The sequence below is a fragment of the Providencia sp. Marseille-Q8014 genome (assembly GCF_965112055.1).
Genome location: NZ_CBCOPT010000001.1, coordinates 4,094,672 through 4,152,342, shown reverse-complemented (window position 1 = coordinate 4,152,342; position 57,671 = coordinate 4,094,672). Strand labels below are relative to the sequence as shown.

Annotated in this window: 51 protein-coding genes and 1 pseudogene (2 of these 52 running past the window's edge); 30 read left to right on the top strand and 22 right to left on the bottom strand. The window is 43.9% G+C overall.

What is annotated here, in order from left to right; all coding sequences use genetic code 11:
• From traN to ACWPW6_RS18620, 3 genes are all read right to left on the bottom strand, one after another.
• Positions 1 to 653 carry the start of a conjugal transfer mating pair stabilization protein TraN gene (traN, locus tag ACWPW6_RS18630; protein ID WP_000106055.1) on the bottom strand. The gene continues 2,107 nt to the left of window position 1, outside the view, so only the first 653 of its 2,760 coding nucleotides appear in the window; it begins with the start codon at positions 651 to 653; the stop codon falls past the left edge of the window.
• A 96-nt stretch (positions 654 to 749) separates the two neighbouring features.
• Positions 750 to 1,283, bottom strand: a complete 534-nt coding sequence (locus ACWPW6_RS18625) for a FlhC family transcriptional regulator (protein WP_032471366.1) — start codon at positions 1,281 to 1,283, stop codon at positions 750 to 752.
• A 2-nt stretch (positions 1,284 to 1,285) separates the two neighbouring features.
• Positions 1,286 to 1,897, bottom strand: coding sequence for a hypothetical protein (locus ACWPW6_RS18620; protein ID WP_000271073.1), 612 nt, complete (start codon positions 1,895 to 1,897; stop codon positions 1,286 to 1,288).
• A 179-nt stretch (positions 1,898 to 2,076) separates the two neighbouring features.
• On the opposite strand from ACWPW6_RS18620, the gene ACWPW6_RS18615 reads away from it, so the two are divergent.
• Positions 2,077 to 2,367: a hypothetical protein gene (locus ACWPW6_RS18615; RefSeq protein WP_000709417.1), complete on the top strand. Its 291-nt coding sequence runs from the start codon at positions 2,077 to 2,079 to the stop codon at positions 2,365 to 2,367.
• A 19-nt stretch (positions 2,368 to 2,386) separates the two neighbouring features.
• Here the strand turns inward: ACWPW6_RS18615 and ACWPW6_RS18610 are convergent, their stop codons facing one another.
• The 3 genes from ACWPW6_RS18610 to ACWPW6_RS18600 are packed head-to-tail and all read right to left on the bottom strand — an operon-like array spanning position 2,387 to position 7,371.
• Positions 2,387 to 2,641 carry a hypothetical protein gene (locus ACWPW6_RS18610; protein ID WP_000091004.1) on the bottom strand — a complete coding sequence of 85 codons (255 nt, stop codon included), beginning with the start codon at positions 2,639 to 2,641 and terminating at the stop codon, positions 2,387 to 2,389.
• On the bottom strand, positions 2,641 to 6,045 hold the full coding sequence (locus tag ACWPW6_RS18605) for a conjugal transfer protein TraG N-terminal domain-containing protein (RefSeq protein ID WP_000347733.1): 3,405 nt from the start codon (positions 6,043 to 6,045) through the stop codon (positions 2,641 to 2,643). The genes ACWPW6_RS18610 and ACWPW6_RS18605 overlap by 1 nt, the downstream gene beginning before the upstream one ends.
• A 3-nt stretch (positions 6,046 to 6,048) precedes the next feature.
• A complete protein-coding gene (locus ACWPW6_RS18600) occupies positions 6,049 to 7,371 on the bottom strand; it encodes a conjugal transfer protein TraH (protein ID WP_226343065.1) in 1,323 nt (440 codons plus the stop codon).
• A gap of 345 nt (positions 7,372 to 7,716) precedes the next feature.
• Between ACWPW6_RS18600 and ACWPW6_RS18595 the strand changes: the two genes are divergently transcribed.
• Both ACWPW6_RS18595 and ACWPW6_RS18590 read left to right on the top strand, forming a co-directional pair.
• A complete protein-coding gene (locus ACWPW6_RS18595; protein WP_000783472.1) occupies positions 7,717 to 8,574 on the top strand; it encodes a hypothetical protein in 858 nt (285 codons plus the stop codon).
• Positions 8,571 to 8,966, top strand: coding sequence for a hypothetical protein (locus ACWPW6_RS18590; RefSeq protein ID WP_000060801.1), 396 nt, complete (start codon positions 8,571 to 8,573; stop codon positions 8,964 to 8,966). Before ACWPW6_RS18595 ends, ACWPW6_RS18590 begins: the two co-directional genes overlap by 4 nt.
• A 414-nt stretch (positions 8,967 to 9,380) precedes the next feature.
• Here ACWPW6_RS18590 and ACWPW6_RS18585 read toward each other — a convergent pair whose 3' ends face one another.
• From ACWPW6_RS18585 to ACWPW6_RS18570, 4 genes are all read right to left on the bottom strand, one after another.
• Entirely contained in the window at positions 9,381 to 9,650 is a 270-nt protein-coding gene (locus ACWPW6_RS18585) for a hypothetical protein (RefSeq protein ID WP_000901447.1), read from the bottom strand.
• 273 nt (positions 9,651 to 9,923) lie between these two features.
• The gene (locus ACWPW6_RS18580) at positions 9,924 to 10,241 is read right to left on the bottom strand and encodes a hypothetical protein (RefSeq protein ID WP_000273953.1); all 318 of its coding nucleotides are present in this window, start codon (positions 10,239 to 10,241) and stop codon (positions 9,924 to 9,926) included.
• 352 nt (positions 10,242 to 10,593) lie between these two features.
• Positions 10,594 to 10,821: a hypothetical protein gene (locus ACWPW6_RS18575; protein WP_249999550.1), complete on the bottom strand. Its 228-nt coding sequence runs from the start codon at positions 10,819 to 10,821 to the stop codon at positions 10,594 to 10,596.
• Positions 10,822 to 10,893: 72 nt separating this feature from the next.
• Entirely contained in the window at positions 10,894 to 11,859 is a 966-nt protein-coding gene (locus ACWPW6_RS18570; protein WP_001255888.1) for an integrase domain-containing protein, read from the bottom strand.
• A 1,103-nt stretch (positions 11,860 to 12,962) separates the two neighbouring features.
• Between ACWPW6_RS18570 and ACWPW6_RS18565 the strand changes: the two genes are divergently transcribed.
• A complete protein-coding gene (locus ACWPW6_RS18565) occupies positions 12,963 to 13,898 on the top strand; it encodes a hypothetical protein (protein WP_000556384.1) in 936 nt (311 codons plus the stop codon).
• A 571-nt stretch (positions 13,899 to 14,469) separates the two neighbouring features.
• Here ACWPW6_RS18565 and ACWPW6_RS18560 read toward each other — a convergent pair.
• Positions 14,470 to 15,405, bottom strand: coding sequence for a BsuBI/PstI family type II restriction endonuclease (locus ACWPW6_RS18560; RefSeq protein ID WP_000929142.1), 936 nt, complete (start codon positions 15,403 to 15,405; stop codon positions 14,470 to 14,472).
• A 100-nt stretch (positions 15,406 to 15,505) separates the two neighbouring features.
• On the bottom strand, positions 15,506 to 16,519 hold the full coding sequence (intI1, locus tag ACWPW6_RS18555; RefSeq protein WP_000845039.1) for a class 1 integron integrase IntI1: 1,014 nt from the start codon (positions 16,517 to 16,519) through the stop codon (positions 15,506 to 15,508).
• Between the two features lie 156 nt (positions 16,520 to 16,675).
• Here intI1 and dfrA1 point away from each other — a divergent pair, with 156 nt between their 5' ends.
• The 5 genes from dfrA1 to ACWPW6_RS18530 all read left to right on the top strand — a co-directional run bounded on the left by dfrA1 (position 16,676) and on the right by ACWPW6_RS18530 (position 20,931).
• Complete coding sequence (gene dfrA1 / locus ACWPW6_RS18550) at positions 16,676 to 17,149, top strand: trimethoprim-resistant dihydrofolate reductase DfrA1 (protein ID WP_000777554.1); 474 nt, start codon at positions 16,676 to 16,678, stop codon at positions 17,147 to 17,149.
• Positions 17,150 to 17,852: 703 nt separating this feature from the next.
• The gene (locus ACWPW6_RS18545) at positions 17,853 to 18,200 is read left to right on the top strand and encodes a quaternary ammonium compound efflux SMR transporter QacE delta 1 (RefSeq protein WP_000679427.1); all 348 of its coding nucleotides are present in this window, start codon (positions 17,853 to 17,855) and stop codon (positions 18,198 to 18,200) included.
• Entirely contained in the window at positions 18,194 to 19,033 is an 840-nt protein-coding gene (sul1, locus tag ACWPW6_RS18540) for a sulfonamide-resistant dihydropteroate synthase Sul1 (protein WP_000259031.1), read from the top strand. The genes ACWPW6_RS18545 and sul1 overlap by 7 nt, the downstream gene beginning before the upstream one ends.
• A 127-nt stretch (positions 19,034 to 19,160) precedes the next feature.
• A complete protein-coding gene (locus ACWPW6_RS18535) occupies positions 19,161 to 19,661 on the top strand; it encodes a GNAT family N-acetyltransferase (protein ID WP_000376623.1) in 501 nt (166 codons plus the stop codon).
• Positions 19,662 to 20,166: 505 nt separating this feature from the next.
• The gene (locus tag ACWPW6_RS18530) at positions 20,167 to 20,931 is read left to right on the top strand and encodes an IS6-like element IS6100 family transposase (protein WP_001389365.1); all 765 of its coding nucleotides are present in this window, start codon (positions 20,167 to 20,169) and stop codon (positions 20,929 to 20,931) included.
• Positions 20,932 to 21,070: 139 nt separating this feature from the next.
• On the opposite strand, the pseudogene ACWPW6_RS18525 reads toward ACWPW6_RS18530, so the two are convergent.
• The 5 genes and pseudogenes from ACWPW6_RS18525 to ACWPW6_RS18505 all read right to left on the bottom strand — a co-directional run.
• Positions 21,071 to 21,136 (bottom strand): annotated as a pseudogene (locus tag ACWPW6_RS18525) (EAL domain-containing protein); the annotation flags it as partial.
• 139 nt (positions 21,137 to 21,275) lie between these two features.
• Positions 21,276 to 22,310, bottom strand: a complete 1,035-nt coding sequence (locus ACWPW6_RS18520; RefSeq protein WP_001143643.1) for a DUF4365 domain-containing protein — start codon at positions 22,308 to 22,310, stop codon at positions 21,276 to 21,278.
• 276 nt (positions 22,311 to 22,586) lie between these two features.
• The gene (gene darG / locus ACWPW6_RS18515; RefSeq protein ID WP_154623505.1) at positions 22,587 to 23,660 is read right to left on the bottom strand and encodes a type II toxin-antitoxin system antitoxin DNA ADP-ribosyl glycohydrolase DarG; all 1,074 of its coding nucleotides are present in this window, start codon (positions 23,658 to 23,660) and stop codon (positions 22,587 to 22,589) included.
• Positions 23,661 to 23,671: 11 nt separating this feature from the next.
• A complete protein-coding gene (darT, locus tag ACWPW6_RS18510) occupies positions 23,672 to 24,316 on the bottom strand; it encodes a type II toxin-antitoxin system toxin DNA ADP-ribosyl transferase DarT (protein ID WP_154623506.1) in 645 nt (214 codons plus the stop codon).
• Positions 24,316 to 24,885 (bottom strand): DarT ssDNA thymidine ADP-ribosyltransferase family protein, encoded by a 570-nt coding sequence (locus ACWPW6_RS18505; protein ID WP_154623507.1) that lies wholly within the window; start codon positions 24,883 to 24,885, stop codon positions 24,316 to 24,318. Before ACWPW6_RS18505 ends, darT begins: the two co-directional genes overlap by 1 nt.
• Positions 24,886 to 25,116: 231 nt before the next feature.
• On the opposite strand from ACWPW6_RS18505, the gene ACWPW6_RS18500 reads away from it, so the two are divergent.
• Complete coding sequence (locus tag ACWPW6_RS18500; protein ID WP_249999547.1) at positions 25,117 to 25,896, top strand: transferase; 780 nt, start codon at positions 25,117 to 25,119, stop codon at positions 25,894 to 25,896.
• Positions 25,897 to 25,899: 3 nt separating this feature from the next.
• Here the strand turns inward: ACWPW6_RS18500 and fdhD are convergent, their stop codons facing one another.
• Positions 25,900 to 26,730, bottom strand: coding sequence for a formate dehydrogenase accessory sulfurtransferase FdhD (fdhD, locus tag ACWPW6_RS18495; RefSeq protein ID WP_154624783.1), 831 nt, complete (start codon positions 26,728 to 26,730; stop codon positions 25,900 to 25,902).
• Between the two features lie 182 nt (positions 26,731 to 26,912).
• Here fdhD and fdnG point away from each other — a divergent pair, with 182 nt between their 5' ends.
• The 14 genes from fdnG (at position 26,913) to ACWPW6_RS18425 (ending at position 47,977) form a co-directional block, all read left to right on the top strand.
• On the top strand, positions 26,913 to 29,960 hold the full coding sequence (fdnG, locus tag ACWPW6_RS18490; RefSeq protein WP_154624782.1) for a formate dehydrogenase-N subunit alpha: 3,048 nt from the start codon (positions 26,913 to 26,915) through the stop codon (positions 29,958 to 29,960).
• 11 nt (positions 29,961 to 29,971) lie between these two features.
• Entirely contained in the window at positions 29,972 to 30,916 is a 945-nt protein-coding gene (fdxH, locus tag ACWPW6_RS18485; RefSeq protein WP_154624781.1) for a formate dehydrogenase subunit beta, read from the top strand.
• Positions 30,913 to 31,563 (top strand): formate dehydrogenase cytochrome b556 subunit, encoded by a 651-nt coding sequence (gene fdoI, locus ACWPW6_RS18480; RefSeq protein WP_154624780.1) that lies wholly within the window; start codon positions 30,913 to 30,915, stop codon positions 31,561 to 31,563. The genes fdxH and fdoI overlap by 4 nt, the downstream gene beginning before the upstream one ends.
• A gap of 800 nt (positions 31,564 to 32,363) precedes the next feature.
• Positions 32,364 to 33,614, top strand: coding sequence for a formyl-CoA transferase (frc, locus tag ACWPW6_RS18475; protein WP_154622150.1), 1,251 nt, complete (start codon positions 32,364 to 32,366; stop codon positions 33,612 to 33,614).
• Between the two features lie 63 nt (positions 33,615 to 33,677).
• The gene (gene oxc, locus ACWPW6_RS18470; protein WP_154622149.1) at positions 33,678 to 35,381 is read left to right on the top strand and encodes an oxalyl-CoA decarboxylase; all 1,704 of its coding nucleotides are present in this window, start codon (positions 33,678 to 33,680) and stop codon (positions 35,379 to 35,381) included.
• A gap of 106 nt (positions 35,382 to 35,487) precedes the next feature.
• Positions 35,488 to 36,432: a transporter YfdV gene (gene yfdV / locus ACWPW6_RS18465; RefSeq protein ID WP_154622151.1), complete on the top strand. Its 945-nt coding sequence runs from the start codon at positions 35,488 to 35,490 to the stop codon at positions 36,430 to 36,432.
• Positions 36,433 to 36,493: 61 nt separating this feature from the next.
• Positions 36,494 to 37,750 carry a formyl-CoA transferase gene (frc, locus tag ACWPW6_RS18460; RefSeq protein WP_163863432.1) on the top strand — a complete coding sequence of 419 codons (1,257 nt, stop codon included), beginning with the start codon at positions 36,494 to 36,496 and terminating at the stop codon, positions 37,748 to 37,750.
• A 262-nt stretch (positions 37,751 to 38,012) separates the two neighbouring features.
• Positions 38,013 to 39,746 (top strand): nitrilase-related carbon-nitrogen hydrolase, encoded by a 1,734-nt coding sequence (locus ACWPW6_RS18455; RefSeq protein ID WP_249999545.1) that lies wholly within the window; start codon positions 38,013 to 38,015, stop codon positions 39,744 to 39,746.
• Between the two features lie 73 nt (positions 39,747 to 39,819).
• Positions 39,820 to 40,539 carry a potassium channel family protein gene (locus tag ACWPW6_RS18450; RefSeq protein ID WP_154635715.1) on the top strand — a complete coding sequence of 240 codons (720 nt, stop codon included), beginning with the start codon at positions 39,820 to 39,822 and terminating at the stop codon, positions 40,537 to 40,539.
• A gap of 37 nt (positions 40,540 to 40,576) precedes the next feature.
• Positions 40,577 to 41,293, top strand: coding sequence for a YoaK family protein (locus tag ACWPW6_RS18445; RefSeq protein ID WP_154624751.1), 717 nt, complete (start codon positions 40,577 to 40,579; stop codon positions 41,291 to 41,293).
• 715 nt (positions 41,294 to 42,008) lie between these two features.
• Positions 42,009 to 42,944, top strand: a complete 936-nt coding sequence (gene fdhE / locus ACWPW6_RS18440; protein WP_154624752.1) for a formate dehydrogenase accessory protein FdhE — start codon at positions 42,009 to 42,011, stop codon at positions 42,942 to 42,944.
• 22 nt (positions 42,945 to 42,966) lie between these two features.
• On the top strand, positions 42,967 to 44,358 hold the full coding sequence (gene selA, locus ACWPW6_RS18435; protein WP_249999543.1) for an L-seryl-tRNA(Sec) selenium transferase: 1,392 nt from the start codon (positions 42,967 to 42,969) through the stop codon (positions 44,356 to 44,358).
• Positions 44,355 to 46,223 carry a selenocysteine-specific translation elongation factor gene (gene selB, locus ACWPW6_RS18430; protein WP_154624753.1) on the top strand — a complete coding sequence of 623 codons (1,869 nt, stop codon included), beginning with the start codon at positions 44,355 to 44,357 and terminating at the stop codon, positions 46,221 to 46,223. Before selA ends, selB begins: the two co-directional genes overlap by 4 nt.
• Before the next feature lie 95 nt (positions 46,224 to 46,318).
• Entirely contained in the window at positions 46,319 to 47,977 is a 1,659-nt protein-coding gene (locus ACWPW6_RS18425) for an LTA synthase family protein (RefSeq protein WP_154624754.1), read from the top strand.
• A 55-nt stretch (positions 47,978 to 48,032) separates the two neighbouring features.
• Here the strand turns inward: ACWPW6_RS18425 and ACWPW6_RS18420 are convergent, their stop codons facing one another.
• Together ACWPW6_RS18420 and ACWPW6_RS18415 are read right to left on the bottom strand one after the other, a co-directional pair.
• Complete coding sequence (locus tag ACWPW6_RS18420) at positions 48,033 to 48,461, bottom strand: TOBE domain-containing protein (RefSeq protein ID WP_154624755.1); 429 nt, start codon at positions 48,459 to 48,461, stop codon at positions 48,033 to 48,035.
• Positions 48,462 to 48,584: 123 nt separating this feature from the next.
• The gene (locus ACWPW6_RS18415; protein WP_154624756.1) at positions 48,585 to 49,325 is read right to left on the bottom strand and encodes a GntR family transcriptional regulator; all 741 of its coding nucleotides are present in this window, start codon (positions 49,323 to 49,325) and stop codon (positions 48,585 to 48,587) included.
• Between the two features lie 171 nt (positions 49,326 to 49,496).
• Here ACWPW6_RS18415 and ACWPW6_RS18410 point away from each other — a divergent pair, with 171 nt between their 5' ends.
• From ACWPW6_RS18410 to ACWPW6_RS18385, 6 genes are all read left to right on the top strand, one after another.
• Positions 49,497 to 50,507 carry an ADP-ribosylglycohydrolase family protein gene (locus tag ACWPW6_RS18410; RefSeq protein WP_154624757.1) on the top strand — a complete coding sequence of 337 codons (1,011 nt, stop codon included), beginning with the start codon at positions 49,497 to 49,499 and terminating at the stop codon, positions 50,505 to 50,507.
• A gap of 10 nt (positions 50,508 to 50,517) precedes the next feature.
• Complete coding sequence (locus tag ACWPW6_RS18405) at positions 50,518 to 51,927, top strand: purine-cytosine permease family protein (RefSeq protein ID WP_154624758.1); 1,410 nt, start codon at positions 50,518 to 50,520, stop codon at positions 51,925 to 51,927.
• Complete coding sequence (locus ACWPW6_RS18400; RefSeq protein ID WP_249999540.1) at positions 51,927 to 52,859, top strand: PfkB family carbohydrate kinase; 933 nt, start codon at positions 51,927 to 51,929, stop codon at positions 52,857 to 52,859. The genes ACWPW6_RS18405 and ACWPW6_RS18400 overlap by 1 nt, the downstream gene beginning before the upstream one ends.
• A 132-nt stretch (positions 52,860 to 52,991) precedes the next feature.
• Positions 52,992 to 53,993: an NAD-dependent epimerase gene (locus ACWPW6_RS18395; protein ID WP_154624760.1), complete on the top strand. Its 1,002-nt coding sequence runs from the start codon at positions 52,992 to 52,994 to the stop codon at positions 53,991 to 53,993.
• A 59-nt stretch (positions 53,994 to 54,052) separates the two neighbouring features.
• Positions 54,053 to 55,219, top strand: coding sequence for a nucleotide sugar dehydrogenase (locus tag ACWPW6_RS18390; RefSeq protein WP_163863421.1), 1,167 nt, complete (start codon positions 54,053 to 54,055; stop codon positions 55,217 to 55,219).
• A 189-nt stretch (positions 55,220 to 55,408) separates the two neighbouring features.
• Positions 55,409 to 56,113 carry a lipopolysaccharide core heptose(II) kinase RfaY gene (locus ACWPW6_RS18385; RefSeq protein WP_154625027.1) on the top strand — a complete coding sequence of 235 codons (705 nt, stop codon included), beginning with the start codon at positions 55,409 to 55,411 and terminating at the stop codon, positions 56,111 to 56,113.
• A gap of 40 nt (positions 56,114 to 56,153) precedes the next feature.
• Here ACWPW6_RS18385 and thiM read toward each other — a convergent pair whose 3' ends face one another.
• Together thiM and ACWPW6_RS18375 are read right to left on the bottom strand one after the other, a co-directional pair.
• On the bottom strand, positions 56,154 to 56,921 hold the full coding sequence (gene thiM, locus ACWPW6_RS18380; protein ID WP_247047134.1) for a hydroxyethylthiazole kinase: 768 nt from the start codon (positions 56,919 to 56,921) through the stop codon (positions 56,154 to 56,156).
• Between the two features lie 42 nt (positions 56,922 to 56,963).
• Positions 56,964 to 57,671 carry the 3' portion of an ROK family protein gene (locus ACWPW6_RS18375; protein WP_249999538.1) on the bottom strand. 495 nt of this gene lie beyond the right edge of the window, so only the last 708 of its 1,203 coding nucleotides appear in the window; its start codon lies off the right edge, out of view; the stop codon is at positions 56,964 to 56,966.

Here is a 57,671-nt window from a genome sequence, read left to right as displayed (position 1 = left end):
TGGACAACCTCACAGTCCGCGCTTTGATCTACAACACGCTGACACCGTTCATACTCTGGAATGTGGGCGTTGATAGTATTCTGATTAATGGTTGTTTCGGCAGAACAATCCCCAAAGCCACCTGCGATGAGGTCCATATCCTCATAGGTCTTTTTGCTTAGATTTAATACCGGGTCATTACTGAAATCAGGGCGTGAGCGATTGGCCGCATCCATGAGAACTTGATATGCAGAACCTGATATTGAGGGATTGGAGCTGTTGGCGTCTTGGAATAAATTGGCTTTTGCCTCATTACCAAACTGATCCATAGCATCAGCATCACTAAATATCTGTTCTAGCTCCTCTGGAGATGCTGCATCAGGGAAATACTCTGCGGTATTTTGACCAGGTTGAACTCCAGGAAACAGTTCATTTATGTTTATGGATGTTGATTGACCATTACCGACTGGTAGAGAAATTTTACCATCTTGAATCTGAGCAGAGTTTTGCTTAACTCCGTTCGCAATAGATAAACCAAATTGTTTGGCATCACGACCAACAGCTCCGATGTTAGGTTCCTGATTACCAGCATAAGAATGTATCGGAAGAACTGAGATGGTTAAACATAGGAGCGAGGCAACAAACCTCGTCATGATGGGCGGCATAGTGGACATAGCATTTCTCCAGCTTTTTAGTTTGGATAATGCTATGTCGCTCTCTCATAAAAATTAGCATCGCTATTTGCCCTTTTGCGGCATACGCGGATGTATTCAGGCAGCTTTTGAGACCCGGCAGAATGGGCATTCAACACATGTTCGCTGATTAATTGACGTAAAAAAAGTGCATTGGCATTGCTCGCAATGCTCTATCATTGCCTCTCCATTGCGCAGTTCAGAGGCAAGACACCAGGCATCTGTAATGTCGAAGGGCTCCCATTTTCCTCCCTTCATACCTGGTACTTCTTTACGGATAGCGTGATACATCCTAAACGCTTTATTCAGAGCGCTAATATCTACAGAACGCTTAACCTTTTCCCCTCCAAGATTTGAATAGAGCTGCATTAAAAGCGATGCTTGAATTTTAGATGTCTGACTGTGGATCAGCGTCGCTCCACCACGGAATGTCCTGGATTTCTTATCCTTCACATCATATCTGCAATATTCAAGCTCAGCGTACAGCCTGCGAACTTGCTTATAAGTCAAACCAGTCTCTAGGATAATTATCTTTGTGATATAACCCGCCAATGCCATGTGCCTTGCCTTTACCCAGCGAGATAACGAACCAGATGTAAAACATTCACTCATGATTATCTCCACACCAAAGATTGCTGAATCTTTTTTAATAAAATCGGCGTTGTATCGGCAAGAGCTGCTGATAAGAATTGATCGAGTACGCCAATATCAAATCTCAATGAAAATCTAATAACGACCCTATGCGATAACGACCTTAACTGGCTGTTTGAGGAGGCGGCGACTGAGGAAGCAAGACCAGAAGATACACCAAAACTTTGCATCGCCATGTCCAAGTTTCTACTAGCTAACTTATTAAGCAATAGCCAGTACGCTGCGTCAAAGTCGTCCACAACATTTTTAAGGCATATGACAGAATCGTAGCTACCGGCAAGAGTATCGATCACTTCCATTTGATCTGTTTCAAGTTTAAAGCTAAGAAGAACTCCACTCGCTAATTGTGAAAGATAACTGTCAGGAGTTGACGCCAATTTATTAACAAGATCTTCTGGAAGAGAAAAATGATTGCTAACCTGGGATGGCGCATTGGCTGATAAAAGCTTCAGTAGTGTCCACAGAGTCAAATCAAACTCAAAAATATCTTGGTCTGGCTTCTCTTCACTCAATTGAACGGCAAACTTGTCAAAGCTACCAATAACATCACGTTCTAACGGCTCTAAGGCATACATCAGTAGTCCTCCTTACTTTATTCACTGATTAACTTTGTCATCAATCATAAATACCATGACTTTTTGATAATGCAACGCCAAATACTGTATTTTTTTACAGTATCATTTTATGGTGCTATGAAGATTTGCATTTCTGAACGATAATCTATAATCGGTTACATATTAATCAGGAGGCGTAAATGAAAAAGGCGCTATTCTCTTTGTTTTTAATCGTAAGTTTGTTCTATTCGTACAAACTTCTTGCCCTATGGTCGCTCATATTTTTTGTAGTCGGAGTTTCTCTGCTGGCATCTTTAAAGATTGGTAAAAGAGCCAATCTAATCAGTAGTTCCGGGAGTAAAACGAACACATTATCTGGGCGAGATCTGTTTGCAGACGTCACATACAACCCTGCCACAGGATCTCCAATGGTAAGTGACGTAGATGTATCCGGAAGCTTCTATGGATTGAATAAAAACAAAGGCTCCTGAGAGCCTTTGTTTCTATTAATTATAGACTTAACGTTAACTGCCTATCTTTATATCTTAATAACGGATACCGTTGAGGCGACGAAAAAAAACCTATCAAAATGTGTTTATTAAGTTCCGGATGCTCTCTGATTACATTGTTCAACACCGAACCATCGACGATAAATTTTTTATTTCCACAGGAGATTGGCTTTTCGTTTAGCCATCTCCCTTCCCCCAGTAATATCATCACTTTAAGCTCTTTAATGGCGCGTCTATATTCAGCTCGTCTGCTCATTAACGGCCTCCTTTGGCTACAGATAAGTATCTTGAAACAGGCGCTAAATATCCGCCCGCTTGGTCTTTACCTGCCCCCGCAGAACTTTCAATAATCGCAGCCATTTTATCTGCCAATGCGTTATCACCAACCTCTTCTCTGAGATTTTCTCTTAGTTCTCCAGAGCGCGATGAATCGCCGCCCATCAACGATGCAGCAAACAATTCTGCTCCTGCCTGACTATTCAAACCATAATCATATCTTGCAGTATCCATTGCTATCTGCCTGAATTCGTCACCATATTGCTGAACAAACTCAGCAGCCTTTCCAGCTCCAGCCTCGCTTGCACTTGCTAATGCAGAAGCAAAAAACATCCCTCTTTCTCTAACAGACATTCCCTGTGCTGCCTCTGAAAGATCTGACTTACCGGTTAACCATTCTTTACCGGCTTCAAATCCACTGATCCCCACACCAATGATATCCCTACCCAGATTTGCAGCACCTACAGCCAGGAAGCCTCCAAGACCATACTCTTGCTTGACGTAATCGTCCCCTTTCTTTGTGTCCTCAATAAACTGATCTCGTTGTTCCGGAGTCATCTGGGCTAACTTAGACATCGATTGCCCAAAACTCTCTGCGAACCCTTCTTTGGCGGCTCCTGCGCCACCCACAACTTGCTGTACAAAACGACCTGCGCCCTCAGCACCTGCAAACAAAGCACTGGATGTTGACGGGGCCAAATCGGATGCCATGATCTGTGCTCTTAACGCAGGCAAGCGGTCATTAAGATATTCATTTCTGCTTGTCCCATAACTCTGCTCAAGTTGCTGGATACCCTTTTCATGAGCGTCACGAACAGAATTTTCAGATCCAATACTGCCTGATTCAGCTAAAAGCTTTTGTTCATTGCTCATTCTTTCCGGTGCCGAAAGTGCGCTCGAATTTTCAACTGGCGAGACATAGCGCGGAGCATCCTTTACCAACATTGCACTTTGACCAGGTTGATTAAAGTCAATACCACTGTTGCCACCAGTGGCCTTTGCTATTGCACTGGCTGCAATTGCTTGTTCAGATGGAGAGTTGGAATTGAGCATAGCAAACAACTGCCCTCCAACTATTGCCCTCTGGGAATCAATACCTAAATCTTGGTAATGCTGGGCTTTTCTTTGCGCAAAATCTCTTGTCTCTGGCGATGACTGTCTAACACCATCTGACAATGACTTACCGGCTGACCAGTTGTTCAGAACTTTGTCAGCTAACGCGCTAATATTATTGTTGCTAGTAGTCCCGATAGTTTGCTGAGCCTGAGATAACTCTTGGTAGGTTTGTTGCGAAGACAAAAGATCAGAACTGGATTGCATGAGCTGCTTTCTCTGCTCTTCACCTAAACTCTGGGTAAAACGTTGACCTTTATCAGTAGACACTTGCCGTGCCAAATCACTCGTTAATGCTGAACTGTCATCTTTTGTAAAACCGAGTCCGCGAGATAAAGAGTCAATATCAGAACTAAGCTGCTGTCTACTATCCTGACTCTGCGATTGCGCAGATACATCTAAACTACCGTTCATAGATACCGGATTAGCGGCATTTACAGCGGCACCAACCGGTCCTGTAAAAGCAGCAGCAAGTTTTCCGGCATCCACTCCAGCGCTAGCACGCATAGCAATAGCTCCTGCCACAGCATCCGTGTGAGAAGCATTTATCCCACGATCAGTAACGTAGTTCTGCGCCGCGGACAAAATACTTTTAGCCTGAGTTGAATCGGACGCTCTCAGGGTTTGTCCTAATGATTGTAGTTGTGAATAAGTCTGTTCTGAACCATGTCCAGAAAACACACTATTACTTAATTGGCTAGCAAAGCCTTTCTGGGCCTGTGCAGTAGCAGCAGAACTACTGCTAAGGGCATTACTTACGGTACTTCCTAAGTTAATACTATCAACTAACGACTCACCTCCAGAGGTCATTGTTCCAGCAATTCGGGATTGATTAAATTGTGGTTGTTGGCTCAAAACAGAACCACGGTCCACTAAGTCTGGAGACATTAGTTTTTCATTGACTGTATCACTCGCACCCACTCGTTGGGCGAGACTATTGAAGGCATATACTGAGCCAGTTACTAACATCAACGATAGGACTGGCGTTGCTGCGGCCATCATTCCACCTATCCCTATCCAACGCTCAATTTCGGCCCCAGCATATGCAACGCCTTCAAATGAGGATAAGTTCCCTGTGGTATATTTTGCGAGCGCCTGCTGCCCCATTATGTAAATGAATAGATTGATTACCGACATAATTGGCAACCAAAGTTGTACCCATATAAGCATTTGAAGATACTTACCAACCAATAGCAAACCTTTAGAACCTAGCACCATCACAAATGCGGCTATGGGCGTAATCGCATAGGCAAACCCCTCTACCAAGGTCATAAGAGGTTGAATCGATTTTACAAACAAAGACTGTTCGGCTGCATATTGCGTATTTCGCTGAGACTCAGCTTGAGTGAGCATGATTTGTGCGTACGGATCATTCATATCACTGTAGTACTGAGCAAAGCCACGCTGTACGATAGGTTGCAGAAAATTGGCTTTTATAAAATCACCTGCGGCCACATTCGTAACCTGCAGGCGATACAAAGCGTCAGATGTAGCATTCAAAGCATCAGTGGTAGACAGCAAATAGCCAAGGGCTTGTTGCGAAAGGCCAGAATTGAATGCAGTTTCAAAGGATTGGCTCAACTGAATCCAGCCATCTGTACAACTGGGATCTGTCGGGCCTGATGGAGACAGGAACAATCGGGTCCCATATATTTGTGAATCAAATCTGAGAGCTGTACGCCAATTCTCTGTGTTGATTTGATCCTCATTTGACTCACCTAATGAAAATTTAATTGCTGTGCATTCCGATATGTAGTTAGTCAGGCTTTTCTTCATATCAACAGCACCGCCTCCTAGGGAATCATTCCAGACAGTCCATAGTGCTGACTCCATTTCGTGATTTCTGAGCTTTGATAATAGCTCTAAAGAATCCATGAACTTTGATTCAGTCACACTCGCGACAGGACTATATGCAACCTCAAATAATTTTGTGAGACCAAATCCAACGCTTGAGATTATAGAACCAGCGGCGGCTGGACCAACAGGTACGTTATCCACTACTCGCACTTGTCCGTTGTACGCGTCCTCAATAGTTACCGTAACGCCGGATCCAAAGGAAATGGCATACACGAGCCAACAAGCAAAAACTTGATGTAAATCCCAGGATTTAGCTCCCTGGAATAACGACTGAAATGAGATGACAAGAGCGCCAATTAAAAGGCCAATACTTACCATGCGTTCAAAATCACCGGTGCCAGTAGCCATCGCCACAGCAATCATTATTTGCTCTAGAAATGCGGCATCACCGACGGAATAAATACTAAAATCCATTAGTTACTCCTTTTTCCCTGATGCTTGGGCCGCAAGTAAAAGCCGCTGCTTCTTTGTGACATCAAGTAAGCTGTTGTAATACCCCATCAGATCACTTAGCTTCCCGTGTCTCACAATTAATTGGTCATACTCTTGTCTGACAACAGCCCGAGAAGCATCAAGTACATCAACAGCTTTTTGTTGATAGGCATTATCACTGTTAGCTAACGCAATAGTTGTTGCCCGGTATATCTCCTCAATAAACCTGTAGGTTATATCTAGCGCTATGATGGTCTGTGCTTGCTGAGCAAACTGCTCTGCTGTATCACTGGAAACAGCAGCAAGATTTCGGAAGAGTGAGCCAAAGCTACTGGGGAGATTTGATACAAAAGCTATCTCGGCAGAACTTAACGCCCCAACATTGTTTGCATATTTATAAATCAATCCAGGTGAAGAATCAGAACCAAGAAGTAAATCTGACATTTGATTGCCAATACCCCTGAGCTGAACACTCTTCAGCTCAGAACCAGCAGAAATACAGTTAACCGTATCACTGTCACATGAATAAACTTTAACAGAGCCACCTGAAATGAGATCTCCAAGGGTAATTCGATTCCCCGGTAAGGTGACGATGGGATTAGTACTGTTGTCTGCTCCAGCAAGATTTGGATCATTAATTAAATCACCAATGACAACGGCACCAGTTATAGACATCATGGCTTCAAGCAGGCTGTTATCCCCGTACAGGAACCATGAGCTTACACTATTCTTTTTGAGTTGCTTCCAGACAATATTACCTATCATCTCTTGGTAGGCCTGTTGCGAGTTGTCTTTCAGCGTCTTGATTGCCGTTTGTCCATCCGTTTCCTGCGTTGCAGAAAACATGTCTTCAAATAAGCCTTTGGTCGATGCTTTTGTACGAGTATCGTTCTTTAGTTTTGTGTCAAAAGCACTTAGTGAATCGTTAACAATACCCTGAGCTAACTGACAAGAATTGCCTAAATGCTGGTTCAAAGCCTGAACTTTCTTCTGAAAGTTTTCTATCCATTTGGCACCATCAGGAAAAACATTATCCAGAGCTAGTTGAAAAGCATAGCCCTTTGCATTTGCTGCCACAGCTCGCATCAGTTGAACAATCTGATCTGCATTCACAAACGATAAAGAACCACCGAATAGATCAACGCCACCACACCCAGCTTTCCAGGATGGAGGGACAAAGCTAACTAGGTTTTCATCAAAAATACGCGCTTTGGTGGTCACACGCCCACCCGCAATAACTCCACGGCGTTGTGTCTGATGAATACCCGGTCTGGTTGTATTACTCATTTCGTTGAATAGTCTATCCATCTCGGACTGAAGCCCTTCAGCCGAGGCATGAGTGGCGACGACAGAGAAGATGATTAAACAAGAGGCAGATAGTGTTCTAATGTAAGGGGGAGAGACTCTCATACTGTTGCTCCAATAGGTTTCGTGTCACCCGAAAGCCTACCGAGCAAATGAGTACAAACCGAACTGCCAAACTGTCCAATTTGGGCAGTCCAAATAAAACTTTCACATGTGAAAGTTAATCATTGAATAATGTCGGCAACTTTGTCACGTCCGTACAAACTTATGATTTTTAAAAAGTTTTACTTAACCCTTGTTGCATTTTCACAAACCAATGGCACTCTATTTCTAAAAGAGGAGCTTTAAATGAAAATGAATATGTCAACTTCCGTAAGTTCAGCTACAGCCTTGTTCGCCGCCATTATGCTCGCAGGCTGTGCTACAACCCCAAAATCCTATAATCCAGAGATGTCCAGAGCGCTAAACTTGGCAAGAGCTGGGGGTATTTATGACCAAGATCTGAGAGACTCAGAAGATGGGCGGAACTCATATAAACAGTCTCTATTGATGAAAGCGCTAAATGTCACAAGCTTGGCCTCATCGCTTGATGCTCCATTAAGAGGATTGAACGGTCAGCAAACTCTCATGTTTAACACTGCAAGCATTCTTACATCACCGGATAACCCATCCGCTAGGCCAAGTTTGATGGCATGGATGCCTGCATCAATGGCTAAATCCTCAGAAGATGCTTATAGCAACTATATAAACCTAATTGATAATGCCGTTGCGGTAGCCGCGAAATCTATGAACCTGGATTTAACTAAAATAGTGGAAAGTACAGCGCCTAAGATTGATGGAAACCCCTTAATTATGTGGGCAGTAATGGCTCCGCAATTTGGCTGTGATGGCTCAAACTGCGTAATTGCATACAACGTTACAATGCCGAATCCTTGGAAAACACCAGCCTTTGTGGGCAATGGTAATATTGATAGCTTTAATCTGGCCGCTAATAACACAACCAAATATTCTCGATTGATTTTCACCCAGGTCAGCGACGTGAAATCATTTCCAATGGACGATTTTTACAAAAGTACGAGCCGAGCGCTGCCGGAATGGGCAGTCATGTATTTCCCGCCCAGTAGTGTGTTCCAGGATGGCAAAGCTTTACCATATCCAGTTATCTATGAAAAAGGCCAGCAATTGCTATTTAGGAAGGCACAATGAGTCTGTGGCATGAAGAACTGGAACTGGCTTTGCTAAATCTGGAGGATTCAAAAGCCAGTTGTGATGTGATGACTTACGTGATCAGCAACATTCTAGCCAAATCAGACATTCCACATCAGTGCAGAGTAGGGTTTGTTGAAACAGTACATAGCAAGACACAAATCAATCCGCATTGCTGGATAGAGCTAAAGGATGGATGGGGTATAGATCTGACTTTACGCCGGTGGTTGGGTGACGAGGACCGATGGCCGTATGGAGTATTTAGGCTTTCAGACTATCCACAGGTTCAATTCTGGGGAACGCCCCTGTTTGCCCCGAAGCTAGACGATGAGGAAATTAACGCTATGTCCGATCATCTAATTGAGAAAGTAAAAATACCAGTTTGTTGCTGAATTATTCAGCATTGATAACAGGGCCGTTTAATACACATATATTTATTGATCAGAGCGGTTTTGATTGTGTTTGTTGTATAAATACAAACTTCCGAACGTCACAATGGTAAAAAATGCGAGCAAACTTAACATTGCAATAGTAAAGGCATCCACGGAACTGAACCTCTCTTGTAAAACCTTATATACTTAGAGTCTAACTAAACTAGCGAGATTTACCAGTGGCAAAAACACTAGACCAGATCTTGGAGCAGGAGAAGCCAGAAATTGTAGCCGAGGCCAGACGCAAGGCATCAGAGATACTCCACCTCTTGGATGAGCAAACGGCCAAGCAGGCTCATGAAACCGATTCAGTAGATTCCTATCACCATATGTAGCAAAGGGCCAGACAAGCTGGCCCTTTGCTTTTCTTAGTAATTACATCACTAAGTACGGTTCATCGTTGTCGCTTTCAGCTATCGTCAAGTCAATAGTGAAAGTGATATCGATTCGCTCAACAGTCCGATTACACTCACAAGCATACTCAACCTGCAGGCTTTTAAACATCGCTTCAGCTTCATCATGAGAAGTAGCTTCTACCGTTTCAACAGCCAACTCACCTTCTTTTTCAGTGTAGTTAACCCCACGATAATACACGCGGCCACACACATCGAATTGATGGATCTCTGTTTGATTTTGTCCCAACATATTAATTCTCCGAAAGTTTAATAGCCGGGACTTAGCCCAACCGGGCAAAGTACCCGGTTGGGTTATTTAATTAGGGATTAGGCTTCAGGCATGTTGCGTATAGTGAAGGACTCACAAACACCATGCCCGTAAAGCACCGCATTTCCCTGGGGATTTTGTTCCAAAAACTTGCGCGTGGCTTTGAGAGCTGCCCTATAACCAGCATCAGAAGGCTGATACTCTCGCGTTCGCTTTTTTTTGTTTACTAGAATCAGTCGATACATTAAATCTCCCTCAACTTTGAGCTGACAATAATTTCCTGGTGGAACCTATTACAGCGCGTTCTGCAACCAGCTCACCCTCAAGCGGAGCGCATTCGACAGCATCGGAGACACCAGGTTGATTGCTACCGGAGGCAGCTTTCAACCATTCACCACACAATGAACTGCTATTAATTACCAATGGACTGACGACCCGTACGGGCCGCGTTTTTCTCAATGATCGATATGCAAGAATCGAAGCCTTATTTAGTAATTTGGCGACAATGTTAGCCCCGAAAGCAATGACGCCCACGGTAACAATCATGATCAAAACGAACGTAGAAAAGTACATAAACACCTCCAATTAGATGGAATTGAAGGGGTTACACCGCAGAACCGGTGAACCCCGGTTGCGGGATAAATTGATAAAATGCTGTTTGTTTTTGGCGACCAGCTATCGCACATACTCAGCACGGGGCTGAAGTTAATTCAAATTTAACAGCTCAGTTCTGAATCGACACGCGCTGTATTGGCCCTTTTTGGGCACAATTAAACAATGCAGGAACTATTTTTATTATGCAGAAGCCCCCATTCCACCTGCTTTTTATCGTAATTACGATAATTATGATAATACGGTAATTACAAACGGTAATGCGGCGAACGGAAGGTCTGATTAAGGAATATGACATAGGCATAGATGGCTTTTAATCAGCAGAGCCGGTGTTTTTTGGGCGTGGAGGTTCTCCAGGACGGTTAAGTAATTCCCACAAGAGTCGGAACGCATAAAAATGATCCCGTAATGTCGTGGAACTCAATCCTTGATGCCTAGTGTAATACCGATGGATATGAGCTCTTCCGATTTGTGATGGTGCGTTGACCCCTTTTTCATTGGCAGCGATATCATTTAAAGCCGCAATTAGCCTTTTTACCATCGCTCGCCGAGCAGTCTTCCCTCCGTGCCGCACATAAACATGGCTTCTTTCTCTTACCCATTTTTCCATCAATTACCCCAAATAACTATTTGTCACATCGATGCGACCGTGACCCAATTCCAAAGCCACTTCAGTTCTGATTTCTTTGTCCAGCATTTTGGCGTGAGCTATTGATACTCCAAGTTCTTTGGCTAAATATTCATAGTGCTCTCGCCCATGTTTAACACCTGCTTTTACCGGGCAATCAGCACGCATCAAAGTTTTGTAGCGCGTTTGAGCGTAGTGGTGCCGTTCGCCGTGGAAGTTCACCGGATGGCGGCCGATCTCCCGGTAGGCTTCTTGCCGAAACTCACGATAATTCTTCTCGGCGGGGATCATGCTGCGGCCATCCTGTATGGCGGCGGCTCGCTGGAGTGCCGTAATTTGAGCATCACTGGTGATCGGAACAGTGCGCGCCCGGCCACCCTTGGTGCCATCTTTTATGCTCACGGAGCCAGTTTTCTCGGCCTCTCTTAGTGCTCTGGCTGCATCCAGCTTGGCCGATTCCTCGAACCGCAGACCGAAATTACGCTGTAGTTCCAGCAAAGCCCCAAGGCGCTCGGAGGCTGCCCCCATTGCGGCATTATGGGAAGCTTCCGAAACACTTCGGTCGCCAGTGGCGATACCTGAGCGCTTTGGAAGTCCCCCCTCGGAGACAGGATCTACACGTACCTGTCGGTCGCCACGCGCAATCTCCATCACCCGATTCACTGCGCTCAGGTAGTTCTGCGCCGTGGATGGCGCAATTTCTCCCCGCTCGTAGCGATCATTAAGGTGCGCCGCATAAGCGACCAAATGAGCCTTTTCTATATCCCGCATGTCCTTTATGCCCTGTTCGGACTTAATCCAAGCGCTAAAAACGCTCCATCGGTCATGAATAGTGGCTATGGACTGAAAACTCTTCATCCCCTCCTTGAGAGCGTTCAGGGCAGCCTTGTTTATATCTCGGCTACGAAGGCCAAAATTCCGTGAATCCGGATTAGTCCGCTCTGAACGCATTGTTCCCCCTAACTCTGTTAATCAAAATTGTTATTTTGTTGGCCCGTCCGTATCCAGTGGTAAGTGAAACGCAGTTTTTTAATTAGCTCTGCATGCTAAGGCCAACGTTGGGATCTTGCCCAAACACAGGACAGTTAAACCCGATGTCCACGGTCATTAATTACGAACTGTACTGCTATGGAGCGAACTGCTCATTCCATTGGCTGGTCTGTTCCGACGGAACAAACTGCCAGCAGATCCGGCTGGTACTGTCGTGTCATTCTTTGGAAAGGAAAGCGCGAAGCGCGCCAACCGCCGAAGGCGGTATAATTCGCGCACATTCGTGCGCGGTGCGAAAGCCTAGAGCCCTTGAGGCTCAAGGCTTCCGTCGGGGGCTCTACCCCCGTCTCTGTTTACGCCTACGGCGACAGAGACGGGGTGGAGCATCGAGCAAGTTGGGTATTCCAACACTCGTCCTGATTTTGAGGGTGGTCCTCTTTGGTTTGGCAGCTCGGAATCGAGTACCAAGGACACGATATTGCTTTGAGCAAAATCGCGGTATGGAAGCCTTTTAACTTGTGCAATACACAAGCACAGGCAGCAGCATAACGCTGCAAGTATAAAGATGATAAACATCGAGTCTTCCTCCGGGGAGATTGTTACAGATGGAGGAATGCCCATAGGGGACAGTCCCCCTGAGGGTTAAGAAATGAAGGCAATCGCCTTAGTTTTGCAGAATGCTGTTTGAAGGCCAGCTACCAAAAACACTTTATATACTAATCAAATGGATACAGTAGTCAAGTCGAGCATAACATCGTAATTTGATAACCTTTAGGTCGTTTTTGGATGGCTTTTTGATGCAGTACAGATATAGTAACCATGAAGTTTGCTTGAGAAGTGGCTTTTAGATTGTTTTTCGATTGCTTATGAATGTAAAGCTCAACATTTTTTATCAGCAAGCTGCTTTTCGGTGGCGTTTTGGTTATTTAGATCAATCTAATTTAAACAATCAACCGCCAACTGAAGTATCGAAGTTACAAGCACCAACCTAAGTTATAGGTGCGAAAAATATTTAACACACAACTCACAAACAGTAATGAGAATCAGTAATAAAAGGTATAATAATGCACTCAGTACACATGTCATCATTCAGAGTTTTAACTAAGCAAAGATCAAGAAAATCATACAAGCTTGGAGAGTTAAATGGTGATAACAAACTGAGCGCCTATGAAATTACAAAAAAAATACTCCAAAGCAAAGTTAACATCCCTCTGGAAGATCAAGATTCAAAACTAATTGTATCTATACCAACAGGAAACTTAACTTTTGATGATTCAAAAAGAATTATATATGGCTATGTAAATGCGGGCCGTTATGGAGAAAACTACACTGTTAGACAGAAGACTCTATCATCAACAAATCATAAAAAAGTAACTCATGATGAAGTCACTGAGAAAAAAAGATATATTTTTATCTATCTACCGGATAGCTTAGATACTGGAATTTTTGCATTCCATGAAACATCTCGATTAAATGCAAGAACTCCAATAAAAAGCACAGTAGAACTTGGGTTTAAAGCGCACAATCCTTCATTGGAAGCGAGAATACTACCATTACTACACAAAGATATACCTCAAACTATTAAAGACTCCCCTGTAATAGAAATAAAAGCTATTGGCTATAAAACAAGTAAAGACACCGCAGATGCCATGCGATTAATTGGTGACAGAATGACCGCCGACTTTGTAATAAAAAACAAAGGTTATTCAATGGGCTATATCAATGATTATCTCGGAAAATCTCCTTCACAAAATAAGTTAATAGATATTTTAGAGCCAAATAGTGATAAAATAAAAATAACAGCACAGGTGAATGGAAAAAATAAAATTTATGATTTAAGAAATATAATAGCAAAAGGCGTATCTGTAACGTTGGATGATGCAAGTCTGAATATAAATCCAATAACCAACGAACCTAATCAAGCCGACCTACATAACTGTGTAAAAGAAGAGATAAATGATTATATTTGTGAAATATACGGCAAAGGATATTGTATATGAATAAAATAAATATATTTTTCTTGATAAAGAATCACATCTCCAGTTTTAAAAATGAAGATTCAGATAGTTTATCTAAATCAGATATTTTCTTTCATCTTATATTCCCAATCATAGCTTCTGGAACAATATGCTTTTTATTCAAAGTAATGCCGAGCTCAGTAGTTGGCATAATGGTTAATTTCGGAGCTATAACAACAGCATTATTAATGAGTGCTGTCGTAATGGTTTATGATCAAAAGAGTAAGCTCATAGATAAAAAAGATAATGAGACTATCGCAGATAAAATAACCTCTTACTTGAAGCACATAAATCTTTACAAAGAATTATGTCACAACATTTGCTATGCAATCCTTACATCAATACTAATTGTAATACTTTCAGCAGTAATTTCCTTCTACGATTCGAAAATCAACACTGGGTTTAGTTACTACTTTTTTATTACATGTTCATTTTTTTGCTATTCATTATTTATTTCTACAATGATAACATTTCTAATGATATTAAAAAGATTCAGTATTATATTAGATAACTAAGAACAGTATAGAGGTATTATACTGTTCTGTATTAAAAATCATAAAAGCTCTGACAAAATTATAGAACTGCCATCTCTTAGCTCAATTAAATTATCTGGCTCAGAACAAAACCACGCATAAGTTCCCCACGCGAGTTCTGACATTGCTTTTTTGAATGGAGCGGCTGAACGATCTTGAAATGCAGTTACAAAAGCAAGATTCTGGGCAGAGAAGCCAGCTTCAATAGCTATCTCAGTTAGCTTCTGTTTACGCATAGAGTTAATTGGACCATCTGAAGCAACAATTTCAATAAAAACAAATAACATGTCACTACCGTCAGTCTTGGTCCCAAGATCAACTAAAATAACGTCAGGTAACGTTTTTGAAGGGTCAATTTTGAGCTTTAACCTACTCGCAAGATCAATACCAACCTTTTCCCCTGACTGAGACAACCATAATACGGCTGGCGTCTTTAAAAACTTCCGAGCGAATTGTTCGATCACCGCCTTACCTATTACGCCTGACGGACCAGACTCAAGCATTACTAACCCAGAATTAGGTAATGTCGCGGTTATCTGATCTGATGCTGCGGCAGTGGCATGCGCACCAAGTAATCGAATTCGACTTAAAGCGGCAGCATTAAGATGAGAGTTCTGCCAGCTACGAATTAAAGCCTCTAAATCATCCCCAATTAAATCTACATTGAACAGAGCTGCAAATGCTTTTGACATTGCGTATTTAGGAAGAGGAGTTGTCACGGGCAAACCAGTGCGTTCAATAACGGCACCAAGGGCTATAAACCCATATCGAATAGTTTCATCTCTGACAGGTTCTCGAGAATTTGGAGCATACCAGGTCGTAACAGGCCTATCTTTCTTACTAGATAGCGCCTGTGTCGTTTTCAGAAGACGGCTGCACTGAACGTCAGAAGCCGACTGCACTATAGCAGCGGAGGGGTTGGATCCATCAGGCAACGACGGGCTGCTGCCGGCCATCAGCGGACGCAGGGAGGACTTTCCGCAACCGGCCGTTCGATGCGGCACCGATGGCCTTCGCGCAGGGGTAGTGAATCCGCCAGGATTGACTTGCGCTGCCCTACCTCTCACTAGTGAGGGGCGGCAGCGCATCAAGCGGTGAGCGCACTCCGGCACCGCCAACTTTCAGCACATGCGTGTAAATCATCGTCGTAGAGACGTCGGAATGGCCGAGCAGATCCTGCACGGTTCGAATGTCGTAACCGCTGCGGAGCAAGGCCGTCGCGAACGAGTGGCGGAGGGTGTGCGGTGTGGCGGGCTTCGTGATGCCTGCTTGTTCTACGGCACGTTTGAAGGCGCGCTGAAAGGTCTGGTCATACATGTGATGGCGACGCACGACACCGCTCCGTGGATCGGTCGAATGCGTGTGCTGCGCAAAAACCCAGAACCACGGCCAGGAATGCCCGGCGCGCGGATACTTCCGCTCAAGGGCGTCGGGAAGCGCAACGCCGCTGCGGCCCTCGGCCTGGTCCTTCAGCCACCATGCCCGTGCACGCGACAGCTGCTCGCGCAGGCTGGGTGCCAAGCTCTCGGGTAACATCAAGGCCCGATCCTTGGAGCCCTTGCCCTCCCGCACGATGATCGTGCCGTGATCGAAATCCAGATCCTTGACCCGCAGTTGCAAACCCTCACTGATCCGCATGCCCGTTCCATACAGAAGCTGGGCGAACAAACGATGCTCGCCTTCCAGAAAACCGAGGATGCGAACCACTTCATCCGGGGTCAGCACCACCGGCAAGCGCCGCGACGGCCGAGGTCTTCCGATCTCCTGAAGCCAGGGCAGATCCGTGCACAGCACCTTGCCGTAGAAGAACAGCAAGGCCGCCAATGCCTGACGATGCGTGGAGACCGAAACCTTGCGCTCGTTCGCCAGCCAGGACAGAAATGCCTCGACTTCGCTGCTGCCCAAGGTTGCCGGGTGACGCACACCGTGGAAACGGATGAAGGCACGAACCCAGTGGACATAAGCCTGTTCGGTTGGTAAGCTGTAATGCAAGTAGCGTATGCGCTCACGCAACTGGTCCAGAACCTTGACCGAACGCAGCGGTGGTAACGGCGCAGTGGCGGTTTTCATGGCTTGTTATGACTGTTTTTTTGTACAGTCTATGCCTCGGGCATCCAAGCAGCAAGCGCGTTACGCCGTGGGTCGATGTTTGATGTTATGGAGCAGCAACGATGTTACGCAGCAGGGCAGTCGCCCTAAAACAAAGTTAACCTCTGAGGAAGAATTGTGAAACTATCACTAATGGTAGCTATATCGAAGAATGGAGTTATCGGGAATGGCCCTGATATTCCATGGAGTGCCAAAGGTGAACAGCTCCTGTTTAAAGCTATTACCTATAACCAATGGCTGTTGGTTGGACGCAAGACTTTTGAATCAATGGGAGCATTACCCAACCGAAAGTATGCGGTCGTAACACGTTCAAGTTTTACATCTGACAATGAGAACGTATTGATCTTTCCATCAATTAAAGATGCTTTAACCAACCTAAAGAAAATAACGGATCATGTCATTGTTTCAGGTGGTGGGGAGATATACAAAAGCCTGATCGATCAAGTAGATACACTACATATATCTACAATAGACATCGAGCCGGAAGGTGATGTTTACTTTCCTGAAATCCCCAGCAATTTTAGGCCAGTTTTTACCCAAGACTTCGCCTCTAACATAAATTATAGTTACCAAATCTGGCAAAAGGGTTAACAAGTGGCAGCAACGGATTCGCAAACCTGTCACGCCTTTTGTACCAAAAGCCGCGCCAGGTTTGCGATCCGCTGTGCCAGGCGTTAAGGCTACATGAAAATCGTACATTACGAAGCGAATGCACCATGGATAGGAAGAATGAAATGCCCAAACCCAAAGTGTGGGAAGGAAACTCCTGCCTGGCAATCGAGCGGCATGAGCGACAGTTGCCCGCATTTTTTCTGTGATACTTGCTCGAATGTAATCCATAGAGAGCAGGACCATGCATTACTGTATGAAAATGAAATCAATCAAGAGCTCTTGGATCGAATAGCAGCAACTCTTCCAGATTGCCCTTGCGGGGGTAGGTTTGTTCCTGGTGCAAACCCAAAGTGTCCGAGTTGCAAGACCGAGTACGTGCACCAATGGGATGCAGTGAAAAGGTTGAATGTACCTTTTATGCCAATCTTGGATGGTTCCTGCTTGATTCGAGATAGGCTGTATTCGTATGAAGTATGCATTGGTTCTAAACCAAAATACTGGTGGCGTTTGTTCACAAATGCCTTAACAAGTTTAGGCAAGGGACGCTCCTGACGTCGCGCCCCTGCTAAAAGCGTTAGATGCACTAAGCACATAATTGCTCACAGCCAAACTATCAGGTCAAGTCTGCTTTTATTATTTTTAAGCGTGCATAATAAGCCCTACACAAATTGGGAGATATATCATGAAAGGCTGGCTTTTTCTTGTTATCGCAATAGTTGGCGAAGTAATCGCAACATCCGCATTAAAATCTAGCGAGGGCTTTACTAAGCTTGCCCCTTCCGCCGTTGTCATAATCGGTTATGGCATCGCATTTTATTTTCTTTCTCTGGTTCTGAAATCCATCCCTGTCGGTGTTGCTTATGCAGTCTGGTCGGGACTCGGCGTCGTCATAATTACAGCCATTGCCTGGTTGCTTCATGGGCAAAAGCTTGATGCGTGGGGCTTTGTAGGTATGGGGCTCATAATTGCTGCCTTTTTGCTCGCCCGATCCCCATCGTGGAAGTCGCTGCGGAGGCCGACGCCATGGTGACGGTGTTCGGCATTCTGAATCTCACCGAGGACTCCTTCTTCGATGAGAGCCGGCGGCTAGACCCCGCCGGCGCTGTCACCGCGGCGATCGAAATGCTGCGAGTCGGATCAGACGTCGTGGATGTCGGACCGGCCGCCAGCCATCCGGACGCGAGGCCTGTATCGCCGGCCGATGAGATCAGACGTATTGCGCCGCTCTTAGACGCCCTGTCCGATCAGATGCACCGTGTTTCAATCGACAGCTTCCAACCGGAAACCCAGCGCTATGCGCTCAAGCGCGGCGTGGGCTACCTGAACGATATCCAAGGATTTCCTGACCCTGCGCTCTATCCCGATATTGCTGAGGCGGACTGCAGGCTGGTGGTTATGCACTCAGCGCAGCGGGATGGCATCGCCACCCGCACCGGTCACCTTCGACCCGAAGACGCGCTCGACGAGATTGTGCGGTTCTTCGAGGCGCGGGTTTCCGCCTTGCGACGGAGCGGGGTCGCTGCCGACCGGCTCATCCTCGATCCGGGGATGGGATTTTTCTTGAGCCCCGCACCGGAAACATCGCTGCACGTGCTGTCGAACCTTCAAAAGCTGAAGTCGGCGTTGGGGCTTCCGCTATTGGTCTCGGTGTCGCGGAAATCCTTCTTGGGCGCCACCGTTGGCCTTCCTGTAAAGGATCTGGGTCCAGCGAGCCTTGCGGCGGAACTTCACGCGATCGGCAATGGCGCTGACTACGTCCGCACCCACGCGCCTGGAGATCTGCGAAGCGCAATCACCTTCTCGGAAACCCTCGCGAAATTTCGCAGTCGCGACGCCAGAGACCGAGGGTTAGATCATGCCTAGCATTCACCTTCCGGCCGCCCGCTAGCGGACCCTGGTCAGGTTCCGCGAAGGTGGGCGCAGACATGCTGGGCTCGTCAGGATCAAACTGCACTATGAGGCGGCGGTTCATACCGCGCCAGGGGAGCGAATGGACAGCGAGGAGCCTCCGAACGTTCGGGTCGCCTGCTCGGGTGATATCGACGAGGTTGTGCGGCTGATGCACGACGCTGCGGCGTGGATGTCCGCCAAGGGAACGCCCGCCTGGGACGTCGCGCGGATCGACCGGACATTCGCGGAGACCTTCGTCCTGAGATCCGAGCTCCTAGTCGCGAGTTGCAGCGACGGCATCGTCGGCTGTTGCACCTTGTCGGCCGAGGATCCCGAGTTCTGGCCCGACGCCCTCAAGGGGGAGGCCGCATATCTGCACAAGCTCGCGGTGCGACGGACACATGCGGGCCGGGGTGTCAGCTCCGCGCTGATCGAGGCTTGCCGCCATGCCGCGCGAACGCAGGGGTGCGCCAAGCTGCGGCTCGACTGCCACCCGAACCTGCGTGGCCTATACGAGCGGCTCGGATTCACCCACGTCGACACTTTCAATCCCGGCTGGGATCCAACCTTCATCGCAGAACGCCTAGAACTCGAAATCTAACGTCCGTTCGGGCATCGAGGTCCATGTCGGGGTGGGACGGGCCCGTGGCTTCAAGATCACTTGCAGTCCGACCGCGATGTCTTGGTTGCGCGAGAGGTTGTCGATATCCTCCACTTCCATCATCAACCCTGGATAATGCCGCCGCCGTCATCGCCGCCGACGCCCGTGCCGGGCTTTTCGGGCCTGTCAGGCTTGCTCGGCCTTCAGCCTGCCTGGGCGAGATCTCCGGCGGACGGATTAACGGCGGAGCTTCGCCGCCTTTCGTGCGTGTGAAGGCCGAAGATAGTTCTCTCAAAAACATCCGTTTATGAGAGATACCAAATGTCATTTTCAGAAGACGACTGACCAGTTGATTGGGCGTAATGGCTGTTGTGCAGCCAGCTCCTGACAGTTCAATATCAGAAGTGATCTGCACCAATCTCGACTATGCTCAATACTCGTGTGGGCTCTGTTGCAAAAATCGTGAAGCTTGAGCATGCTTGGCGGAGATTGGACGGACGGAACGATGACGGATTTCAAGTGGCGCCATTTCCAGGGTGATGTGATCCTGTGGGCGGTGCGCTGGTATTGTCGCTATCCGATCAGCTATCGCGACCTTGAGGAAATGCTGGCGGAACGCGGCATTTCGGTCGACCATACGACGATCTATCGCTGGGTCCAGTGCTACGCCCCGGAGATGGAGAAGCGGCTGCGCTGGTTCTGGCGGCGTGGCTTTGATCCGAGCTGGCGCCTGGATGAAACCTACGTCAAGGTGCGGGGCAAGTGGACCTACCTGTACCGGGCAGTCGACAAGCGGGGCGACACGATCGATTTCTACCTGTCGCCGACCCGCAGCGCCAAGGCAGCGAAGCGGTTCCTGGGCAAGGCCCTGCGAGGCCTGAAGCACTGGGAAAAGCCTGCCACGCTCAATACCGACAAAGCGCCGAGCTATGGTGCAGCGATCACCGAATTGAAGCGCGAAGGAAAGCTGGACCGGGAGACGGCCCACCGGCAGGTGAAGTATCTCAATAACGTGATCGAGGCCGATCACGGAAAGCTCAAGATACTGATCAAGCCGGTGCGCGGTTTCAAATCGATCCCCACGGCCTATGCCACGATCAAGGGATTCGAAGTCATGCGAGCCCTGCGCAAAGGACAGGCTCGCCCCTGGTGCCTGCAGCCCGGCATCAGGGGCGAGGTGCGCCTTGTGGAGAGAGCTTTTGGCATTGGGCCCTCGGCGCTGACGGAGGCCATGGGCATGCTCAACCACCATTTCGCAGCAGCCGCCTGATCGGCGCAGAGCGACAGCCTACCTCTGACTGCCGCCAATCTTTGCAACAGAGCCTCCGTCGCCATGCTCACCTCGCTTTGGTGCACACGAGTATTGAGCATAGTCGAGATTGGTGCAGATCACTTCTGATATTGAACTGTCAGGAGCTGGCTGCACAACAGCCATTACGCCCAATCAACTGGTGCAGTCGTCTTCTGAAAATGACAATAGGTAAGTGTTCTAACTGTTCAATAAACGGTGGTTTTCTGGACAAAAAAAAGTCCGCATCCAATTTGGGTTGCGGACTTTTTGCACTTAATTATTGATAGATTAGATGGGTATCGTTGAGGTGAAAATCAAAAGCATTAAGAGTATGGGTAAAACCCACCATGTTCAGCGATATCCTGAATAATCAAACTGGATATCTCGCTGCCACTAGATGCTAACTCTCGAAGGTACGGTATAGCCTCAACACCTTTATCGACGGCCAAAATGAACGCTGCTGATTCTCTTAGTTCCATACTGTCGCAGCCATTCCTGATAATTCTGATTAGATACTGTGATGCACTACCTACACAGTTAATTACAGCTTCGACCGATTGCCCGATAGCTCCCCTCTGTATTCCGTTGTCATCGATCATGGACAGTAACTTACGTATGTCACCTTCATCAAACGAATTAAACAAGTCAGCGGCATAACATCTAATCTCTGACTTTATATCTTCGCCACTGTATGAAATATCGCCATGCCAAGGGATATGGGCTAGAAGATAAATGAGTAATCTAGGAATTTTGGCAATACTTCTTATTTTGAAAGCTCTAACCAACTCATCCCAGGTTTGGTATGTATTAGGAAATCGCCTAAATAACGTTGTTAAACCAAGCCAAGCCTCGTCATCATTACTGCTTCTAACAAGTCTTAAACTGTCTTCCAGAGAAATATTTGGCCCTCTCCCAGTAACCAAGGGCTTAAAGTAAGAAATGAACTTCTCTTCATCAAAGTGATTGGCACGACTCAAATCGAAACTAATGGAGCTAGCGTGAACGTTACTCTTCAGAAATTTCTTAATATCTGTCCAATAAGCCGTGTCGAGAGATGGTATGTAAACAACAGCAAAAAGGGGGACCTTATAATTTGTCCAGTAATCCCTATGAGTTCCTATCCTAAATGAACAGGAGTTTTTAGAACTATCATAGTAAGAGTCACCAGACTTGATCTGCAAAGCAAAAAGGTGGTTTTCTGGCTGACCATTTGAGTTTATCAACTCGCAAATCGCATCTATCCCAAGATCATTTTCCTGCTCAATCTTTTGAAACAAGCAGCCAACTCCCTCGATAACTCCTCTTACGTAGTTAATACCTTTCTTAGAAGTTACTAACGATTTTGCATAGGTTGGCATATTGGTTCCTCAATACCTTGAACACTGACGCAGAACGCATTTTTTAATATAATATGTTCTGGCAGTACAAAGTAACCGTACTTAGGTGAATAACCGAAATTACCCCAAATGCACGCCAATTTAATTATAATTAATTGATAATTAATGTTTTTTCACTTTCTGTATTGGGAAGTAAAAACTGATTTAACTCAGTGTGGTAGCAGCTTGCTATCTAATCAGCAAGCTGCTGTAAAACGGAATGGCTCTTTATAGGCTTAGAAAAGGTTTATTGGTTAATTAGCTATAGAACGGTATTTGTTTCAAATGATTTAATGCAAGTTCTAACTTATTTGAGTCAAATAACCTAAGTTTACGTTGTGCCCATCTATCCCCTGCTGGCCATTGGCGCATTCCTTCAAGTAAGGACTCAATATTAGGTGAAGATTGCTTTTTGTACAGCAACCAGTCTACAGTGGAGAGAAGTTCTATCCCGAAAGGAGATTCGAATCCATCAATAAGCTTCGTTGTCTTCTCTAGCGCGGATAAATAGTCTTTTGCTTCGGTTTTTAAATACAGCTCAATCGTAGCGCGTTTATCATCATTAAACCAAATTACGTCTAATGGACTACAATCACTAATCCGTTTTTCACTCTTGAGGTAGCTTCCATCTAGCCCGTTTAATAAGTGTCGTAACTTATCGGCGTAGGGACCATAGTTTCTGGCTTCAAACCTTAGGTTTAATGGATTTCTCAGCCCTTCAGCCTCTATTGTACGCTCTAAAAACCAAGCTAACTTTTGTATTTCCAATAGGCTACAATCCATCCCCATAACCCAATAACGACGGATAAGTTCTGCAATTAAGGCGCGGGCCGGCGTCAGTTTTTCAACACCCTTTGGCTTAGCAACATTTTGATATTTTGCTATTGGCTCATAAACAATAATTTTTACGTTTTGAATATCACCTAATATTTCCACAATATGAGGCTTGACATCATCCCAATTGAGACCGCCATTACCAGCCCCTAATGGCGGGATAGCAATAGATTTAACATGATTCTCTTCAATGAAATTACGTAGGTCCAATAAGCCATCAATAATCCACTGAATTTGAGATTTTGCTCGCCAATGCTGCTTTGTTGGGAAATTAACAATCCAACGAGGGCCCATGAGCTCCCCGGTTTCAGTAACAAACATTTTTCCAGTCTGCACTTCATGTGTTTTACATGCTTTAGCATATGCAGCCATATTGGCGGGAAAGCGCTCTTTAAACATTAATGCGATCCCTTTACCCATAACACCAACGGTATTGACGGTATTAACGAGCGCTTCTACGTCAGCTTCTAACAAATTACCTTGGGTAAATTCTATCATTATCAGCCTCCTTAAAAGTACCAGTTTGGAATGCAATGGATATCTAAATGAATCTCAAGTTGGCTGGCTTTTGCTTGAAGTTCTAGCTGGGTTTCTTTTGTGTAACAAACAGCACCTAATAGGGCTTCCATAGGAACATGTTTATAAATTAACGCTTCTGCTTGATACCTTTCAACTTTTTCAGGGTCATCAGGGTCACGGTGAAAATTGCGCTGCTGTAGTAAAGCCCAATCTATCTCCGCGAGATCTGTTAGCTGGTTATAGAACTGAGATGTTACAGGATACGCATGACGATCGGTGAAAACAAAAGGTATCTTTAGAGCGGCTATTTTATACATGCTGGAAACCAAGATGATAATATCATCATTGGGAACTTTTCGCACCCCACCACGGCCTGTATAAATATTATACATCATTGGCGAGAAAGGGGTGAAATAGAAAGGTACATAATCATTAAGTACCCCATTCGGCTGAATAGGTACATGACGTTGATTGCGGCGGTTAATCAGGTCTGTATTGCCAATAGTCACCCAATTAGGTGAATAATGTTCACTATTTCCTGCATATAAGCCATTGGCAAAAAGCCAAGGAATATTCTGACGATGGGTTATTCTCCAGATAAGTGCTTTTTCTGGGTTTAGGTTCATATACGCCATTAACAAAACATTCCTTCATTGATAGCAATTTCAAGGTTTAAATTAAGGGTCTTTAACTCTCTATTAACGATTTTTGAAACTTCCGGTGTGGGAACATAAATTTTGAAAAACTTTGATACCTCAACAACCGTTGGTGAAAGACATTCTGCCATACAAATGCTTTTGCTGTCAGGATCATGGTAATCACGTAGATTCATTATATCCCAGTTAATAAGAGCAAAGCCTTCATTGTAGTCATAAATTTTAATATTGGCTTCAGCCAAAGGGTGCCTTAGGATAATTTTCCAGTTTTCTTTTTGAGCTAACGCTCTTTTAATCGTAATGAGGACAAATTTTTCATCAGGAAAATTTTTTTGCACTCTGCCATCAAAGGGATTACGTGAAAACCAATGAAATGGAACATAGCTATCTAGTTGATGTTTTTTTCTTCCTTCGATGATCTCTTTGTCTGCAATATCATGAAATTTATTAATATCTACTCTTGGTTTTAACCCCTCAATCAATATATTTCTTATATTTTTCAAACTAGTAAGATGATAAATTAGCTTTTTTGTTTTGATATCATTCATCTAATATTCCTTTGATTATTATAAAAATAATATAATTAGAGTGTTAGTTTAATTATTCCATTTTATTATCAAGAGAATATCGCAATATATGGCAAAGGGCAGTGATAGTACTAACATCATTAAGAAATACTTATTATTCGGATGGTGCCTGCTTAACGTTAATTTTATCTTAATCCTTCTTTTTATTTTCCTTTTATACTACCGAGATCATTTTCGTCATAGGTTATATTTATGAGTATCAAGCCTTCTATTACGATAAACATCCACAGTTTTGTCCAACGCCCTGATCTTATTGAACAGTCTGATGAACTGCTAGACAAGTTATGGCCACAATTTATGTGTGAAACGGCCGTCTGTGATGAATATTGGGAAAAACTTTATGAAGAGCCTATGAACCAATTTCAATTTTTAGCGGTAGCGGATATTCAAGGTACTGAAAAAGTGGTCGGGGTGATTAAATCCGTCCTCTTCCAATGGCCTGATCACAACTTCACAAAATTAGTGGATTTAGGCTGGGATGACATTTTCAATTTTGCGATTGAAAACAAAAACGGAGAGGATCGCTATATTTCTGCACTCTCTGTCACTGTTGAGCCTGAATATCGCGGCTATCAAATACCAGCTCTGCTGATCAACGCGTTGAAAAAAGCAGCGGTAGCGTATGGTGCAAAGGCCGTCGTAGTACCTGTTCGCCCAACTTTAAAGCATCGTTATCCATTACAACCCTTCGATGATTATTGCCGATGGACCAACGAGCAGGGAGAACCTTTTGACCCTTGGATACGCACACATTGGCGCTTAGGTGGCAAAATATTAAAACCTATACACCGCTCAATGTCGATTAAAGGCACGGTCGAGCAGTGGGAGTCATGGACAGGCATGCGTTTTATACAGTCAGGACAATACGTCGTACCGAACGCGTTAGTCCCTGTCACTGTTGATATAGAAAAACAATCGATTGAATATATTGAGCCGAATTTGTGGATGTTGCACTCTCTGGAGAAGGCATAACCATTAGTTCGTTATGCGGCTTGGGTGAGTAAAGACAGTTGCTTTCCCTTGGCGGCAAAAACCCACTAAGGTTAGATTGGCTTTATCAGCCACTTCGATGGCAAGGGAGGTGGCTGCTGAAACGGCAAACAAGATTTCTGCTCCACAACTTGCTGCTTTTTGTACCATTTCATAACTGGCACGGCTAGAGACCAAGACAGCGCCTTGTTGCCAATGATGGCGATGTTTCATGCCTAATAGCTTATCAAGCGCAACATGGCGGCCGACATCCTCACATCCCCCCACAAGCAGGCCTTCTGGGGAAATCCATGCAGCGGCATGGGTACAGCCCGTTAATGCACCGATTTCTTGCACTTTCTTCAGTTCAGTTAATGCGTGATCAAGGTGAGATAGTGAGAACGTTTGAGTGAAAGGCAGTGGAGGAATCGGTTTGAATATCTCATCAAGTTGTTCAGTACCACAAATACCACAGCCAGTTCGCCCAGCTAGGTTACGTCTACGCTCTTTTAACCCCATAAAACGGCGGTTAGATAACTCAACATGCACTTCAAGGCCACGATGACAGCCTTGAATGATATCAATTCCTCGGATTTCTTGTTTTGATTGTATGATCCCTTCCGATAATGAGAACCCGATAGCAAAATCTTCTAAATCTTTTGGTGTCGCCATCATCACGACATGTGATATGCCGTTATAAACTAAAGCAACAGGTAATTCTTCGGCTACCCAATCAGTTATAGACTGATCAAGGTTGCCTTTTTGTTGCACACTTGTATGGTTTGCGCCAATCATTTTCAAAGATTTTGACAGTTTCGTGTTATTTGTTTCATACATTAGATGAATTCCTAGCACTAATGATACATAATATTAATTATGGGTAAAAAGAATTTACACCATTTCTCAGGCAATGAACCTGAATACGATACGGAAGACGTTGAATAAGAACAGTTTACCTGAATATCGCGATTTAAAACATTTCTTAGGTAAACAAGAGCAATGTAAATGAGGAGATCCCCATGCAAGTCAGCAGAAGGCAGTTCTTTAAGATCTGCGCTGGCGGTATGGCGGGTACGACGGCAGCAGCGTTGGGTTTTGCACCCTCAACTGCGTTAGCGTCGACACGTCAGTATAAATTACTGCGTGCGAAAGAAACCCGAAATACCTGCACGTACTGTTCTGTCGGTTGTGGGCTATTGATGTATAGCTTAGGCGATGGAGCGAAAAATGCCAAAGAAAGCATTTTTCATATTGAAGGTGACCCGGATCATCCGGTTAACCGCGGCGCACTCTGCCCGAAAGGTGCAGGACTTATCGACTTTATCCACAGTGAAAGTCGACTCAAATATCCTGAAGTACGCGAACCCGGAACCAATGAGTGGAAACGCATCACTTGGAACGACGCTTTTGATCGTATTGCCAAGTTGATGAAAGAAGACCGTGATGCCAATTTCATCAAGCAGAATAAAGATGGTGTAACGGTTAACCGTTGGCTGACAACAGGTATGCTCTGTGCTTCAGCCGCTAGTAACGAAACAGGTTTTGTCACCCAAAAATTTAGTCGCGCCCTCGGCATGCTTGCCGTGGATAACCAAGCGCGTGTCTGACACGGACCAACGGTAGCAAGTCTTGCTCCAACATTTGGTCGCGGTGCGATGACCAACCACTGGGTTGATATTAAAAACGCAAACCTTGTTGTTGTTATGGGCGGTAATGCGGCAGAAGCTCATCCAGTCGGTTTTCGCTGGGCGATGGAAGCCAAAATCCATAATAAAGCTAAACTCATTGTTATTGATCCACGCTTTACCCGTACAGCGGCTGTGGCGGATTTCTATACGCCTATCCGTTCTGGTACTGACATTGCATTTTTGTCAGGTGTGATTAAATACCTACTGGATAACAAAAAAATTCAGCAGGAATACGTTGAAGCTTATACCAACGCTAGCCTTATCATTCGTGAAGACTACGGTTTTGATGATGGTTTATTCACAGGCTATGATGCAGAAAAACGTCAGTATGATAAAACGACGTGGAACTACGAGATGGATGAGAATGGTTTCGCACGACGCGATCCTACGTTAACTCACCCTCGTTGTGTCTTGAATCTGCTGAAAGATCACGTTAGCCGTTATACACCTGAAGTGGTGAATAACATCTGCGGTACGCCGATTGAAGACTTCTTGAAAGTCTGTGAGTACATTGCAGAGACGAGTGCAAAAGATAAAACGGCCTCTTTCCTGTATGCACTTGGCTGGACGCAACATACCATCGGTGCACAAAACATTCGTACCATGGCGATGATCCAGTTACTGTTGGGTAATATGGGTATGCTAGGCGGTGGGGTTAACGCGCTGCGTGGTCACTCGAATATCCAAGGTCTGACTGACTTAGGCTTGTTATCTCAAAGCTTACCGGGTTATCTGACTTTACCGTCAGAAAAACAAACCACGCTAGAGAGCTATTTAGAAGCGAATACCCCTAAAATGACCCAACCTGGTCAGGTGAACTATTGGGGCAATTACCCGAAATTCTTTGTCAGTATGATGAAGACTTTCTACGGTGATAAAGCGCAAAAAGAGAATAGCTGGGGCTTTGATTGGTTACCTAAATGGGACCAAGGCTATGATGTGTTACGTTATTTCGAAATGATGGATAAAGGTGAAGTCAATGGTTATATTTGCCAAGGCTTTAACCCATTAGCCTCATTCCCGAACAAAAACAAAATCATCAAATCGCTATCTAAGTTGAAATTCTTAGTCACGATTGACCCATTAAATACAGAAACGTCAAACTTCTGGCAAAATCATGGCGAAATGAATGATGTCGACCCATCGACTATTCAAACAACGGTTTTCCGTCTGCCATCTTGCTGTTTTGCTGAAGAGAATGGTTCGATTGTAAACTCTGCTCGTTGGTTGCAATGGCACTGGAAAGGTGCAGATGCCCCAGGTGAAGCCATCAGTGATGGTGAAATTCTGTCAGGTATTTATCACCGTATACGCCAGCTCTATGAAACCGAAGGTGGTGAGTCACCAGAGCCAGTATTAAACATGACTTGGAACTACTTTGACCGTGATAATCCAACTCCGGAAGAAGTGGCACAAGAAAGTAATGGTTATGCACTGGTCGATCTAAAAGATGCTGATGGCAACATCATTGTGAAGAAAGGTGAGCTGTTAAGTTCGTTCGCCCAATTACGTGATGATGGGACTACATCGAGTGGTTGCTGGATCTTTACGGGTAGCTGGACACCGAAAGGTAACCAGATGGCGCGTCGTGATAACTCTGACCCAACAGGTCTGGGTAATACTCTTGGCTGGGCATGGGCATGGCCGTTAAACCGCCGTGTTATTTATAACCGTGCATCTGCTGACCCAATGGGCAAACCATGGGATCCACGCCGTCAAATTCTAGAATGGGATGGCAGCAAGTGGATAGGTATGGACGTACCGGACTACAGTAATGCGCCTCCGGGCAGTGGTGTACACCCATTCATTATGCAACCAGAAGGTATGGGACGTTTGTTTGCACTGGATAAAATGGCGGAAGGTCCATTCCCAGAGCATTATGAACCGATTGAAACACCGCTCGATACCAACCCATTACACCCTAATGTGGTGTCTAACCCTGCTGCTCGTGTATTTAAAGACGACTGGGCGCAAATGGGTAAAGCGACGGAATTCCCTTATGTTGGAACAACCTATCGCTTAACTGAGCATTTCCACTATTGGACAAAACATGCGTTGTTGAATGCCATTATTCAGCCACAGCAATTCATTGAAATTGGTGATCGCTTGGCGAAAGAAAAAGGGATTAAACAAGGCGATATGGTGAAAGTCAGCTCTAAACGCGGCTATATTAAAGCGAAAGCGGTTGTCACAAAACGTATTCATACGTTGAAAGTCAACGGCAAAGATGTGGATACCATAGGTATTCCTATCCACTGGGGCTTTGAAGGTTTAGCGGTGAAAGGCTTCATTGCAAATACACTGACGCCATATGTGGGTGATGCCAATACGCAAACGCCGGAATTTAAATCATTCCTTGTCAATGTGGAAAAGGTGTAAGGAGATAAATTATGTCAATGCAATCACAAGACATTATTCGTCGCTCCGCCACCAATTCCCTGACGCCCCCAGCGCAAGTGAGGGACTTTAAGGAAGAAGTGGCGAAGCTGATTGACGTGACTACCTGTATTGGCTGTAAAGCTTGTCAGGTAGCCTGTTCAGAGTGGAACGATATCCGTGACAAAATCGGTACAAACGTTGGGGTATATGATAACCCAACCGATTTAACCGCTAAGTCATGGACCGTGATGCGCTTTTCTGAAGTGGAAGAGAATGGCAAGTTTGAATGGCTGATTCGTAAAGATGGCTGTATGCACTGCTATGATCCAGGCTGTTTAAAGGCTTGTCCATCAGAAGGCGCGATTGTTCAGTATAAAAACGGTATTGTCGATTTCCAATCAGAACATTGTATTGGTTGTGGCTACTGTATTGCAGGCTGTCCGTTCAATATTCCACGTATTAATCAGGAAGATAACCGTGCATATAAATGTACGCTATGTGTCGACCGTGTGGAAGTTGGGCAAGAACCTGCCTGCGTGAAAACCTGTCCAACCGGTGCTATCCATTTTGGTAGCAAAGAGGACATGACCGCATTGGCGTCAGACCGTGTTGCTGAACTGAAAACACGTGGTTACAACAACGCGGGTCTGTATGATCCGGAAGGTGTTGGTGGTACCCACGTAATGTATGTATTACATCATGCAGATAAGCCTCAGCTATATCATGGTCTGCCGGACAATCCGACAATTAGCCCAACAGTCACTTTCTGGAAAGGTATCTGGAAGCCGTTAGCAGCGGTTGGTTTTGCTGCAACGTTTGCGGCGGCCATCTTCCACTATGTGGGTATTGGTCCGAACCGCGTCTCCAAGAAAGAAGAGGAAGAGGCACTGAAGGACATTCAGGACTCAACATCTTCTGAGACTTCAAAATCAGTTGAAGGGGAGGATCACAAATGATGCCGCAGGATAATGAAAAGATTATTCGCCATAAACCGATTGAGAGGATCAATCACTGGGCGGTTGTGATTTGCTTTTTGTTCACGGCTATCAGTGGATTGGGATTTTTCTTCCCATCCCTGAACTGGTTCATGAACATTCTAGGCACGCCACAGCTGGCTAGGATCCTGCATCCTTTTGTCGGTACAGCGATGTTCTTATTGTTCGTCTTTATGTTCTTCCGCTATTTTCACCATAACTTTATCAATAAAGAAGATATTAAGTGGGCGAAAAATATCGGTAAGGTATTGAAGAATGAAGAGGCTGGGGACGTTGGTCAATATAACCTTGGTCAAAAAGGGGTATATTGGGTGGTGACTATCTGTTTACTGCTGCTAGCGGTAAGCGGTGTGATCATGTGGCGTCCTTACTTCGCAGACTTTTTCTCAATCCCAATTTATCGTGCAGCCATTATCGTGCACTCCATTTCAGCGATTGCCTTGATCATTATGATTGTGGTGCATGCTTATGCTGCTATCTGGGTCAAAGGCTCAGTACGTGCAATGGTTGAAGGTTGGGTAACACGTGGTTGGGCGAAGAAGCATCACCCACGTTGGTATCGTGAAATTGTCGAAAAAGAGAAACAGCAGCAACAAGAGAAAAACTAAGCTTCTATTGTTGTTCTGATCAAAAACCCACAAACGTTTATTGTTTGTGGGTTTTTTTTGATAAAAACAATATTCAATGTATTGAATAAATTGGCTTCACAAGCAGTCAATATATTCATATTAGACGTATAATATAACTAAAGCTATTCAGTAATATAAATAATGTAATAATTTATTTCATTATTATCGTAATATAAATAAATTTATAATTTAAGAAAAATAAAAACAATAAGCGTACAAAACGAAAAATATTATTAATACCCTTCATATTATGATGATCTGGATTAATCATAATAAGGGTTATATCAAATAAATAATAATTAAAGCGCATTCAATAATAGTACTCTGATTGTTGATTTTATTTTGATAATAAAGTTGTGTTTTTATTTCCATCATTGATTTATAACACTTTTATCTCTTTTGTTTATCCTTTATGGTTAGCTTAATTAAGATGCTCAAATTAATAATACCAAATAAGATAATCATAATAGGAGTGATTAATGACGTATTATAATAATCAATACTGTACATTTTAGTATTTATAAATAGCAATTCATTCAGTTATTGCAAAATTAAGAGATTAATAACTGTTTATTATTAACAAGATAGAATAATAAAACCATTGGCCGATATTATTTTGATTGCCTAGACATTAGATGAAATATTTATTATAACGGTGTAAATCATTATTTCTTAATAAGAATTCATCTAAATATAATCATTGTTTTTTGAAATGACATTCACCACAGCTAAATAAATCATTTAATTCCATTTACGACAGCTAAATAATGAGGTAATTCATGGATCTTCCTTTACAAGGTATCAAAGTACTCGATTTTACAGGTGTACAGTCTGGGCCATCTTGTACTCAAATGTTAGCGTGGTTCGGTGCTGATGTAATTAAAATTGAACGCCCTGGTGTGGGGGATGTAACGCGTAATCAGTTGAGAGATATTCCTGATGTCGATGCGCTGTATTTCACCATGCTAAACAGTAATAAACGTTCAGTTGAATTAAATACCAAAACACCAGAAGGTAAAGAAGTGATGGAACGCCTGATTAAGCAGGCCGATGTTTTGGTTGAGAATTTCCATCCAGGTGCTATCGACCATATGGGTTTTACTTGGGAACATATTCAAGAACTTAACCCTCGTTTAATTTTTGGTTCAATCAAAGGTTTTAATGAAAATTCACCTTATGCAGATGTAAAAGCCTATGAAAACGTTGCACAAGCTGCGGGTGGTGCGGCTTCAACGACAGGTTTTTGGGATGGCCCACCGTTAGTGAGTGCGGCGGCATTAGGTGACAGTAATACGGGCATGCACTTATTAATCGGCTTACTCGCCGCATTGTTGCACCGTGAAAAAACAGGCAAAGGGCAACGAGTGACGATGTCGATGCAAGATGCAGTATTGAACCTGTGTCGTGTTAAGTTGCGTGACCAACAGCGTTTAGAAAAAGTGGGTTACCTCGAAGAGTATCCTCAATATCCGAACGGTAAGTTTGGTGATGCGGTACCTCGTGGAGGTAATGCGGGGGGCGGTGGCCAACCCGGTTGGATTTTAAAATGTAAAGGTTGGGAAACTGACCCAAATGCGTATATTTACTTCACAATTCAAGAGCAGGATTGGGAGCAAACCTGTATTGCTATTGGTAAACCTGAGTGGGCAAAAGACCCCGCTTACAGCACACCGCAAGCTCGTCAGCCGCATATTTTTGATATCTTTGCTGAGATTGAGAAATTCTTAGCGGATAAAGACAAGCATGAAGCGGTTGAATATCTTAGTCAATACGGTGTGCCATGTGCACCAGTACTTAGCATGCGTGAGATAGCACGTGATCAATCACTGCGTGATAGCGGCAGTATTGTTGAAGTTGAGCAACCAAAACGCGGTACTTACTTAACCGTTGGTTGCCCTATGAAGTTCTCCTCTTTCACCCCTGAAATTAAAAGTGCACCACTGTTAGGCGAGCATACCGAGGAAGTGTTAACTGAATTGGGTTATAGCGCGGAACAAATTGCGTCAATGCGGACTAACAAAGCTATTTAATCTTAAATTAGGGAACGTTGCTGAAAGTTCCCTACGCACTTTTCTGTATTTTATGAGGTGGACATGTCGACTGAACAAACCCAAAACTTAACCGATGGTATGCATATTATCGTCGATGCTCTGAAAAAAAATGGCATTGATACCATTTATGGTGTTGTTGGTATTCCTGTGACAGATATGGCTCGTCACGCTCAAGCCGAAGGTATTCGTTACATCGGTTTTCGTCACGAACAATCTGCGGGTAATGCTGCGGCAATCAGCGGTTTTTTAACGCAAAAACCAGGTATTTGTTTAACCGTATCTGCACCAGGATTCCTAAATGGTATGGTGGCTCTCGCCAATGCGACGACGAATGGTTTTCCCATGATTCAAATCAGTGGTTCCAGTGATAGAGCGATTATCGACCTACAACAGGGCGACTATGAAGAACTGGATCAAATGAATACAGCGAAACCCTTTGTTAAAGCTGCTTATCGTGTCAATAAGCCTGAAGACTTGGGGATCGCGCTAGCACGTGCAATCCGTGCTGCTGTTTCAGGTCGTCCGGGAGGCGTTTATCTGGATTTAACCACAGAAGTACTGGCTGCTGTGATGGATAAAGATGAAGCAGATAAAACCATTTTTACTGTTGAAGATCCTGCTCCTCGCCAACTACCAGCCCCTGAGTCTGTTGATAAAGCCCTTAAATTGCTGGCGTCAGCTAAACGACCGTTAATTATTTTGGGTAAAGGTGCAGCTTACGCACAAGCAGACGAAAATATTCGTAAATTCATTGAAACAACAGGTATTCCTTATTTACCGATGTCAATGGCGAAAGGGTTATTACCGGATGATCACCCTCAATCAGCGGCAGCAGCACGCTCGCATGCCTTATCTAACGCCGATGTTATCGTATTGATGGGAGCTCGCTTGAACTGGTTGTTAGACCATGGAAAAGGTAAACATTGGTCTCCGGATACACAGTTCATTCAGCTGGATATTGAACCGTCTGAAATTGATAGTAATCGCCGTATTACGGCACCTGTGGTGGGTGATATCTATTCGAGTATTGAGTTATTACTGGCTGGGTTGGCCTCAACGCCTGTGAAATCCCCAAGTGATTGGATGGCGGGTATTGATGATATCAAAAAAGCCAATAGTGAGAAAATGGCGGTTAAGTTAAACACTGATACTTCACCGATGAATTATTTCAACGCGTTACGCGCCATTCGCGATGTATTAGTTGATCATAAAGATGTCTATGTGGTGAATGAAGGCGCTAATACGCTCGATAACGCACGTAACATCATCGATATGTACAAACCTCGTCAGCGTTTAGACTGTGGTACTTGGGGAGTTATGGGCATTGGTATGGGGTATGCGGTAGGCGCCGCCGTGACGAGCGGAAAACCTGTTGTTGCCATTGAAGGCGATAGTGCTTTCGGTTTCAGTGGCATGGAAATTGAAACTATCTGCCGCTACAAACTCCCTGTCACCATTTTGATTTTTAACAATGGGGGCATTTACCGTGGGGACGGCGTGAACTTGCATGGTGATGCAGATCCTTGCCCTACTGTATTAATGGCAGGTGCTCGTTATGACAAGATGATCGAGGCTTTCGGTGGCATCGGTTATAACGCAACGACACCGGATGAGATTCAACAAGCGTTAAAAGCAGGTCTTGAGTCCGGTAAGCCAACATTAATTAATGTAGTTATTGACCCAGCGGTGGGAACTGAAAGTGGCCATATTGGAAACTTAAACCCGAAATCTGTGGTGAAAAACTAGTTATTACTTAATTAAATAAAAGTAAGCATTACATCTGTGCCATTTATATATTAAATGGCACAGGGCTGCTTTTTGCCAAAAAAAGGTGAGTCTGATGGCCGATTTTATGTTTAAGATATTTATGAGTGATCTATTACCCATAATTATCATTATGATTTTGGGATACGCGAGCGGTAAACGTAACGTATTTACCAACGATCAAGCCAAAGCATTTAATAAACTGGTATTAAACTATGCGTTACCAGCCGCGTTATTTGTCTCGATTGTACGTGCAAACCGCGAAATGATTTTTGCTGATACTAAGCTAACCATTATTTCTTTTGTCGTCCTGTTGGTCTGTTTTTTCTTCTCTTTCTTTAGCTGTAAATACATTTTTAAACATAGTCGTGGTGAAGCCGCGGTGTGCGCACTGATCGCCGGTTCTCCTACTATCGGTTTCTTGGGTTTCGCCGTACTGGACCCTATTTATGGCCAAACCGTCTCTACAGGTTTAGTGGTCGCCATTATCTCGATTATTGTTAATGCTATTACTATCCCAATTGGGTTGTTCTTACTGAATCCTTCTAATGCAGATGGCAAAAAAGGTGGCGGTGGAATGGATGCCTTGATTTCGGCGTTCAAGGAGCCGGTTGTTTGGTCACCAGTCTTAGCAACCGTTTTGGTATTAATTGGCATTAAAATCCCAGATATGTGGGATCCCACTTTTGATTTGATTGCCAAAGCTAACTCGGGAGTGGCGGTCTTTGCTGCGGGCCTGACTCTGGCTGCGAATAAGTTCGAGTTTGACGGTGAGATTATCTACAACACCTTACTTAAATTAGTCTTAATGCCAGGCCTATTATTACTGGTGGGTATGACCTTTAATATGAGTTCAGAGCAGTTACAAATGATGGTATTAGCGGGAGCATTACCTCCGGCATTCTCAGGTATTATTATTGCGAGTCGCTTTAACTTGTACACTCGTACAGGAACCGCCTCTCTGGCCGTGAGTGTGCTTGGTTTTATCATCGCCGCACCGTTGTGGATTTACATCGCACGTTTAGTTGCATAAATAAATGGAGGTGAGGTCGCCGCTGGCGGTCTCACCTCTGTTATGACATAAAGGAGTGATTATGGCTTTTCCACTTCCACTTGAAGGCATTCGTGTTCTCGATTTTACTGGCGTACAGTCTGGCCCATCATGTACTCAAATGTTGGCATGGTTTGGGGCGGACGTTATTAAAATTGAGCGACCGGGTATCGGAGATGTTACCCGTCATCAGCTCAGGGATATCCCTGATATTGATGCACTCTATTTCACTATGCTCAATAGTAATAAACGCTCACTAGAATTAAACACGAAGACGCCAGAAGGCAAAGAAGTGATGGAGAAGCTGATCCGCCAAGCCGATATTTTGGTTGAAAATTTCCATCCCGGCGCTATTGACCATATGGGGTTTACCTGGGAAGTCATTCAGCAGCTCAATCCACGTTTGATTTTTGGTTCAATCAAAGGTTTTAATGAAAATTCGCCATATGCGGATGTGAAAGCCTATGAAAATGTTGCGCAAGCGGCGGGGGGATCTGCATCCACGACAGGTTTTCCTGATGGGCCTCCAGTCGTTAGTTCCGCAGCGTTAGGTGATAGTAACACAGGGATGCATCTCTTAATTGGTTTATTAGCGGCATTACTACAACGTGAAAAAACGGGGAAAGGGCAGCGCGTAACCATGTCGATGCAAGATGCGGTACTCAATTTATGCCGTGTCAAAGTGCGTGATCAACAGCGCTTGGAAAAGCTTGGCTTTTTAGAAGAGTATCCACAATACCCGAATGGGTCATTTGGTGATGCAGTTCCACGAGGCGGCAACGCAAGTGGTGGTGGTCAGCCCGGTACGATGCTGAAATGCAAAGGCAGTGATACTGATCCAAATGCTTATATCTATTTTATTAATCAGGATCATAACTGGGAAAATACGTGCGATGCAATTGGTAAGCCGGAATGGAAAACGGATCCTGCTTTTGCGACGACAGAAGCGAGAATGAGCCATATTCAAGACGTTTGGGATGCGATTGAAGAGGTCGCTAAAGACAAAGATAAACATGAGCTGACGGATTATTTTGATCAGTTTGGTGTGCCTTGCTCTGCGGTATTGAGCATGAAAGAGATTATGTATGACCCCGCTTTGCGCGCTAGTGGTTCTATTGTTGAAGTCAAACAGCCATTAAGAGGTCACTATTTAACGGTTGGTTGCCCAATGAAGTTTTCAGCTTTTACGCCAGAGATTAAAAGCGCCCCACTTTTAGGTGAGCATAATAATGAAATCTTAAAAGAGTTAGGTTATAGCGACCAACAAATAGCGTTAATGAAAACTAAAAACGTTATTTAACGTATTCAGCCCAATTAATTATAAATAGGTTAATTGGGCGGTAATGAAATAATGGCATTCAAAATGCTCAAAATAAGAAAATCCATTATTAACTGAAAAAGGTTAATAGCTCAAATTAAAGGTTTTTTACCTCACCCATTAGGGTGAGGCGGTTTTATTCGCCAATTATTTAAATACTCATTATTTGTTATCGCGGCTTATAGCGAGACGACACTATTTTATTTTTGACAATAACTTTTGTTATTAAATAAGGATTAATAATATGAATAATTTAACCGTCAAGAAAAGCAGTAAAGTGGCTGCTGTTGATTTTGTTCCGGCTTGGGGCGACCTAGAGGGCAATATTCGCCGCCTAGTGGAAGCCGCAGAAAAGGTTGCTGCACAAGGCGTTGATTATGCGGTATTCCCAGAAACAGCGGTGAGTGGCTATTTATTTTCAGACTCAGCAGAGTTAGCGCCTTATTTAGATACGATTCCGGGTAAAACGACAGAGGCAATCTTGCCTGTATTGGCGCGTACAGGTATGTATATGAGTGTTGGTATTGCGGAACGTGATACGGATACAGGGATCGCCTATAACTCGGCAGTATTAATGGGGCCAGAAGGCATTATTGGTAAGTATCGAAAAATAGGCCTAAATTCACAGGATCAAAAAGTGTTCGCCCCCGGAAATACAGGCGTGAATACCTTTGATACTCCGATTGGTCGTATTGCTTTGTTGATTTGTTATGATGATACCTATTGGCAATATGTGCGTTTAGCAGCCTTAGAAGGTGCGCAAATTTTAGGGTGGCATTCAGTATCAGATCGTATGATGCCTAATGCTACACCAGCTGAAATGCTTGGAGACCACTCAACCGTGGCGCATGTTCAGCATATGAGTGCGTTTAATGGCATGTGGGTGATTTGTGCCACCCGTAGTGGCATTGAAACTAACCCTATCACACATGGTCAGCTTTATTACAATGGAGGGTCGAGTGTATGGGCACCTTCAGGGCATAAAGTGGCGCAATCTCCGGTTCTAAGCCCACTTGAATTAGAGCCAGGCCTTAATGGAATATACAGCGCAACGATTGACCTTGATGAAGCAGATAAACAGCGCAATGCATTATTAGCAAAACGTCGCCCTGAATTATATTTCCCAACATTAGCTTTTCATCGTAGCCCAACAGATGCAAATGCAACGACTACAAAAACGCAAGCAACGTTGATTGCAGCACAATGGGAGAAATCCGTGTCTGATTTATCGTCGGTCAAAGTGGAGGAAAATGCGTTATTAGTACTGCCTGAGTTGTCTGCATTACCTTATACCAATGATCCGAATGTCCTACTAACCCATGCAGAGAAACAAGGTGGCGCTTTTGAGCAAGCATTAGGTCAGATCGCTTCTGAAGGGAAAGGCTATGTCGTTGGAAGCTATCCTGAAATTGATGTTGAAAAATTATATCATACGGTCGTATTAGCTGGCCCTGCGGGAGATATCTTAGCAAGATATCGTGTCACTCATCTCAATGAGCGTGATAAAGGTTGGGCAAGCGCGGGTCACTCTGTCAGCGTGACCACAACACCGATTGGACGTATCGCGCTCGCCGCTGCGCACGAATTAGAAGTGCCCGAGCTAGGTGGGCTATATAGTACTTTACGAGCAGATATTATTGCAGCTCCTGCCGGCCTGCCAAGTGATTTACGTGTTGAGATCGACAGCCATCTTTATTCTGTTGACAATCCGCCAACAGGTCGAGCCGACTTTATTCCGTATGCTATCGCAACGTTAAATCAGCTATGGGTAGTGTGCGGAGGACGAAGTGAAAGAGATTTCACGTCAGCAGCAATCTATGGACCTGAACCCGTCGTGTTAACACCAACACTGACCGCAGAACGCGGTGCAGCAGATGTTAGATTACAAGCACAGGTACCAGCACCCTATACTTGGATTAACCAAGAGCGTCTTATTAGTGGGCAACAAGCGATTTGGTTTCCCCCTCTTGTATCTTAATTAATCTCAATTTATTCATGTGGTTAGGTAGGCATCCAGCGGATTGCCTACCTATTTGATGACAAAGATAAAAATGAATATAACAGCCGCTCAAACTTTTTATACAAAGCAAACCCTGATCAAAACATTACATTTTTTTGGGGTCGTCGCTTCGTTATTTTTAATTGCGAGTATTTCACTTGAAACCTTCAGACATGATCCTTTCTTAGCGCACTCGATTTATTTTGATATCCAGTTCTGGATTTGCATCTATTTTACTCTCGACTTTTTTATCTTTTTATTTCTTTCGAAAGAGAGAAAAAAATTTATTGCTAAGTATTTTATTATTATTTTTCTCTCTATCCCGTATTTAACCATCTTAGATTATACGTCGATTCAATTTACGGAAGAACAAATTTACCTAATTCGTTTTATTCCTCTTTTTCGAGGTGGTGCCGCTTTTGTCATGCTTATGATGATGGTCGTAAAACGAAATACCACTGCCTTATTTGTTTCTTACATCATCCTACTTTTTTCAACGGTGTATTTTATTAGCCTAATTTTCTTTATTTTTGAGCGAGGCAATAATGCAGACGTTAAAAATTATGGTGATGCGATTTGGTGGGCTGCGATGACAGTAACAACACTTGGTTCCAATATTATTCCCGTCACAACCGCAGGAAAAGTGGTGACTACACTATTAGCGGCGACAGGCATGACGGTATTTCCAATATTTACTGTTTATATTACCTCGGTGATCAGCCGACTAAGCCAATCTAAAAAAGTATTATCAGGAAATCCTGATGCACTGTAATCACACAAAATAACCATACTTGATAGGTTTAATCATAATGACAACATCAACATCGAAAATTCCTTTTATGCAATTGCCAACCATTGCCTTTTTATTGGCAATAACCTCGGGCATGCTTGATGGCTATGCTTTTTTTACGACTAAATCATTTGCCACTTTTCAGTCGGGTAACATCATCATGTTAGGCTATGAATTTGCTAAACACGGCATGATGGCAACCGTTCCCTACATTATTGCGATTTTTTCATTTGGTGCTGGTGCCATGCTACTGGCGCTATTACGTTATAAATACAACACCAATGAGAAAACATGGACATTTACCCTATTATCATTAGAAATCATGTTGTTACTGCTGCTTATCGCTTATATTTACTTTTTTAATGTTGCCGCGAGTGGTTTCCATGCCGTTTGGGCGCTGTCCTTTATTGCGGGTATGCAAGGTAATGCATTCCATAAAATTAATGGCATGCTATACGGTAATATTGCCGTGACACTGAATGTTCAACTCGGGTTTAGTTCATTGGCAGAATCCGTTGCGTTTAAAGGACCAGAAAGAAAAGAGGCGCTTTATAAAAGTTATTGCTACTTTTTAACTTTATTTGGCTTTGCGGGTGGGGCTTTTATGATGGCCATGTTAGCTGACTATGCGAGAGAGTACGCATTATTAATTACCCTAATCCCATTATGTTTGATTTTTACCCTGGGGCGGCATTTCTCAAGAGAAAATAGTGGACAGTCTATCGACTCTAACTAAGTAGAATATCCGGAAGGTATTGAGTCTATTGTAGTGATATTGAGTCAACTCACTTTACTTGAAATAAAGAATCACAGGCGAGTTAACTCGCCTGTGATTAAAGCAAATATTATTGTTTGATGACCATTGTACTTTCTCATCTTACTATCCATGTCATAGCATGGCGCTTTCGCCGCTAAATAACGTCTCGATAATAAGCGAATGTGCTATTCATTCATTTTCATGGCCTCATTGATCACGGTTTCCGATAGTATCTCATGGGGAAACACCAACATTATCTTAAAGGCAATCATCATGCGCCCACTCTACGTTGGGTCATACTGTTGCGCTGCGCTCATTTCCCATCATTGCGATTGAATAACACTTAATCGAAGATCATTTCATCACTTTGGCAGGTCAAAAAATTTCGTTAGCGTAAAGTGATTAACTTCAAAGAAGAGAGCGAATAGAGGCTATTTCTCAGAGCATAAACCGCTAAAGGTACAAGGTTAAGTGATGAGGTCGCTTTATTAGGTGGACTTTTACTTAGCTCCTTAAAAGGAAACTTGCTGATACCAAGGCAACAAGGTAGCTACCTAGCGACTTTTGTTTTATCCTGAGCAGTAGATAACAGCAATTTTCGCTGAATAAGCATAAAATACGAACAATAAATCCGAGGATATGGCTAGCATTCCCTCGGATAAGTCGTTTAAAAAATTTAAAAGAGAGCAATGCGATGGGTATTCGTATCGTCCCTAAAGAAGAATTAGGGCAAGAAAGACTGAAAGAAAAAGGTATTGGTTTTATTCCTCCTGTCCTATTTCCGAATTTGAAGAGTCTATATCAGCGTCGTGCTGAAAGATTAAAAGAACTCGGCGCTGGAGAACATCCTTTTGCAGGTTATCTTAATTTTGCCGCTGAAGTGGCCACTGCACAGAATAATGCACAGCATGATAATCCATTAGAAATGGATATGAATGCGGTATTAGAGCGAGCGACAGCGAGTCATAATTCGCCTCTTGATGTGAAAACATTTCCGCGTACAGCACATTGGCACAAGCTTCTGCATTCGATTATTGCGGAATTATTACCTGTAGTGCCTGAGTCTGTGCGTCCTGCACTGGAAAATCTCGATAAAGCCTCGGCCAATGAGCTTGAAGAGATGGCCTCCGCATTGCTGAATGAACAGTTCGAAAAAGTACCGGCGGATAAATCAATGTTTATTTGGGCGGCACTCTCTGTTTATTGGGCTCAAATGGCAGCGCAAATTCCGGGTAAAGCTCGTGCGGAACATGGCGATCATCGTCATTTATGTCCGGTTTGTAATAGCATGCCAGTATCAAGTATTGTCCAAATTGGGACAACACAAGGCTTACGTTATTTACACTGTAATTTATGTGAAACCGATTGGCATATGGTTAGAGTGAAATGCAGTAATTGTGAACAAACAGGTAAGCTGAACTATTGGTCTCTTGATGATGAAAACGCGGCCGTTAAAGCAGAAAGTTGTGGTGATTGTGGCAGCTACCTCAAAATTCTTTATCAAGAAAAAGACGCAAAAGTTGAAGCTGTTGCTGATGATTTAGCGTCTATTATTCTCGATGCACGTATGGAAGAAGAAGGCTTTGCTCGTAGTAGCCTTAATCCATTCTTGTTTCCCGGCGAAAAATAGTCACTAAAAGAGAGTAACCATGATGTCAGACTCCACTGCCGCGCTATACCGCCAGCTTCCTGCTATTGATAAGTTACTGCAACTCGACGAGGTACAAACCCTCGTCATTGAATCAGGGCATCATTGGGTGACTGAGCAGTTACGAGATATGCAGCAGCAAGCCCGTGAGTTTATCCAGCAATATGAGCAATTGCCTGCATGGCACGCTGACTGGGTGACAGAGCTGACTAAACGTCATAACAGGTTACAGGAAAGTGCGATAAAACCCGTTTTTAACTTAACGGGCACGGTACTACACACGAATTTAGGTCGCGCGGTAATGGCGCAATCCGCCGTTGAGGCGGTGAATAAGGTGATGAGTTCACCTGTAACGTTGGAGTACTCTCTTGATGGTGCCACGCGAGGGCATCGTGACCGCGCTTTGGCTGACTTATTTTGTCAATTAACTGGCGCAGAAGATGCCTGCATTGTTAATAATAATGCGGCAGCTGTTTTATTGTTATTAGCGACTGTCGCGCAAGGTAAACAAGTGATTGTTTCGCGCGGCGAGCTCGTTGAGATTGGCGGGGCTTTTCGAGTGCCTGATGTGATGGCACAAGCAGGTTGCCAACTCGTGGAAGTCGGAACAACCAATCGAACTCATTTACGTGATTATGTTAATGCTATCAATGAACACACTGCATTATTGATGAAGGTGCATACCAGTAACTACAGCATTGAAGGTTTCACCGCAGAAGTTGAAGGTGCCGAGCTGGCTGAGTTAGGTAAGCAGTATCAATTGCCGACAGCAATTGATTTGGGCAGTGGATCAATGATAGATATGACAGCGTATGGTTTACCTGCTGAGCCAATGCCACAAACGTATCTTTCGCAAGGGATTGATTTGGTGTCGATTTCGGGTGACAAACTGCTGGGAGGGCCGCAAGCAGGGATCATTCTCGGCAAGAAAAAATGGATTGAAGCCATTCAAAAGCATCCGCTTAAACGTGCATTACGTGCCGATAAAATGACATTAGCGGCATTAGAAGCGACATTAAAACTGTATTGCACGCCAGAAAAACTGGTTACTGAGCTACCGACATTACGTTGGTTAACCCGTAGTGCCGATGAAATTAAAGCGCGTGCGCAGCGTTTGATTGTTCCCTTGCAGGCTTTTTATGGTGATAAATTTGTGGTTGAAATCGAACCTTGTTTATCCCAAATCGGTAGTGGGTCTTTACCGGTTGATAGGTTGCCAAGCTATGCTGTGACATTTACGCCATTTGATGGGCGAGGAAATACATTGGCCTTACTTATGGCACGTTGGCGTCACTCTGCCCAGCCTGTGATAGGCCGATTGAAAGAGGGTAAATTATGGCTGGATCTCCGTTGTTTAGATGATGAACATGCATTATTGCAGGTACTGCTTTCATGATTTTTGCTACCGCTGGCCATGTTGACCATGGTAAAACTTCATTAATTCAAGCGATTACTGGGGTGAATACCGCCCATTTACCCGAAGAGAAAAAGCGCGGCATGACCATCGATCTTGGTTATGCGTATTGGCCTCAACAAGATGGCAGCTCAATTGGCTTTATTGATGTTCCTGGGCATGAAAAATTTTTAGGTAATATGCTGGCAGGCGTTGGGGGTATTCAACATGCTCTGTTGGTGGTGGCGTGTGATGATGGTGTTATGGCGCAAACACGAGAACACTTAGCCATTTTGCGCTTAGCGGGCTGCCAGAAAATAACGGCTATTTTAACCAAAGCAGACAGAGTTGATGAAAAGCGTATCACTCAAGTTATTCAACAAGTACAGGATGAACTTCATCAACAAGGTTGGTCTGACCCCGTTCTATTTGTGACTTCAGCTAATAATGGTTGTGGTATTGCTGAGTTACAAGCATATCTGCAACAATTACATCAAGAAGCAACCGATCATCAAAACCCCCAACAACGTTTTCGATTAGCTATTGACCGTGTATTTCATGTCAAAGGTGCGGGGATAGTGGTCACCGGTACCGCTTTGGCAGGGCAAGTTCAGCTAGGTGAGAGTTTATGGCTGACGGGAGTGGACACCTCCGTTCGTGTCAGAGGAATTCATAGGCAAAACCAACCCGCAGAATTCGCGCAAGCGGGGGATCGTGTTGCATTAAATCTTACTGGTGACGTCGATAAAGCAGAGATCACCCGTGGTGATTGGTTACTCTCTGAAAAGCCATTTGCAGCGGCAACCCGAGTGATTGTTGAATTAAAATGTGATTCAGTGATTAAACATTGGCAGCCTGTGCATTTGTATCATGGTGCCAGCCATATCACGGGGCGAGTATCCTTATTGACCGAATTCGCAACAACGCCTTTGCTGGCGGAACTTATCCTCGATACGCCTTTGTGGTTAGCAGATAATGATCGTCTCATTGTGCGCGATATTAGCGCCCGTGAAACCTTGGCTGCTGCAAGAGTGATCCGATTAACTTCTCCACGCAGAGGGAAAAGACTACCTGAATTTATTGACTGGCTACAACGTCTTTGTTCGGCGAACGATGAACTCACCCATTTGAAATTACAGCTGCCGAATGGTGAATTAAATTTAAAGAGCTATGGGTGGTCTCGTCAGTTAACACCTAGCGCACTGGAGCCGTTGTTAACCCAGGTGGAATTAGTTCGTGTCGGTGATTTAGTGCTATCCGCTTTTAAGGCTCAAGTCGCGAAAGAGCGATTAGTGCAAACGTTAGAAGATTTCCATGAGGTTCACAGTGACCAAATCGGTGTCAGTAAAGCGAGATTAAAGCGGATGGCATTACCAACAATGAGTGAATCATTAGTTTTTAAATTAATTAATGAGCTGATTGTTGATGAACGTATTAAGCAAACGCGTGGTTGGCTGCATATGCCGCAACATGGTCTGGTATTCGATGCAGAACAACAACGCATTTGGCAACAAATAGTTCCGTTATTTCCTCGTATAGATGCATGGTGGGTTCGCGATATTGCAGCAGAGCTTAACCAGGATGAAAACCTGATACGAGGTGTGATGAAAAAAGCAGCACAGATGGGATTCGTGACGGCAATTGTACGTGATCGCTATTATAGTAGTGATGAAATCAAACAATTTGCTGAGTTAATCTTACGATATTGTCTTGAAAAAGAAGAAATTTGCGCTGCTGATTTTCGGAGTGAATTAGGGATTGGTCGTAAGTTAGCGATTCAGATACTCGAATTTTTTGATAAAAGTGGCTTTACGCGGCGTAAAGGTGATGGACATTTTTTACGTGATAAAGGCATTTTTGCCGAATAGATTTATCGTCTAAATTAGTTAGAATAGCCAGTCAATTCGTGGCGGTCTCTGCCTATTGAAGGCCGTCGGTACTCACATATTTTGTGGTAAGCTCGATGAAAAAAAGCGTATTTTCTGCCATTTATCTCACACTGATTTTAATTGCCTCCCTTTTCCTTGTTTTTGAAAAAAGTGGTGTGATTTACCCAGCATTGATTTCGATCAGTGTTTACGCCGTGATCTTTGGGGGACTCTATTTTCTTTCTGCAAGATGGCTATTTTCGGCGGTTGTCACGAGTACGCTATTTATTATTATTAAATTCCTTAACCAACTCAAAGTCCATTATTATAAAGAACAGTTATTTTATTCCGATATCAGTGTCATGACAGACACCTCAAATATCGGAACATTGGCTCATTATTGGTTGGCTGGTGTTGCGTTGATTGGCTTATTGATCTTATTCGTGGTGAATGCAGTACTGAGCTGGCGTTTATTATCGCCTAAACGATCATTTGTGTGGCGTTTATTGGCGATTGTTCTCGGCATTGGTGGATATTTTGGGGCCAGTTTTGCAGCGTCTCACTATTACACGCAATGGACTGAAACCTTGCCTAAGGGGAAGGGCACAGTAACCAATTTAGTTATGTCGGCAAAAAATTCGAGCTATCACTCGCCACAAGTGAAAGGTTCATCCGATTATTTTTTACAAAGAGCAGCTTCTGTCACATTGCCTGTTTCTGCAACCACAGAAAAACCAGACATTTTATTATTGTTACAAGAATCGACAGTCAATCCAAACATCTATCGATTACCTGATGGAACACAGTTGCCAAATCTATTTATGTTCCAACAAGATAACGAATTGATCGCACATAGTCATATGCGTGTACAAACGTTTGGTGGGGGGACTTGGCTATCTGAGTTTGCGGCACTAACAGGGCTAAACAGTGATGATTTCGGTTCACAGAAAAGTGGTGTTTTCTATTTTATTGTCGACCATCTCAACAATAGTTTATTTAAAGAGATGAAAGCGAATGGTTATTATACGGTTGTTTTAACACCTTTTAACCGTGGAGCTTACCATTCTGGCCATGCATACCAGACGCTGGGTGTAGATAGAATTATTCAACCTCAAGAGTTAGGTTATCCTGGAAAATTACAAGATAACTTATGGACGATCAGCACTGAGGATATGCTGAAATACGCCAAGGAAATTTTAGCGAAAGAAACGGATAAACCGGTATTTATTTTTTCGCTAACGATGTATGAACACGGTCCTTATAAAGATAGTCACAGTGATGATTATGGCTTAAAAGGTAAAGTGAAAAATGCAGATTCAGCGGGCGAATTTAGCCATTATATGGAGAAAATTGTTGCTTCAGATAATGCGATCCGCGATTTTGTTGACTTTATGGCGAAACGAGAAAGGCCACTCATGTTTTTGTATTTTGGTGATCATCAACCGGGTATTAGCTTGAATCAATATCAATCTGATTATGCTAACCCTGCGTTTATCACCCAATTTACGTTACGTGATAATTTAAAATCAGGTAATAGCATCCAAACAGGTAAGCTAACCGATATCGCCTTCCTTGGCGGTATCTTATTAGAACGTGCAAATCTAAAGATTTCGCCATTCTATGAAGCGAATATTAAAATGCGCCATTTGTGTGATGGTAAGTTGGATGATTGTGAAGACAAACAATTATTAGAAAGTTATCACCACTATATCTATCAAACATTACAAGTTGCTAATAAAAAAGCGGAAGAATAAGGTTAATCAATATATCGCGGAGTTTTACTCCGCGATATATTCTCTGTACTGTGGATTAGCGGCGTGTTGCAAGGATTACGCTTGATGCTTTGACCAATGCAGTGATATCGACACCTTTCGTTAATGCCATGTCTTGCAGACTTTCATTGGTAATGATCGCGGTGAGTTCAACACCTTTATTTGTCACTAGGTGAACTGTACTGTTCACAGCCCCTTCAATAATATTACTGACTTTACCGTTAAATTGATTACGTGCTGAAAATAGTAAACCGCAATCCGGTTTTGCGAGTACCACCCACGGGGCTTTAATAATGGCAACGGCTTCTTTGCCGACAGCTAAACCTAATGCTTTGCAGCTTTCGCATGTAATGACAGTTGTTAGCTCTTCACCATTTCCCAATGACAAAACAACCTCATTGTTAACCGCCCCTTCTTTTATTGCGCTAACTGTACCGACTAATTGATTTCGAGCAGAAACTTGCATGATTTACCTCATTCCATTTAATAATAAAAAATCACTCTTCATAGAATAAATGTAAAAGGTGAAGTTAGCTAAAATATGCGCCACGTTCGTGCCTAAGATCACGCCATTCAGATTAATAAGGTACTAGGGGGAATTAAACTCGAGTTCGTAAATATCGCCACGACAGATAATTTCACTGTACTCAATAATTCTGCCAGCTTGAATAGAGCTAGTTTGTCTCACGAGTAAGAGAGGTGCCCCTACCGTCGTGTTTAACCAATTGGCGTACTCTTCATTACAGCTGATAGCTTTGACTTTATGCTGGACACGGCTAAAGTTAATGCCTTGGCTACCCCATAATGCATAAAGGGAGTCGGTGAGTTTTTCCGGTTCAGGGAGGTATTGAGCTGGAATATAGTTATTTTCAAAAGAGACAGGCTGCCCATTTGCGATGCGGATACGCCTCAATTGTGCTATTGGACTATTAACAGGTAAACCTAATTTAGCGGCAATATCCGCGGTAGCCTCAGTTAAGGTGCGAAGTAACCACTGAGTGGTCACCGTTCCTCCCGCTTTAATGACTTGAGAAGTAAAGCCACTTTCATGGGATAGTGAATAGCCTAAATATTTGGCGACTTGTGTTCCCACTCCTTGTTGGCGGATCACCGTTCCTTTCTTTTCCAGAGCCTGCATTGTTTTACTGATTGTCACTCGAGAGAGCTTTAACTGTTGGGCAAGGTAACGCTCCGCAGGAAGATAATCCCCAGCATCGACGATTTTATGTTCAATAGCGGACTCAATCGCATGCTGTAGCTGACGGTACAAAGGTGTCGTTGAGTTCACATCTAGCTGATTTTTTATCCATTCAAGAAAGCGGGCTTGCATTATATTTTTCCATAAAGCTTTCAACAAATTAAGTTTATAACAGACTTTAATATATTCATAATATCATCTAATGGACTTATATTGGCATTATTTTTTCACTGATTGGACTGGTATTGGACTTAATTGCTGCTAATATAATTAATGTTGTTAAGGAAAGTATTGGGAGCAAAAATGGGGCGTAAACCCGACATTCAATCAGCGATTCTTGGATGTTTATATGGTCAGGCGACGGGGGATGCCATGGGCATGCCATCTGAGCTATGGCGACAAGATCGTGTTCAACAGTTTTTCGGCTGGATAGATAATTTTTTGCCAGGGCCAGACGAAAATGTTGCGGCGATTGGGTTTCGTGCCGGTGAAGTGACTGATGATACTCATCAAGCAATTGCGTTAATGGATGCAATTATTACTTGTAATGGTCAGGTAGAGCCGAAGGTGGTGGCACAAAATATTTTAGCGTGGGCGGGACGCATTAATGCTTTCGATAAGAATATTTTTGGACCGACTTCAAAACAATCTCTATTAGCTATTCAAGCAGGCATACCCATTAATGAAATTGTATCAAATGGGGTCACTAATGGTGCGGCAATGCGGATAGCGCCTGTGGGCTGCGTTGCTTCAACTGCGGATCGCAATCAATTTATAAAAACCGTTGAAGCGGCTTGTATTCCGACACATAAGTCGGATATTGCGATTGCAGGTGCCTGTGTCATTGCTTGGGCAATTAGTCGAGCCATTGAGCAAACATCTTGGTCTCAAATAAAAAAAGAACTTCCAATACTTGCCGAAGAGGTTCAGCAGTTGTATGCCTCAACGTTTAGCCCTTCTTTAGGACAGCGAATCTCACTGGCTTTTCAGAAGGCGAACGCGCTACAGAACTGCTCTCCTCAGACAACACTAAAAGAGCTGTACGATTTTATCGGAGCCGGTATGGACACGATAGAATCTATTCCCTGCGCTCTGGCCATAGTCGAGCTAACAAATGGTGATCCTGTCATGTGTGCGAAGTATTGTGCCAACCTGGGGGGAGACACGGACACCATTGGTGCTATGGCCGGAGCGATTTCGGGAGCTCTGTCAGGTATTGAAGCTTTTCCTGAAGAATGGATTGCATTGATTAATAATTCTAATAATATAGATTTCTATCCCTACGCAAAAATACTCAGTACCTTACGCCATTAAGGAGAGTGGAATGAGTGCATTACCTGACACTCCGCAAAAAAATGAAGCTTGGAAAATTGAAAACACGGGTATTGATATCGTTCCCGAACATGAGCGAACAGCTACCCCTCTGGAACTCTTCTGGATTTGGTCCGCCGCGAATATCGGTATACTAGGTATCGTTTATGGCGCGATTATTGTTTCCTTCCGACTCTCCTTCTTTCAATCTCTACTCGCCACCATTATTGGTATAGCCAGTTTCGCGCTGGTGGGCTATATCAGTTTATCAGGGCAGAAAGGCCGCACCTCTACGCTGACGCTGTCGCGCACGATTTTTGGTAAAACAGGTAACATCGCTCCCACATTTTTTAGCTGGATAACACTGATGGGTTGGGAATCCATCAATATGATCACGGGTACGTTGACACTAAAAGCCCTATTTCAAGTAGTTGGATTCAGTGACTCCGTCGCATTAACCGTGGTTTGCATGGTGTTATTTGGTGGATTGGCAATTACGATTAGCTTACTCGGCCAAGCGACCGTCGTTGTGATGCAAAGTTGGATCACGCGTATTTTTGGTACTATGACCTTAATCGCTGCGCTGTATATTATTTGGCAAACAGACTGGAATGCTGTTTTATCAATGCCTTCTGGTAGTTGGTTGACGGGTTTTTTACCCGCGGTATCCATTATTGCCGCTGGAACAGGCATTGGCTGGGGGATAGCGGGAGCAGATTATAGCCGCTACCAAAGTGAACGGTCATCAAAATCCTCTATTTTCAATGCGGTGACCTTTGGGGCCACATTACCGCTATTTATTTTATTATTTACGGGTATTTTGCTTTCTGCTCGTTTGCCTGAATTAGCCTCAGCGGAAAACCCAATTGCATTGATAGGTTCTGAATTACCGAGTTGGATGTCGATCCCTTACTTATTAACGGCGACAGCTGGGATTATCACTATTGCCGTACTCAGCCTCTACTCTGCAAGCCTGAATTTATTAACTATCGGTGTCAAAATTCGCCAAGTTTATGCCGTTGCATTAGATGCTATTTTAGTCATGGGAGTGGCAATTTATATCCTATTTATTTCAGGAGAGTTTATTAACTCATTTATTGCTTTCCTTTTGTTTTGCGGGGTGTTTTTAGCCTCATGGGAAGCGGTGTTTATGCTGGATTATGCCGTACTACGGAGCCGAAAGGGCTATGCGTTCGAGCAACTGTTTGGGCAATCTAACGCTGGAATCCGTTGGATCCCGCTGTTATGTTGGTTACTCGGTGCACTGGCGGGCCTATTAGTCAGTGATAATGAGTTTATTAAAGGGCCATGGGCGACCGGTATTTTCGAGGGTTCTAGCTTATCTATCCTTCTTTCATTCGTATTAAGCTTTGTACTTTACGGCTTATATCTACTGTTTAGTCGTTCAGCGGAGAAGGTTTAATGCGCACTGTTATTGTGATTGGTGCAGCAGCGGGTGATTGTGTATTGAGTATCGCGAGAATGCCCCGTCGCGGTGAAGATATTGCCGCTCGCGACCATGGATGGCAGATTGGTGGGTGTGCCTTTAATGTCCTGCGTGCTTTAAGCCGTCTACAAATCCCCTTGGTGAATGGTATCCGAGTAGGCAAGGGGCAATGGGGAGAGCGTGTTCGCCACGTATTATCGGAACTGGGTGTAAAGCCTATTTTGACGAGTGATACGCAAGATAATGGCTGGTGTTTCGCCCTCACTGAACCTGATGGCGAAAGGACATTTATTTCAATTCCTGGCTGTGAAGAAGAGTGGAATAGAGCTGAACTACAAGCTCTTCCACTACCTACAGAGGGTATCATCTATGCCAGCGGTTATGAATTAGGTTGCCAACAAGGCGAAGCGTTGCAGGAATGGCTGCTCCATGATTGCCCCACACAAACGATTGTTTTGGACTTAGGGCCACGGCTTGCGGCTCTCCCCCGTGATTTTATCGCCCAATTACCTGCCAATAGAACTATTTTGACAGTCAATCGCGATGAGGCCCGTTTTCTTTGCGGAGACGGTGACTTAATACAACTTGCGGTGGAGTATGCCAACCATAACGGCATCACGTTAATTGTTCGTTTAGATAGTCAAGGGGCATGGTTGTGTCAGCCACATAAACAACCCCAGTTTGTACCCGCGTATCAAGTTTCTGTTGTTGATACGATAGGCGCTGGCGATGCACATACCGCTGGAGTATTAGCTGGATTATCTCACGGGTTGTCATTGAAAGAGTGTGTTGACCTTGGGAACCATGTTGCCGCGATTGTGGTGAGTCAGCAAGGCCCAGCTGGCGCTCCAACAATAACGGAAATACAGCAATCCAATCTGAAAAAAGTCATGCCAGAAACGTCTTAATTGTTCTTCAGCGCATTTTTATTTACTGGCAAATAAAACCATTGCTACATTTATAGGTCTTATACTCTAAATTACCATTGAATGGTTCGTCTCGAACTATTGAGTACGGCTTAACGCTAGAAGAACATTAATATGAAATACTTAGTTACTGGCAGTGCAGGTTTTATTGGCTTTAGACTATGTCAGCGTTTATTAGATAGTGGGCATGAAGTTGTCGGTATCGACAACATGAACGCTTATTACGATCAGGGGCTGAAACAATCCCGTCTACATATTCTTGAACACTATCCTCATTTTCGTTTTATCCCACTTGATATTACCGATCGAGAAAAAGTGGTTGTACTTTGTACGCAAGAAGATTTTGACCGTGTGATCCACCTTGCCGCTCAAGCTGGCGTTCGTTATTCACTGCAAAATCCCTTTGCGTATGCAGACAGTAATCTCAATGGCCATTTGGCGATCCTTGAAGGATGCCGACAGGCAAACGTCAAACACCTAGTGTATGCCTCGTCTAGCTCCGTGTATGGTATAAGCAATCAAACACCATTCAGTACTGATATGCCGACCGACCATCCGGTTTCCCTGTATGCAGCAACGAAGAAAGCCAATGAGTTAATGGCTCACTCCTACTCTCATCTTTACCAGTTGCCAACGACCGGTTTACGTTTTTTCACGGTGTATGGCCCATGGGGTCGTCCAGACATGGCGTTATTTAAATTTACTAAAGCCATTTTAGCTGGTGAACCCATTGATGTTTATAATAACGGCAATCTCAGTCGTGATTTCACTTTTATTGATGATATCGTGGAAGGGGTTATCCGTATTTCCGATATAATCCCACAAGCAGACCCAGAAAATGGTTCTCTTTCTCCTGCACAGAGTCGCGCCCCATACCGGTTATACAATATTGGTAATGGGCAACCGGTTCAGTTAACGGATTTTATTGCCGCACTGGAAAAATCCTTAGGCAAAAAAGCGATCAAAAACTTTTTACCTATGCAGGCTGGGGATGTGTATACCACTTGGGCGGATACCGAAGACTTATTTAAGGTGACGGGATATCGTCCACAAGTTTCTATTGAACAGGGTGTACAAGCGTTTGTTGATTGGTATCAGTCATACTATCGCCTGTAACTTATGATATTGATGAAGGATACCCTGTAATCTACTAAGATGGATTTGAGAGGTCAGTTTTGAAAATAGCAATTGCGGGTACAGGCTATGTGGGTCTGTCTAATGCCATGTTACTGTCACAACACCATGAAGTGGTGGCAGTCGATATCATTGCCGAAAAAGTGGCGATGCTGAATAATAAACAGTCACCAATTATTGATGCTGAAATCGAGCAGTTTCTACGGGAAAAAACACTCAATTTCCGTGCCACGCAAGACATCGTTGAAGCCTATACTGGCGCCCAGTACGTGATTGTGGCAACACCGACAGATTATGACCCAAAAACCAACTACTTTAATACTAAATCGGTTGAGTCGGTCATTCATGACGTGCAGAAAATTAACCCCGATGCCACGATTATCGTCAAATCCACTATTCCTGTCGGTTTCACCGAGCGTTTACGTGAAGAGTTCGGCTACACCAATGTCATTTTCTCGCCTGAGTTTTTACGCGAAGGTCGCGCACTTTGGGATAACCTGCACCCTTCTCGTATTGTGGTGGGCGAGCGCTCTGAGCGTGCGGAAACTTTTGCGAACTTATTGCTCGAAGGTGCCATCAAAAAAGACGTTCCTGTGCTGTTTACCGATGGCACGGAAGCCGAAGCGATTAAACTGTTTGCAAACACCTATTTGGCGATGCGCGTCGCTTATTTCAATGAATTAGATACCTATGCAGAAAGCCGTGGTTTGAACGCACGACAAATCATTGAAGGGGTGTCATTAGACCCGCGTATCGGTAGCCACTACAACAACCCCTCTTTCGGTTACGGCGGGTATTGTCTCCCTAAAGACACCAAACAGTTGTTGGCAAACTACGATGATGTGCCGAATAACCTGATTAACGCCATTGTGGAGTCTAACCGCACACGTAAAGACTTTATTTCCGATGCGATTATTGCCAAAGCGCCACGTAAAGTGGGGGTATACCGTTTGGTGATGAAGGCAGGCTCTGATAATTTCCGTGCCTCTGCGGTGCAGGGCGTGATGAAACGTATTAAGGCCAAAGGTATCGAAGTGATTGTGTATGAGCCAGTGCTAAAAGAAGATGAGTTCTTCCGCTCGAAAGTCTATCGTGACCTTGAGGCCTTTAAAGCGGACAGCGACATTATTTTGGCTAACCGGATGGTACCTGAAATCGAAGATGTGGCGGATAAAGTGTATACTCGTGATCTTTTTGGTAACGATTAAACTAAGATCCCTTCCAATATATTGCTTCTATCACTAGCCAGTTATCACGCTGGCTAGTTGACTATTTTTTGTCATTTTACTGCCTAGTTTAATTGAATCACTCGAGTAATCTGCAATAATCGCTAAGAAATAAATATCACTAATTGTTAGCATCAGCTTTTAATAGCGGGTAGGGCTGAGTGGCGGGCGATGAATAAAATAATAAAGACACAAAAAAATGGATATCAAGTATACCAAAAAGAAAGTGAGATTGATTATTGGCAAGTTATTGATGATTATATTCAAGGAAAAATTATCGGTAAAAATCTCAATAGTGGAAATATGGAGCGTAGCGTCGCTCGTATTAATATTGATGGAAAAAACTACATTATTAAATGCGAAAAAGAGCGTGATAGTCGTTTAGAAAAACGTATTATGCGTATGATGTACGGCCCTTATTTTTCTCGCTTACTTGTTCGTTTAGTTCAAGCACAAAACCAAGGTTGTACCATCACCAATGATATTTATTTTGTGGCAGAGAAAATGCGATGCCGAGAATCGATTGAAACTTGGATTATTGCCGAATATGTTGAGGGAACGGTACTCTCTGAAATTAACGATATCACCCCTTATTATTCTGAAATAGCAGCATTAATTAGCCAACTGCACGCCTATAATTTATCATCAAATGATATTCATGCCGGTAATTTGGTACTGACTGAGCATGGTCTGAAAATTATTGATTTATCAGATTTTGGTAACCTCGCGATTTGCAAAGCGAATGATTTAATCGCATTAAAACGGTTTTATGGTATCGAACCAGATAAAAAGAGTTTTATGTACCGATTCATTATGTTGCGAAATAATATTCGCCATTGGTCACGTAAAATTCGCGGTAAGAAAACACGTTTATAAAGGAAAGCCATCACAAAATTATTAATGATGGCTAGTTATTCTACTGTGATAAGGCATCAAGAAATTCAGGAATAAAGCTGCCCGTTCCTCGGCAATTTCTCTTCGCAATTTCACCAGCTTGTTTCATGATGGCGCAGGTATTTGCAATATTAAGTAATCGGTCACCAGGTAGGGCACAAGCTGCGGTAACAGCGGCCGATAGCCCGCAACCCGTGCCAACCACACGGGTCATTATGGGGTGTCCGCCTGTTATCGCAATCGTTCTGTGACCGTCAGTGACATAGTCAACCTCGCCACTTATCACAATCATGGTGTTGACTTCACGAGCAAGAGCTTGAGCTGCGGGTAAGGCATCATTGGGGGTATTTAATGAATCGACCCCGCGCCCACCTTGACTCGATCCCGCCAATGCCATGATTTCGGAAGCATTACCGCGAATGGCTGTGGGGTTTAGCTTCAACAGTTCTCGACAAAACTGAGTTCGAAACTGAAGAGCACCCACCGCAACAGGATCTAAAACCCATGGTTTCTGGGCGTGTCGAGCGCTATAAACGGCTAAACGCATTGCAGACTGGCGATCAGAAGTTAAGGTTCCCACGTTAATCAACACACCATCAGCAATCGCCGCAAATTGTTCTGCTTCTTCAGGCTCAATAACCATGGCCGGTGAACACCCTATCGCTAATAAAATATTGGCGGTAAAGGTTTGTACAACATCATTAGTCATACAATGGATCAATGGAGAGTGCACAGTAAATAACTGTTTAGTCTTTGAAATTTGAGTTTCTGAAACAGTTTCAAATTGCATTTTTTTCTCCTCTCCTCGTCTACATAAACTAACGGCTATGATTTAGTCAGATAAATAATTTTCCAATACCATCCCTCCAGCCCCTTGTGCTACCACCTCATATGAGTCATTTGCTGGAAAAATACGTGTTTTAATATGTGGGAATGCGGACATTTTTTCTTCTATCGATTTCTTTGTCATCGCAAAAAAATGATTTTTGGGTGTCAGTGTTCCACCACACACTACAACATCAGGCTGTAATGTCAAAATAGCATTTGCTAGCGCTAGGCCGTAATAATAGGCAGCTTCTTCTAACACATCCAAACACAACTGATCATCCATGGCGAGAGCTTGAAAAATAGTATGGTAATTAATTTCTGCTTCAGTACTAACCAGTTTATTTATTACTGAAGATTTTCCTAAGCGAATTTGCTGAATAATGCGTGTTTTTATCGCTGATAATGAGCTGTATTGTTTCAAACAACCATATGAGCCACATTCACATCGCTGGCCCCGAATATCAATGGTGATATGACCGAAAGCTTGAGCGGTGCTAATTGATGCAGGCGCAAATGTATTATTAATGACGGTACAACTTCGTATATCTGTATCACAGGTTGTAAATAAAAAGCGTTGGCTTTTTGAATGATAGCGTAACCGATATTCGGCAAGTGCAGCGAAAGTAATGCCGCTGCCTAGCGTGACAAAGCAGGGAACTCTGTCATTAATATAACTGAATAAGTCAGTAATTCTTGCATCATACTGACTAAA

Coding starts and splice junctions, on each gene's coding strand:
- ACWPW6_RS18625 (WP_032471366.1), bottom strand. CDS start 1,283: ATGAGTGAATGTTTTACATCTGGTTCGTTATCTCGCTGGGTAAAGGCA.
- ACWPW6_RS18620 (WP_000271073.1), bottom strand. CDS start 1,897: ATGTATGCCTTAGAGCCGTTAGAACGTGATGTTATTGGTAGCTTTGAC.
- ACWPW6_RS18615 (WP_000709417.1), top strand. CDS start 2,077: ATGAAAAAGGCGCTATTCTCTTTGTTTTTAATCGTAAGTTTGTTCTAT.
- ACWPW6_RS18610 (WP_000091004.1), bottom strand. CDS start 2,641: ATGAGCAGACGAGCTGAATATAGACGCGCCATTAAAGAGCTTAAAGTG.
- ACWPW6_RS18605 (WP_000347733.1), bottom strand. CDS start 6,045: ATGGATTTTAGTATTTATTCCGTCGGTGATGCCGCATTTCTAGAGCAA.
- ACWPW6_RS18600 (WP_226343065.1), bottom strand. CDS start 7,371: ATGGATAGACTATTCAACGAAATGAGTAATACAACCAGACCGGGTATT.
- ACWPW6_RS18595 (WP_000783472.1), top strand. CDS start 7,717: ATGAAAATGAATATGTCAACTTCCGTAAGTTCAGCTACAGCCTTGTTC.
- ACWPW6_RS18590 (WP_000060801.1), top strand. CDS start 8,571: ATGAGTCTGTGGCATGAAGAACTGGAACTGGCTTTGCTAAATCTGGAG.
- ACWPW6_RS18585 (WP_000901447.1), bottom strand. CDS start 9,650: ATGTTGGGACAAAATCAAACAGAGATCCATCAATTCGATGTGTGTGGC.
- ACWPW6_RS18580 (WP_000273953.1), bottom strand. CDS start 10,241: ATGTACTTTTCTACGTTCGTTTTGATCATGATTGTTACCGTGGGCGTC.
- ACWPW6_RS18575 (WP_249999550.1), bottom strand. CDS start 10,821: ATGGTAAAAAGGCTAATTGCGGCTTTAAATGATATCGCTGCCAATGAA.
- ACWPW6_RS18570 (WP_001255888.1), bottom strand. CDS start 11,859: ATGCGTTCAGAGCGGACTAATCCGGATTCACGGAATTTTGGCCTTCGT.
- ACWPW6_RS18565 (WP_000556384.1), top strand. CDS start 12,963: ATGCACTCAGTACACATGTCATCATTCAGAGTTTTAACTAAGCAAAGA.
- ACWPW6_RS18560 (WP_000929142.1), bottom strand. CDS start 15,405: ATGGCCGGCAGCAGCCCGTCGTTGCCTGATGGATCCAACCCCTCCGCT.
- intI1 (WP_000845039.1), bottom strand. CDS start 16,519: ATGAAAACCGCCACTGCGCCGTTACCACCGCTGCGTTCGGTCAAGGTT.
- ACWPW6_RS18545 (WP_000679427.1), top strand. CDS start 17,853: ATGAAAGGCTGGCTTTTTCTTGTTATCGCAATAGTTGGCGAAGTAATC.
- sul1 (WP_000259031.1), top strand. CDS start 18,194: ATGGTGACGGTGTTCGGCATTCTGAATCTCACCGAGGACTCCTTCTTC.
- ACWPW6_RS18535 (WP_000376623.1), top strand. CDS start 19,161: ATGGACAGCGAGGAGCCTCCGAACGTTCGGGTCGCCTGCTCGGGTGAT.
- ACWPW6_RS18530 (WP_001389365.1), top strand. CDS start 20,167: ATGACGGATTTCAAGTGGCGCCATTTCCAGGGTGATGTGATCCTGTGG.
- ACWPW6_RS18520 (WP_001143643.1), bottom strand. CDS start 22,310: ATGCCAACCTATGCAAAATCGTTAGTAACTTCTAAGAAAGGTATTAAC.
- darG (WP_154623505.1), bottom strand. CDS start 23,660: ATGATAGAATTTACCCAAGGTAATTTGTTAGAAGCTGACGTAGAAGCG.
- darT (WP_154623506.1), bottom strand. CDS start 24,316: ATGGCGTATATGAACCTAAACCCAGAAAAAGCACTTATCTGGAGAATA.
- ACWPW6_RS18505 (WP_154623507.1), bottom strand. CDS start 24,885: ATGAATGATATCAAAACAAAAAAGCTAATTTATCATCTTACTAGTTTG.
- ACWPW6_RS18500 (WP_249999547.1), top strand. CDS start 25,117: ATGAGTATCAAGCCTTCTATTACGATAAACATCCACAGTTTTGTCCAA.
- fdhD (WP_154624783.1), bottom strand. CDS start 26,730: ATGTATGAAACAAATAACACGAAACTGTCAAAATCTTTGAAAATGATT.
- fdxH (WP_154624781.1), top strand. CDS start 29,972: ATGTCAATGCAATCACAAGACATTATTCGTCGCTCCGCCACCAATTCC.
- fdoI (WP_154624780.1), top strand. CDS start 30,913: ATGATGCCGCAGGATAATGAAAAGATTATTCGCCATAAACCGATTGAG.
- frc (WP_154622150.1), top strand. CDS start 32,364: ATGGATCTTCCTTTACAAGGTATCAAAGTACTCGATTTTACAGGTGTA.
- oxc (WP_154622149.1), top strand. CDS start 33,678: ATGTCGACTGAACAAACCCAAAACTTAACCGATGGTATGCATATTATC.
- yfdV (WP_154622151.1), top strand. CDS start 35,488: ATGTTTAAGATATTTATGAGTGATCTATTACCCATAATTATCATTATG.
- frc (WP_163863432.1), top strand. CDS start 36,494: ATGGCTTTTCCACTTCCACTTGAAGGCATTCGTGTTCTCGATTTTACT.
- ACWPW6_RS18455 (WP_249999545.1), top strand. CDS start 38,013: ATGAATAATTTAACCGTCAAGAAAAGCAGTAAAGTGGCTGCTGTTGAT.
- ACWPW6_RS18450 (WP_154635715.1), top strand. CDS start 39,820: ATGAATATAACAGCCGCTCAAACTTTTTATACAAAGCAAACCCTGATC.
- ACWPW6_RS18445 (WP_154624751.1), top strand. CDS start 40,577: ATGACAACATCAACATCGAAAATTCCTTTTATGCAATTGCCAACCATT.
- fdhE (WP_154624752.1), top strand. CDS start 42,009: ATGGGTATTCGTATCGTCCCTAAAGAAGAATTAGGGCAAGAAAGACTG.
- selA (WP_249999543.1), top strand. CDS start 42,967: ATGTCAGACTCCACTGCCGCGCTATACCGCCAGCTTCCTGCTATTGAT.
- selB (WP_154624753.1), top strand. CDS start 44,355: ATGATTTTTGCTACCGCTGGCCATGTTGACCATGGTAAAACTTCATTA.
- ACWPW6_RS18425 (WP_154624754.1), top strand. CDS start 46,319: ATGAAAAAAAGCGTATTTTCTGCCATTTATCTCACACTGATTTTAATT.
- ACWPW6_RS18420 (WP_154624755.1), bottom strand. CDS start 48,461: ATGCAAGTTTCTGCTCGAAATCAATTAGTCGGTACAGTTAGCGCAATA.
- ACWPW6_RS18415 (WP_154624756.1), bottom strand. CDS start 49,325: ATGCAAGCCCGCTTTCTTGAATGGATAAAAAATCAGCTAGATGTGAAC.
- ACWPW6_RS18410 (WP_154624757.1), top strand. CDS start 49,497: ATGGGGCGTAAACCCGACATTCAATCAGCGATTCTTGGATGTTTATAT.
- ACWPW6_RS18405 (WP_154624758.1), top strand. CDS start 50,518: ATGAGTGCATTACCTGACACTCCGCAAAAAAATGAAGCTTGGAAAATT.
- ACWPW6_RS18400 (WP_249999540.1), top strand. CDS start 51,927: ATGCGCACTGTTATTGTGATTGGTGCAGCAGCGGGTGATTGTGTATTG.
- ACWPW6_RS18395 (WP_154624760.1), top strand. CDS start 52,992: ATGAAATACTTAGTTACTGGCAGTGCAGGTTTTATTGGCTTTAGACTA.
- ACWPW6_RS18385 (WP_154625027.1), top strand. CDS start 55,409: ATGAATAAAATAATAAAGACACAAAAAAATGGATATCAAGTATACCAA.
- thiM (WP_247047134.1), bottom strand. CDS start 56,921: ATGCAATTTGAAACTGTTTCAGAAACTCAAATTTCAAAGACTAAACAG.